49 protein-coding genes (2 of these 49 cut by a window edge) are annotated in these 57,671 nt (G+C 69.6%); 18 read left to right on the top strand and 31 right to left on the bottom strand.

Going from position 1 to position 57,671, the window contains the following annotated elements; all coding sequences use genetic code 11:
* Window positions 1-265: the 3' end of an AfsR/SARP family transcriptional regulator gene (locus VF106_RS49225; protein WP_330847054.1), read on the top strand. Its footprint begins 2,981 nt before the window's first position; 265 of the gene's 3,246 nt are visible here — the last part of the coding sequence; its start codon lies off the left edge, out of view; the stop codon is at window positions 263-265.
* On the opposite strand, the gene VF106_RS49230 is transcribed toward VF106_RS49225, so the two are convergent.
* Complete coding sequence (locus VF106_RS49230) at window positions 250-1,257, bottom strand: hypothetical protein (protein WP_330847055.1); 1,008 nt, start codon at window positions 1,255-1,257, stop codon at window positions 250-252. The two genes, VF106_RS49225 and VF106_RS49230, sit on opposite strands and share 16 nt — an antisense overlap.
* A gap of 204 nt (window positions 1,258-1,461) precedes the next feature.
* Here VF106_RS49230 and VF106_RS49235 point away from each other — a divergent pair, with 204 nt between their 5' ends.
* Window positions 1,462-2,058, top strand: coding sequence for a TetR family transcriptional regulator C-terminal domain-containing protein (locus VF106_RS49235; protein WP_330847056.1), 597 nt, complete (start codon window positions 1,462-1,464; stop codon window positions 2,056-2,058).
* On the opposite strand, the gene VF106_RS49240 is transcribed toward VF106_RS49235, so the two are convergent.
* Both VF106_RS49240 and VF106_RS49245 read right to left on the bottom strand, forming a co-directional pair.
* Entirely contained in the window at window positions 2,059-3,120 is a 1,062-nt protein-coding gene (locus VF106_RS49240) for an LLM class flavin-dependent oxidoreductase (RefSeq protein WP_414639246.1), read from the bottom strand.
* Window positions 3,014-3,943, bottom strand: coding sequence for an EamA family transporter (locus VF106_RS49245; RefSeq protein ID WP_330847058.1), 930 nt, complete (start codon window positions 3,941-3,943; stop codon window positions 3,014-3,016). The genes VF106_RS49240 and VF106_RS49245 overlap by 107 nt, the downstream gene beginning before the upstream one ends.
* Window positions 3,944-3,983: 40 nt before the next feature.
* Here VF106_RS49245 and VF106_RS49250 point away from each other — a divergent pair, with 40 nt between their 5' ends.
* Entirely contained in the window at window positions 3,984-4,472 is a 489-nt protein-coding gene (locus VF106_RS49250; RefSeq protein WP_330847059.1) for a MarR family winged helix-turn-helix transcriptional regulator, read from the top strand.
* A gap of 22 nt (window positions 4,473-4,494) precedes the next feature.
* Here the strand turns inward: VF106_RS49250 and VF106_RS49255 are convergent, their stop codons facing one another.
* The 4 genes from VF106_RS49255 to VF106_RS49270 form a co-directional block, all read right to left on the bottom strand.
* Complete coding sequence (locus tag VF106_RS49255) at window positions 4,495-4,965, bottom strand: DivIVA domain-containing protein (protein ID WP_330847060.1); 471 nt, start codon at window positions 4,963-4,965, stop codon at window positions 4,495-4,497.
* 274 nt (window positions 4,966-5,239) lie between these two features.
* Entirely contained in the window at window positions 5,240-5,617 is a 378-nt protein-coding gene (locus VF106_RS49260; protein ID WP_330847061.1) for a WD40 repeat domain-containing protein, read from the bottom strand.
* Between the two features lie 244 nt (window positions 5,618-5,861).
* Complete coding sequence (locus tag VF106_RS49265) at window positions 5,862-7,295, bottom strand: aminotransferase class I/II-fold pyridoxal phosphate-dependent enzyme (RefSeq protein WP_330847168.1); 1,434 nt, start codon at window positions 7,293-7,295, stop codon at window positions 5,862-5,864.
* Window positions 7,296-7,303: 8 nt separating this feature from the next.
* Window positions 7,304-8,461, bottom strand: a complete 1,158-nt coding sequence (locus VF106_RS49270; protein ID WP_330847169.1) for an MFS transporter — start codon at window positions 8,459-8,461, stop codon at window positions 7,304-7,306.
* 370 nt (window positions 8,462-8,831) lie between these two features.
* Here VF106_RS49270 and VF106_RS49275 point away from each other — a divergent pair, with 370 nt between their 5' ends.
* Window positions 8,832-8,981 carry a hypothetical protein gene (locus VF106_RS49275; protein WP_330847062.1) on the top strand — a complete coding sequence of 50 codons (150 nt, stop codon included), beginning with the start codon at window positions 8,832-8,834 and terminating at the stop codon, window positions 8,979-8,981.
* Between the two features lie 384 nt (window positions 8,982-9,365).
* Here the strand turns inward: VF106_RS49275 and VF106_RS49280 are convergent, their stop codons facing one another.
* The 6 genes from VF106_RS49280 to VF106_RS49305 form a co-directional block, all read right to left on the bottom strand.
* Window positions 9,366-9,572, bottom strand: coding sequence for an MbtH family protein (locus VF106_RS49280; protein WP_330847063.1), 207 nt, complete (start codon window positions 9,570-9,572; stop codon window positions 9,366-9,368).
* A 41-nt stretch (window positions 9,573-9,613) separates the two neighbouring features.
* Entirely contained in the window at window positions 9,614-10,630 is a 1,017-nt protein-coding gene (locus tag VF106_RS49285; protein WP_330847064.1) for an ABC transporter substrate-binding protein, read from the bottom strand.
* A 36-nt stretch (window positions 10,631-10,666) separates the two neighbouring features.
* Window positions 10,667-12,436 carry an ABC transporter ATP-binding protein gene (locus VF106_RS49290; protein WP_330847065.1) on the bottom strand — a complete coding sequence of 590 codons (1,770 nt, stop codon included), beginning with the start codon at window positions 12,434-12,436 and terminating at the stop codon, window positions 10,667-10,669.
* Between the two features lie 426 nt (window positions 12,437-12,862).
* Window positions 12,863-14,530 carry an ABC transporter ATP-binding protein gene (locus VF106_RS49295; RefSeq protein ID WP_330847066.1) on the bottom strand — a complete coding sequence of 556 codons (1,668 nt, stop codon included), beginning with the start codon at window positions 14,528-14,530 and terminating at the stop codon, window positions 12,863-12,865.
* Entirely contained in the window at window positions 14,523-14,930 is a 408-nt protein-coding gene (gene panD / locus VF106_RS49300) for an aspartate 1-decarboxylase (protein WP_330847067.1), read from the bottom strand. The genes VF106_RS49295 and panD overlap by 8 nt, the downstream gene beginning before the upstream one ends.
* Window positions 14,931-32,513, bottom strand: a complete 17,583-nt coding sequence (locus VF106_RS49305; protein ID WP_330847068.1) for a non-ribosomal peptide synthase/polyketide synthase — start codon at window positions 32,511-32,513, stop codon at window positions 14,931-14,933. It abuts the gene before it with no gap.
* Window positions 32,514-32,602: 89 nt separating this feature from the next.
* Here VF106_RS49305 and VF106_RS49310 point away from each other — a divergent pair, with 89 nt between their 5' ends.
* The gene (locus VF106_RS49310) at window positions 32,603-33,634 is read left to right on the top strand and encodes a FecCD family ABC transporter permease (protein WP_330847069.1); all 1,032 of its coding nucleotides are present in this window, start codon (window positions 32,603-32,605) and stop codon (window positions 33,632-33,634) included.
* Window positions 33,635-34,660, top strand: coding sequence for a FecCD family ABC transporter permease (locus VF106_RS49315; RefSeq protein ID WP_330847070.1), 1,026 nt, complete (start codon window positions 33,635-33,637; stop codon window positions 34,658-34,660).
* Here the strand turns inward: VF106_RS49315 and VF106_RS49320 are convergent.
* The 4 genes from VF106_RS49320 to VF106_RS49335 form a co-directional block, all read right to left on the bottom strand.
* The gene (locus VF106_RS49320) at window positions 34,643-35,041 is read right to left on the bottom strand and encodes a GtrA family protein (protein WP_330847071.1); all 399 of its coding nucleotides are present in this window, start codon (window positions 35,039-35,041) and stop codon (window positions 34,643-34,645) included. The genes VF106_RS49315 and VF106_RS49320 overlap by 18 nt on opposite strands.
* 52 nt (window positions 35,042-35,093) lie before the next feature.
* Window positions 35,094-35,636, bottom strand: a complete 543-nt coding sequence (locus tag VF106_RS49325; protein ID WP_330847072.1) for a GNAT family N-acetyltransferase — start codon at window positions 35,634-35,636, stop codon at window positions 35,094-35,096.
* 18 nt (window positions 35,637-35,654) lie between these two features.
* Window positions 35,655-36,767, bottom strand: coding sequence for a hypothetical protein (locus tag VF106_RS49330; RefSeq protein WP_330847073.1), 1,113 nt, complete (start codon window positions 36,765-36,767; stop codon window positions 35,655-35,657).
* Between the two features lie 61 nt (window positions 36,768-36,828).
* Window positions 36,829-37,101 (bottom strand): hypothetical protein, encoded by a 273-nt coding sequence (locus tag VF106_RS49335; protein WP_330847074.1) that lies wholly within the window; start codon window positions 37,099-37,101, stop codon window positions 36,829-36,831.
* A gap of 113 nt (window positions 37,102-37,214) precedes the next feature.
* Here VF106_RS49335 and VF106_RS49340 point away from each other — a divergent pair, with 113 nt between their 5' ends.
* Both VF106_RS49340 and VF106_RS49345 read left to right on the top strand, forming a co-directional pair.
* Window positions 37,215-38,057 (top strand): helix-turn-helix domain-containing protein, encoded by an 843-nt coding sequence (locus VF106_RS49340; RefSeq protein WP_330847075.1) that lies wholly within the window; start codon window positions 37,215-37,217, stop codon window positions 38,055-38,057.
* Entirely contained in the window at window positions 38,054-38,224 is a 171-nt protein-coding gene (locus VF106_RS49345) for a DUF397 domain-containing protein (protein WP_330847076.1), read from the top strand. Before VF106_RS49340 ends, VF106_RS49345 begins: the two co-directional genes overlap by 4 nt.
* Window positions 38,225-38,227: 3 nt before the next feature.
* On the opposite strand, the gene VF106_RS49350 is transcribed toward VF106_RS49345, so the two are convergent.
* The 5 genes from VF106_RS49350 to VF106_RS49370 all read right to left on the bottom strand — a co-directional run bounded on the left by VF106_RS49350 (window position 38,228) and on the right by VF106_RS49370 (window position 43,164).
* A complete protein-coding gene (locus VF106_RS49350; protein WP_330847077.1) occupies window positions 38,228-39,499 on the bottom strand; it encodes an MFS transporter in 1,272 nt (423 codons plus the stop codon).
* A 102-nt stretch (window positions 39,500-39,601) separates the two neighbouring features.
* Window positions 39,602-41,041 carry a flavin monoamine oxidase family protein gene (locus tag VF106_RS49355; protein ID WP_330847078.1) on the bottom strand — a complete coding sequence of 480 codons (1,440 nt, stop codon included), beginning with the start codon at window positions 41,039-41,041 and terminating at the stop codon, window positions 39,602-39,604.
* A gap of 135 nt (window positions 41,042-41,176) precedes the next feature.
* Window positions 41,177-42,085, bottom strand: a complete 909-nt coding sequence (locus VF106_RS49360; protein WP_330847079.1) for an LLM class flavin-dependent oxidoreductase — start codon at window positions 42,083-42,085, stop codon at window positions 41,177-41,179.
* A 61-nt stretch (window positions 42,086-42,146) separates the two neighbouring features.
* A complete protein-coding gene (locus VF106_RS49365; RefSeq protein ID WP_330847080.1) occupies window positions 42,147-42,614 on the bottom strand; it encodes a MarR family winged helix-turn-helix transcriptional regulator in 468 nt (155 codons plus the stop codon).
* Between the two features lie 37 nt (window positions 42,615-42,651).
* Window positions 42,652-43,164 (bottom strand): hypothetical protein, encoded by a 513-nt coding sequence (locus tag VF106_RS49370; protein WP_330847081.1) that lies wholly within the window; start codon window positions 43,162-43,164, stop codon window positions 42,652-42,654.
* A 97-nt stretch (window positions 43,165-43,261) separates the two neighbouring features.
* Between VF106_RS49370 and VF106_RS49375 the strand changes: the two genes are divergently transcribed.
* From VF106_RS49375 to VF106_RS49385, 3 genes are read left to right on the top strand one after another with little or no spacing between them, the layout of a single operon-like run.
* Window positions 43,262-43,927, top strand: coding sequence for an arsenate reductase/protein-tyrosine-phosphatase family protein (locus VF106_RS49375; RefSeq protein ID WP_330847082.1), 666 nt, complete (start codon window positions 43,262-43,264; stop codon window positions 43,925-43,927).
* Window positions 43,924-44,337, top strand: coding sequence for an arsenate reductase ArsC (locus tag VF106_RS49380; RefSeq protein ID WP_330847083.1), 414 nt, complete (start codon window positions 43,924-43,926; stop codon window positions 44,335-44,337). Before VF106_RS49375 ends, VF106_RS49380 begins: the two co-directional genes overlap by 4 nt.
* Window positions 44,334-45,050: an aquaporin gene (locus tag VF106_RS49385; RefSeq protein ID WP_330847084.1), complete on the top strand. Its 717-nt coding sequence runs from the start codon at window positions 44,334-44,336 to the stop codon at window positions 45,048-45,050. Before VF106_RS49380 ends, VF106_RS49385 begins: the two co-directional genes overlap by 4 nt.
* On the opposite strand, the gene VF106_RS49390 is transcribed toward VF106_RS49385, so the two are convergent.
* Window positions 44,969-45,316 carry an ArsR/SmtB family transcription factor gene (locus tag VF106_RS49390; protein WP_330847085.1) on the bottom strand — a complete coding sequence of 116 codons (348 nt, stop codon included), beginning with the start codon at window positions 45,314-45,316 and terminating at the stop codon, window positions 44,969-44,971. The two genes, VF106_RS49385 and VF106_RS49390, sit on opposite strands and share 82 nt — an antisense overlap.
* 74 nt (window positions 45,317-45,390) lie before the next feature.
* Between VF106_RS49390 and VF106_RS49395 the strand changes: the two genes are divergently transcribed.
* Both VF106_RS49395 and VF106_RS49400 read left to right on the top strand, forming a co-directional pair.
* Window positions 45,391-46,158, top strand: a complete 768-nt coding sequence (locus VF106_RS49395) for an arsenite methyltransferase (RefSeq protein WP_330847086.1) — start codon at window positions 45,391-45,393, stop codon at window positions 46,156-46,158.
* A gap of 121 nt (window positions 46,159-46,279) precedes the next feature.
* Complete coding sequence (locus VF106_RS49400) at window positions 46,280-47,452, top strand: hypothetical protein (RefSeq protein ID WP_330847087.1); 1,173 nt, start codon at window positions 46,280-46,282, stop codon at window positions 47,450-47,452.
* 34 nt (window positions 47,453-47,486) lie between these two features.
* On the opposite strand, the gene VF106_RS49405 is transcribed toward VF106_RS49400, so the two are convergent.
* Window positions 47,487-48,308 carry an SDR family NAD(P)-dependent oxidoreductase gene (locus VF106_RS49405; RefSeq protein ID WP_330847088.1) on the bottom strand — a complete coding sequence of 274 codons (822 nt, stop codon included), beginning with the start codon at window positions 48,306-48,308 and terminating at the stop codon, window positions 47,487-47,489.
* Between the two features lie 123 nt (window positions 48,309-48,431).
* Here VF106_RS49405 and VF106_RS49410 point away from each other — a divergent pair, with 123 nt between their 5' ends.
* Together VF106_RS49410 and VF106_RS49415 are read left to right on the top strand one after the other, a co-directional pair.
* On the top strand, window positions 48,432-49,010 hold the full coding sequence (locus VF106_RS49410) for a TetR/AcrR family transcriptional regulator (RefSeq protein ID WP_330847089.1): 579 nt from the start codon (window positions 48,432-48,434) through the stop codon (window positions 49,008-49,010).
* A gap of 283 nt (window positions 49,011-49,293) precedes the next feature.
* Window positions 49,294-50,343 carry a hypothetical protein gene (locus tag VF106_RS49415; protein WP_330847090.1) on the top strand — a complete coding sequence of 350 codons (1,050 nt, stop codon included), beginning with the start codon at window positions 49,294-49,296 and terminating at the stop codon, window positions 50,341-50,343.
* A 50-nt stretch (window positions 50,344-50,393) separates the two neighbouring features.
* Here the strand turns inward: VF106_RS49415 and VF106_RS49420 are convergent, their stop codons facing one another.
* From VF106_RS49420 to VF106_RS49440, 5 genes are all read right to left on the bottom strand, one after another.
* Window positions 50,394-50,969: a cupredoxin domain-containing protein gene (locus VF106_RS49420; protein ID WP_330847091.1), complete on the bottom strand. Its 576-nt coding sequence runs from the start codon at window positions 50,967-50,969 to the stop codon at window positions 50,394-50,396.
* Window positions 50,966-51,346, bottom strand: a complete 381-nt coding sequence (locus VF106_RS49425) for a hypothetical protein (RefSeq protein ID WP_330847092.1) — start codon at window positions 51,344-51,346, stop codon at window positions 50,966-50,968. The genes VF106_RS49420 and VF106_RS49425 overlap by 4 nt, the downstream gene beginning before the upstream one ends.
* 70 nt (window positions 51,347-51,416) lie before the next feature.
* Window positions 51,417-52,352 carry a cupredoxin domain-containing protein gene (locus tag VF106_RS49430; protein WP_330847093.1) on the bottom strand — a complete coding sequence of 312 codons (936 nt, stop codon included), beginning with the start codon at window positions 52,350-52,352 and terminating at the stop codon, window positions 51,417-51,419.
* A 23-nt stretch (window positions 52,353-52,375) separates the two neighbouring features.
* Complete coding sequence (locus tag VF106_RS49435) at window positions 52,376-53,290, bottom strand: CopD family protein (RefSeq protein ID WP_330847094.1); 915 nt, start codon at window positions 53,288-53,290, stop codon at window positions 52,376-52,378.
* The gene (locus VF106_RS49440) at window positions 53,290-53,865 is read right to left on the bottom strand and encodes a hypothetical protein (protein WP_330847095.1); all 576 of its coding nucleotides are present in this window, start codon (window positions 53,863-53,865) and stop codon (window positions 53,290-53,292) included. The genes VF106_RS49435 and VF106_RS49440 overlap by 1 nt, the downstream gene beginning before the upstream one ends.
* Window positions 53,866-54,308: 443 nt before the next feature.
* On the opposite strand from VF106_RS49440, the gene VF106_RS49445 reads away from it, so the two are divergent.
* A complete protein-coding gene (locus VF106_RS49445; RefSeq protein ID WP_330847096.1) occupies window positions 54,309-55,406 on the top strand; it encodes a hypothetical protein in 1,098 nt (365 codons plus the stop codon).
* Window positions 55,407-55,408: 2 nt separating this feature from the next.
* A complete protein-coding gene (locus VF106_RS49450; RefSeq protein ID WP_330847097.1) occupies window positions 55,409-56,131 on the top strand; it encodes a class F sortase in 723 nt (240 codons plus the stop codon).
* Window positions 56,132-56,135: 4 nt separating this feature from the next.
* Here the strand turns inward: VF106_RS49450 and VF106_RS49455 are convergent, their stop codons facing one another.
* Window positions 56,136-56,744 (bottom strand): dihydrofolate reductase family protein, encoded by a 609-nt coding sequence (locus VF106_RS49455; protein WP_330847170.1) that lies wholly within the window; start codon window positions 56,742-56,744, stop codon window positions 56,136-56,138.
* 2 nt (window positions 56,745-56,746) lie between these two features.
* Window positions 56,747-57,325, bottom strand: coding sequence for a TetR/AcrR family transcriptional regulator (locus tag VF106_RS49460; protein WP_330847098.1), 579 nt, complete (start codon window positions 57,323-57,325; stop codon window positions 56,747-56,749).
* A gap of 80 nt (window positions 57,326-57,405) precedes the next feature.
* Between VF106_RS49460 and VF106_RS49465 the strand changes: the two genes are divergently transcribed.
* Window positions 57,406-57,671, top strand: the 5' portion of a protein-coding gene (locus VF106_RS49465) for a nuclear transport factor 2 family protein (protein WP_330847099.1). 184 nt of this gene lie beyond the right edge of the window; the window shows 266 of its 450 coding nt (coding positions 1-266); it begins with the start codon at window positions 57,406-57,408; its stop codon lies beyond the right edge, outside the window.

A 57,671-nucleotide genomic window follows, 5' to 3' on the forward strand; every position in this document is an offset into this window, starting at 1 on the left:
GTTGTTCGAGGCCGAGGACCTCGCACAGCTCGCGCTCACCTCGCATCGGGAAACCGGCTACCGCCTGGGTGAAGCGCAGGCACTGCTGGTCCTGGGTGAGGTCGCTGAGCGAACCGGCAACCCCACCCAGGCATCGGAACGGCGGCGCGATGCGGCCATACTGCTGGCCGACATCGGCGCCGCCGCTTCGGACACCGCGCACTCACCAGGCCGGGGGCTGGGGTGGGCAAGTGCGGCTGCGGTGTCACGTCATGAGGGTGAGTAGTAGTTCAGCGTGAACACCTGGTTGGCCGGCGCGCCGGCCCCGTCGAAGCAGGCGACGTCGACCGTGCCCGGCCACTCCGGATCGGCGAGGTTGAAGTTCCAGCCGGTCGGGACGCAGAAGCCGGCGGTGTCACCGTTGACCGAGACGTGCAGCGTGAACGCCTCCGCCAGCGCGCCATGGACCCGAACCTGGTAGGTGCCCACGTTGGGGACGGGCCGCCGCACGACGTGCGTGTAGCCGTTCGGCCCCCGGTTGCGGTTGGGGTCGGGAGGGTAGGGATCCGGGCTCGACCAATCAGGCCGGTCAGCCTGGAGGTAGCCGAAGTGCTCCGTGTCACCCCCGATGATCGACCGCTCACGCGCGTAGACGAGTGTCCACTGTGGCGGGACGGGTGACTGCCCGAACAGGTTCTTGCACTTGACTTGTGCGGTCACACCGGACGTCGTCTGGACCCACGACATGACCGAGCAGCGAGCAGGCGACCGCCCCACCGCGGTCACCTGTACGTTTCCGCCGTTGGTGAAGCCGGCTCGGGTGAACTGGACGGTCGAGACACCCGACGACGCGTCGGTGGAGATACTCGTCCCGCCCGGGAAGCTCGTCGCCTGGGGTCCGCTGAACGCGAAGCCGTAGGCGCTGTTCGCCGGAGAGTCCGCCGGCGGCGAGAAGAACGTCAGCATGAACTTGCTGTTCTTGCGGGCCGTCCCGGCGTAGCAGTCGACATACATCAGGCCGTTCGAACCGAAGGACGCGAGCTGGCAGTGCACGCCGTTCCCCCCGACAGCGGTGACCATGGGGACACCAGGCGCTCCCACGCCGTCCAGTTCCACCCGGTAGCGGCCGTCGGCGTACTTCGTCACCGAACCCTTGGCGCCGTCTTGGTTCTCGGGCACGTATGTGCCCGTCAGCGACTCCTTGTCCGCGTAGAGAAAGGTCCAGACCCCCGGCCGGACCTCCGCCTGGACGGGCGCGGCTACCGCCAACGCCGACAAGACCGTTACCGCTAGGACTACCGCTCTCCTCACTTCCCCCATCTCCCCTCGTGCACTGCTCAGCTGCGTGAGAGAACCTTCGCTGTCCTCGCTGAGTTGGCGCTGAGTTGGCGAGTCAGGTGTGCGTGAACTAAACGTACGGTCGACCGTATGTTTTGATAATGGGTGTACGGTCGACCGTACGTTTAGAGCGCGGGAGGCTGGATGAGCAAGACCGATGGGCGGCTGCTGCGCGGCGCCCGGTCCCGGCAGACGATTCTGAAGCACGCTGTCGACCTGGCCTCGCACGACGGGCTGTTCGGTCTCAGCTTCGGCCGGCTGGCCAGCGACCTCGAGGTCGGCAAGAGCAGTGTGCAAACCCTGTTCGGCAGCAAGCAAAAGCTGCTGCTCGAGACGATCGAGACCGCGGCGGCGGCGTTCCAGGACGCGGTCGTCAAGCCCGCGCTCCAGGCACCACGCGGGCTGACGCGTCTGCGAGCGATGATCGACGCCTGGATCGTCTACGCCGAGGAGCCGCTGTTCTACGGCGGCTGCTTCTGGGCCGCCAACCTCGCCGACTTCGATGACCGTCCCGGGCCGGTCCATGACGCGTTGTTCCGGCATCGGCGGGCCTGGCGGGATGGCCTGACCGCGGAAGTGCGGCACGCGATCGACTCCGGCGACCTCACCGACCGCGACCCGGACCTCACGTCGTTCCAGCTCGAGGCCGTGCTCCTCGCCACGAACACCGCGTTGCGGCTCGGTGAGAAGGGCGCGGTGTGGCGGGCGCGCTACGCCATCGACGCGCTTCTCAAGCCGTGATCACTCCGCCGGGTGCCAGCCCAGCGCCGGGCCGAGCTTCTCGGCGATGTCGGTCAGGATCTGCACGTAGTCCTCGTGGTCGAAGCTGAACGGCAGGGCGAAGGCGACCTCGTCGATCTCCCGGTACGCGGCGTGCGAGTGCAGCCGCTCGGCGATCTCGTCGGACGTGCCGACGTAGTCCGGGGAGAACAGCAATCGCGCCGGGCCCTGCGGGGACGCGGTTCTTGGCAGGCGTTTGGCCGCGTACTCCGCGTACTTGTCCCGTTGCGCCGCGGTCGCGCTGTCCGTCGGGACGACCACCAGGCCCTGCGACACGCGTGCCCGGTCACCGTCGGGATGCTTGGCGCGGAACGCGCGCACGTGTGACAGCTGGATCTCCGCGAAGTCGATCGACTCGCCCTCCGCCTTCACCACGCTGCTGGTCAGGAAGTTCATCGCGTGCTCGCCAGCCCACTCCGCCGACCGCAGGCTGGCGCCGCCGTACCACATGCGGCTGCCGAGTCCGGGCGAGTGCGGCTGCACACGGTCGGAGAACACCTCGAAACCCTCGGTGGCGGGGGCCGCCGTCGCGGGCTCGCCACGCACGAAGCCCAGCAGCCGCTTCACCCGCTCGTAGCTGAAGTCCTCGACCTCGGCCGTGTCCGGGTACAGCGCCTCCTTGACCTCCTCGTACCGCATCGGCGGGCCGACGCTCAGGCCCGGGTTGAGCCGGCCGCCGGAGAGGATGTCGACGGTCGCCCAGTCCTCCGCGAGGCGCAGCGGGTTCTCCCAGCCGAGCGGGGTGACCGCGGTGCCGAGGTGGATGCGGCTCGTGCGCTGGGACACCGCGGCGAGAACCGCGACCGGCGACGAGATCCCGAACTGCAGATGGCGGTGACGCACCCACGCGCTGTCGAAGCCGAGCCGCTCCCCCAGCTCGATGATCTCCAGCGTCGACTCGTGGCCGCGGCGGGGATCAGCCTCGTCGAACAGCCCGATCGTCAGAAAACCCAAGTTCCGCAGCGGTTTCGGCACGCCGCCGATGGTACGGCGCTGGCGGGCTCGCGGTGGCGCGCCCAACATGTGGAACGAGGATCCCGGCGAGCACCAGCGCCAGCCCGCACAGCTGCCGGAGGCTGAGCGTCTCGGCGGCGATCGCCGTGCCCAGCAGCACACCGGTCACCGGGTTCAGCAACCCGACGAGCCCGACGGTCCCCGCGTCCAGGTGCCGCAGACCCGCGAACCACGCGGCGAAGGCCAGCGCCGTCGCGATCACCGTCACGTACGCGAAGCCGAGCACGGCCGGCCCGTCGAGCACCGGTACCGGCTCGGCCAGCACGGCCACCGGCAGCAGGACGAGCGCGCCGGCGATCAGCTGCCAGGCGGTCAGCGACAGGACGTCCACACCGTCACTCCACTTCTTCGCCAGCACGTAGCCAAGCGAGGACATGACCATCGCGCCGATCGACGCCAGCACACCGCGCGGGTCGGCCGCCACCACGCCCGAGAACAGCATCAACGCGACTCCCGCGATCCCCAGGGCGGCGCCGAGAAGGTGCCGGGGCCGTGGCGGGGTGGCGACGAGCAGCCACGCGAACAACATCATCACGATCGGCGAGGTCGCCATGACCGTGGCCGCCACACTCGTCGGCAGCAGCTGCGCGGCGACGTAGATCAGGACGAAGAACGCGCCGACATTCAACGTGCCGAGAACCAGCGACCGCCACCACCACGACCCGCTAGGCAGCCGTCTCCGCAGCGCGAGCAGGAGCAGGCCGGCCGGCAGCGCACGGAGAAGAGCACCGTACAGAGGGTGACCGGCGGGCAGGAACTCGTGCGTGACGTAGTAGTTCGAGCCCCAGGCCACGGGCGCGACCGCGGTGACGAGCACCCATTTAGCTTCCACGGAAGCTACTATAGCTTCCCGGGAAGGTATATTGGCTCTCGTGAAGGACCACGTCGCACGAATACAGGCAGAGTGGGCACGTGAGCGCCCTGACCTGGACGTTCGTCCACAGGGCGTGATCGGGCGGCTGCACCGGTTGGCCGGGCACCTCACCGAGCAACTGTGTGTCGTGTACCGGCGCTACGGCCTCGGCGAGGGCGAGTTCGACGTGCTCGCGGCGCTGCGCCGGGCCGGGCCACCGTTCGAGCGGGCCCCTGGCGAGCTGGCGCAGTTCACGATGGTCACCACCGGCGCGATGACCAAACGCCTCGACCGCCTGGAACGTGACGGGCTGGTCGCCCGCCGACGCAGCGCCGCGGACGGCCGCGGACGGGTCGTCGCCCTCACGCCCGCCGGCCGCGAACTGATCGACCGCGCGTTCACCGAACACATGGCCAACGAACACCGCCTGCTGTCCGATTTGACCGACGAGCAGGCCGCCGAACTGGAGAAACTGCTGACCCAGTGGCTGACCCGCTTCGAAAGCTGACCAGCTGAGGGCGGGAGCAGGGTCAGCGTGGCCTGTTGTTGCCGTTCTGCGTGTTCTGCACGCGGCCTATCAGGCGGTAGAGGTTGGCCAGTTCGGCACTCAGTGCGTCACGGATGCCGCCGATGCGGGTGCCGACCGCTACCGCGGCGGCCGCGAAGTCCTCACCCTGGGCCATCATCGGCATGGCGCCCGCGCGTTGGGACGCCTCGGCGACGATGCGGGCCGCTCTGGCGCGAGCCTCGTTCTCGATCTGTTCGGCGACGGCCTGGGCGCGCCGGACGATCGCCTCCGCGTTCCGTTGGGCTTCACCCATTACTCGATCGGTGTCCGCCCGCTTTTCCGCGAGTTTTGCGGTCAAGTCCTCAATCGTGTCGGCGACCAGGTCCAGGAATGCGTCGACCTGCTGCTCGTTGTACCCGCGAGAGAGCCGGCTCGACTGGTCGAAGACGACCGACTGGACGTCGTCGGAGGTCAACTTGCCAGGTCTGCTCACTGCACTCCACCCACTCCTGTGACATCACGAAGTGATATCGCTGGCCCCGGTCTCGAACGAGATAGTAGGCGACCTGTCAATGGTCTGACCGGATCGAAATCCAGGGAAATGGAATTCCGCCGTTCAACTTCGCACTCCAAAAGCCTTTCGCTCCTCCGCGGTGAGCTCCCGGGTGGCGCGCGTTCTGACCAGCGCGAGGACCTCCCGAGTGTCGCCGCAGACTTCGCAGTCTTGCACGCGGACCGAGCCGTCGTCGTGTGTCGTGAGTAACTCGTCACGCCAGCTGCTCACACTCTCCACGGTCGCCTGGTAGCCGCGGAACACGACCTCGCCCTCCTCGCCATCGACCGGCCAGCACCCGCACCGAACCACCACCGCCCGGCCGGACACGTACGGTCCCCTCGTGCCCACCGCTTGCCACCAAGCGCCCGTCCGCCGAGACCGCGACGGAGGAGACCGGGCCGCTGTGTCCATCTTGGATGGTCGGCTCGCCGGTCACCGTGGCGGGCCAGACACACACCGAACCGTCGGCACAGCTGGTGACGACACGGCGACTGTCCGGGGTGAACGCGACCGTCGACCGCGCCTGACCGGTCAACTCCCGTTCCAGCGCGCCCGCGCTGCTCATCACCGGGCGCTCTGGTCGGGGCATCGGACAAGTATGCCGCCGAGCCAACACTGTGCGGAGTTGTTTGTCCGGGCTGGTCACCGGAAACCGCACAACTCCTTGGCGACTACACCTGTTCAGGGGCAGCCGCTCCGTCACCGCCCGAGGGGAGGTACCAGGAAATGATCGGCACGAGGGACTTCACGTTCGTGGCCATGAGCTGACTGTCACTGGGGGTACGGCCAGGTCCGGGTCATCTGGGGGATCCGGACCTGGCCTTCCCGGTCGGTCACGTCGAGGCGGCATCACGGATGGCGCGCCATCCTGCCTCGACATGACGTTGTTCGGTTCTGGTGCCGCCCAACGCCATCCGCAGCACAACGCGACCCGCGATCTTCGTGTGTGTCAGGTACAGCGCGCCGCTGTCGTTGAGTGTCTCCATCAGCCGCAGCGTCGCGGCGTCGGCTTCCTCTGGTTTGCGGCCGGGCCAGCGGGGACGGAAGCACACAAGGCCAAGCGTTTGCGGCTCGTGCAGTTCGAAATCCGGGTCCTCGGCGACCCACGCCGCCAACTTGGCCGCCTGCGCGAGACCGGTGCGGATGTGGGCACGAAGGCCTTCCGCGCCGTACCACCGCAGCACGGTCCACAGTTTCAACGCGCGGAACCGGCGCCCCAGCGAGATCTGCCAGTCCCGGTAGTCGACGACCGCCCCGGTGGACGTCGCCGCGTTGCGGAGGAACTCCGGGTGGATGGCCAGCGCGCCGAGCAGCGGCGTCCGGTCGGCCACCCACATCACGGTGCAGTCGAAGTTGGTGAGCAGCCACTTGTGCGGGTTGGTGGCGTAGGAGTCGGCGTACTCGGCCACCCCGTCGTGGAGTGAGCGCAGCTCCGGGCACACCGCGGCGACCCCCGCGTAGGCGGCGTCGACGTGCAGCCACACCCCGTGCCGGCGGCACACCTCGCCAACGGCCCGAACCGGGTCGACGGCCGCCGTGGACGTGGTGCCGACGGTCGCGCAGACGAGCACGGGCACCGCCCCGGCGGCGATGTCCTCGGCCAGCATCCGGTCAAGTGCCACGGGATCCATCGCGAGCGTCTTCGGATCGACGTCGACGATCCGGACGTTCTCGGCACCCACCCCGGCGACCCGGGCGCCCTTGGCCAGTGAGGAATGCGTTTCGGAGGACACGTACAGGGTGTGCCGTCCGGTGAGGCCGGCCTGTGCGATCGTGCCGCCGCTGCTGCGGTGCAGTGCCGCGACGATCGCGAGGAGGCTCGCGCTGGACGCCGAGTCCTGGATAACGCCGCCGCCCGCGTCGTCGGTCCGGAAGTGCGCCGGCAGACCGAGCAACTCGGCGAGCCAGTCGACGACGACGGTCTCCAACTCGGTGCACGCCGGGCTGGTCGCCCACAGCATTCCCTGGACCCCGAGGCCGGAGGACAGCAGGTCGCCGAGGATCGCCGGACCGCTCGTGTTCGACGGGTAGTAGGCGAAGAAGCTGGGATGCTGCCAGTGGGTGATGCCGGGCAGCACGATCCGGTCGAGGTCGGCGAGGATCTCCGCGAAGCCCTCGCCGTGCTCCGGCGGATGCTCGGGCAGCGCACGCCGCACGTCCCCCGGCGCGACCTGAGCCCGCACGGGCAGCGACTCGACGTTCGTGAGGTAGTCGGCGATCCAGTCGACGACCTGCTTGCCGTACTCGCGGAACTCGTCCGGCGTCATGTGCTGGTTCATGGCGTCCTTCCTGTTGCCGCTCGCATTGTGGCGGCACAGGCCACCACGACCACGGCCAAGGCCAGCAGGCCGGTCGTCGTGTTCGTCGCCACGGCGATCGCGCCGACGAGGAGTGGTCCGCCCGCGTCGCCGAGTTCGCGGCCGACTTCGGCGCTGCCCATGGTCTGGCCGAGGCGTTCCGGTGGCGTGGCCGCCGCCAGCGCGGCGAACCCCAACGGCGTGACCAGGCCCGTGCCGGCGCCGATGACCGCGGCGGCGGGGAGGAGGCCCAGCAGACCTGGCACGAGGGCGGTGATCGCGAACCCCGCGGCGGCCACGAGTAGTCCGGCCGTCATGCCGGCGCGGGCACCAAGTTTGCCGCTGTCGTGGCGACGGCCGGCCCACGGTTGGACCAGTGCGGCCGTCGCGGCGAGCACCGACACCACCGCACCGGTGACCACGGGGTGCAGGCCCGCGCCCTGGACGGGCAGGAACCCGACGCCGACGGCGAGGCAGGCGGTGGACGCCGCCAGCGCCGCGGTCGGGGTGAGGAAGCCGGGGTGCAGCAGCCGGCGCGCGAGGTCGACGACCGTCTGCCGTGCCCGCGGCAACGGCGGCACCACGGGCGCGACGGCCAGGGCCCAGAGCGCGACCCCGGCCGCGAGCACGGCAAGCGTGGCGAACAGGAGGGGAAACCCACCCAGGGCGATCAGGACACCGCCGAGCAGCGGGCCGAGCGTGTAACCGATTCCTTTCCACGCGCCATACCCGCCGAAGGCACGGCCCTGGCTTGTGGCGGGCGTGAGCCGAGCGACCATCGCACTCGCGGCCGGCGAGAACGCGGCCGCGGCCGCACCCTGCCCGAACCGCGCCACCCCAACCACGGCCGGCCCCGTCGCGAACACACACACCGCCGACACCGCCGCGAACGCGACCAACCCGCCGAGCAGCACCGGCCGCGGCCCGATCCGGTCGGCCAACGACCCGAAGACCGGCTTGAGCACGACCTCCGCACCGTCGTAGACCGCGAGCAACACCCCGAGCGTCAACAACGACGCCTGCTCGGCCGACGCGTAGCCCCCGAGCCCCGCCGCGATGCTGTGCGCCCCGAACGCGGTCACGAACCCGGCCGCGTACAGAGGGAACGTGGTGCGCATGATCTGCCATGCTCGCATGTCATCCACGGCGACGGCGTACATGCCCGCGCGCTGGACTTGTAGGCACTCGCGGCGTTCACCGCGGGCCTCTCCGGGTGCACGAGTGTCCCATTCGCTCGGACTGACCCCCGAAAGTTGTCCACAGGGGCCCGCGACCTGGGGTTTTGTCTGTGTCGGTTGGTACGATGGCCTCGGGGTGGCCCCCGGGTATGGGTGGGGGATGCCTACGCAACCATCTGTGTTGGCGTTGATCATGAAACGGTCTCGGGCGATGTCGGGGCGTTGAACCCGGGCGGCCGTTTCGCGGTCTGACGGCGGGAAGTGCCCGTTTCGCGGGCGGTTCGAGTCGGTGGCCGTGCGAGGAAAGGCGTCCTTCATCACGCCCACGGTGAGGAAGGTTCCCTTCACCGCACCGAACCGCATCGCCCTCGACCAGGCCCTGAAGGGCACCCTCGGGACGGTCAGCGTCCTCAAGGGCACCCTCGAGACATCGGGAACGCCCGGCCCGCGCCTGGTGGTGCTATCAGCGTTGTCTTGAAAGACGCTCTCGTGTCATTGAAAGTCTTGAGCGCGTCGTTGATGACAACGGCGATGTCCCGATCGCGTCTTTCGAGACAGCGGTGTGCCCGCTGGACGCTACGCACTCGGCGCCCGCGAGGCAGCCAGCCTGACCAAGCCCGCGCCCCTCGCCCAGTTTGACGTAACCCCGGGCCTACGCAACCATCTGTGTCGGCGTTGATCGTGAACGGCGCATCCGCGAGGCGGTTTCACGGCGGTTGGGCCGGATCCGGCTTCGGTTCCTGAGGGGCACCCCCGGGACGTTCAGCGCCCCCAGGGGCATCCTTGAGGCATCGCAACGCTTAGTGGGCCGGGCGCGCGGTGCCCGGCCCACTAAGCCCGAGGTCGGAACCCCGCGCGCACCTCACTCCATCGCGTCGATGAGGCTCTGTGGGCGCATGTCCATCCAGTTCTCCTCGACGTAGTCCAAACAGGACTGGCGGTCCGCAGGGCCGTGTGCGGTTCGCCAGCCGGCGGGGGCGTCCACAAAGGACGGCCACAGGCTGTGCTGGTTCTCGTCGTTGACCAGTACCAGGTAGGTGGCCTCGGGGTCCTCGAACGGGTTGGTCACGTCGCCTCCACGGTGTTGATGGTTCGCTCAGCAAGCTCCGCTCACGAAGCGATGTCGGTACGCGCGTTCTTGATCGCCGTGCTCAGGTCGCGGATCACCGGCGCGGCCAGGGTGTAGTTGAACCGTGGCTCCGCGGACCAGTCGCCGAGCTGTCCGGCGGCCACCGCGGGCAGGGCCCGCCACGTCGGGAACTCGTTCATCTGTTCCTTGCTCAGCGAGAACGTCCTGGTGTCGGTCAGGATCAGGTCCGCCGGGTACTTGCCGACCTGCTCCCAGCTCAGCTGTTCCCAGTAGTCCTCCGACCCGCCGCCCTCGACGATGTCCAGGCCCAGCTCCTTGTAGTACGACAGGTCCGCGAAGAACTCCGGCTTCGCGATGTAGATGCTGTCCTTGTCCGAGTACACGACCAGCACCTTGAGGCCGGCCTTCTCCTTGGCCACCGTGCGCAGTTCGTCGGACGCCGCCTCGAACTCCGCCTTCGCGTCGGTGACCGTGGACGACGTCACGTCGGCGCCCAAGGCCTTGGCCAGTTCCTCGTACCGCTCGATCACCTTCGGCAGCGTCACCTTGTACTCGGAGAGCGCGAGGATGGGCGCGACCTTCTCCACCTTCGGGCCGGTTTCCGTGGTGATCGCCCACAGGTCGGTCGGCTTGGTGCCCGTCAGGCCGGTGACCAGCAGGTCCGGCTGCATGCCGATGAACTTCTCGACGTCGAAGTCGTCCCAGACGACGCCCAGCGAGGTGGTCTTGTCGAGGTCGACGTTGCCGGCCTGGATCTCCTTCTCGCCCGACTCGGTCTTCTGCGGTCCGAACACGCCGGCCGCCTCGATACCGAAGTCCCACAGCGCCGCGGCCGAGCTGATGTACGCGACGACCTTCTGCGGCTGCTTGTCGCGCGTGACCTTGGTGCCGCGGTCGTCGGTGAACTCCCACGCGCCGCCCCCGGAGGAAGAGGAGTTGGCCGGGGTGTCGTCACCGCAGCCGGCGAGTGCCGCGGTGGCGGCCAGACCGCCGGTGGCGAACAGGAAACCGCGGCGGCTGATGGGGCGGAACGGCATGGCAACCTCGCATCGTCTAATTAGGGTAGGCACACCTTACTTCAATGGCGCCGGATTCTCGCGTGTGGCCGACCACGCCTGCCAGAGCGTCGCGTAGTGACCGCCCGCCATGACCAACTCGTCGTGCGTGCCGGACTCGACCACCCGGCCCGCATCGAGCACGACGATCCGGTCCGCCGACGCCGCCTGGGTGAGCCGGTGCGCGACGACCAGCGCGCTGCGGCCTTCCAGTGCCGCCACCGTCGCTCCCTCCAACAGCCGGGCGCCCGCGCTGCCGGCCTCCGCGGTGGCCTCGTCGAGGATCACGATCGGCGGGTCCGCGAGGACCAGACGCGCCAACGCCAACTGCTGCGACTGCGCGGTCGTGAGTCGGTGACCGCCCTCCCCCACGACGGTCGCGACCCCGTCGGGCAACGCACGCACCCACGGGAGCGCGCCGACCTTCTCGAGCGCGGCGTCCAGCTCGTCGTCGGTGGCGTCGGCCTTCGCGAGGCGCAGGTCGTCGGCGAGCGGGCCGGCGAACACGTGCACCTCCTGCGTGACGAGCACGACCGCGCGGCGGGTCGCCGTGGGCCCTAGCTCGTCCAGATGTGCGCCGCCGACGTGGATGTCGCCGCTCACCGGGGTGTGGATGCCGGCGATCAGCTTGGCGAGCGTGGTCTTGCCCGCCCCGCTGGCGCCGACCAGCGCCACCCGCTCCCCGGGCCGGATGTCGAGGTCCACGCCGTGCAGAACCTCCTCGCCGGCACGGTAGGCGTGGTGCACGCCGTTGACGTTCACCGACGCGTCGCGTGGCTGTGGCGGCTGGTCCGGCTCGGCGGGTGGCGGCGTCTCGACCACCCCGACCAGGCGGGCGAGGCTGGCCATCGCGGCCTGCGCGTCGTCCACAAGGGACAGTGCGACGTTGATCGGGTTGAACAGGCCGTGGAAGTACAGTGCCGCCGCGGTGGCCGTGCCGACCGACACGTCACCGCTGCGCACCAACAGGAACCCGACGGTGAGCACGGCACCGAGCCCGACCAGCTCGGCGAGGTTGAGCCGGGCGAAGAACCGCGTCCACAGCCGGGCCGCGCGCAGGGCGATGTCGATGACGGCCTGGGACTTCGTGCCCACGCGCCCGAGGTGGTCGTCGGCGAGCCGGAACGCACGCACGGTCGAGCCGGCGCCGATGGTGTCGAGCAGTTGGTGGGACAGCACACCGACGGTGACGCGCTGGCGTGCGTACATCGGGCCGGCGTTGCGCGCGTACCAGCGGACGGTGTGCGCCTGGATCGGCACGGCGAGCAGCGCGGCGAGGAGGAAACGCCAGTCCAGCACGGCAATCCCGCCGAGCGTGAGCGCGATGGTCAGCGACGCGCGGGCCAGCGCGGGCAACGCGTCCCGCACCGCCTCGGCGATCACGGTCACGTCGTCGGTGACCCGGGAGGTGAGGTCGCCGGAGCCGGCCTTCTCCACCTGTTCGAGCGGAAGCCGCAACGCCCGGTCCACGAACCGCTCCCGCAACCGGGCGAGCACCCGTTCCCCAACGCGCGCAACGAGGTTCGCGCCGAGCCCGGTGAGCGCCCCCTGCCCGATGGCGGCGAGCATCAGCAGGATGACCGGCAGCGTGATGTCCCCAACGGGCGACCGCGCGACGACGATGTCCACGATGCGGCCCAGCAGGGGCGCGGTGGCGAGCCCGACCGCGGTGGCGGCCACCAGCACGGAGAAAGCCGCGATGGCGAGCCCGCGATGCGGTCGCAGCATCTCCCACACGACCGCCCTGGTCCGCGCCGGGGTGGCGGTGGGCAGCAGGTTCTCACTCATGCCCGACCCCCTGTGCCCTCGAGAGGTGCGGCGCGTGTCCCCTTCGGGGCATCGCCGATGTCTCGAAAGACGCGCTGATGACGTTCAACGACCTGAAAGCGTCTTTCGGGGCATCGCCAGTGGCACACACGCGCCGTTCGCGGCGCTGCGCGACCGGTGGGCGAAGTCCGCTCGGCGTTGCTCGCGCGTGCAACGGACGCACTTCGAGAAGCGGCCGCACCGGCTGCGGGGCCGACACCGCGGGCTCGATCACGCACGACTGTCCCATTCGCTCGGACTCACAAGAAAAGTTGTCCACAGCCCCTGCCGACCAGCGGTTTTGTCGGCCCCCACTAGTAGAATGGCACCGGGGCCGGCCCCCGGGATCGGGTGGGGGCTGGGTACGTACCGCTACGGCCGCTTTTCGCGGGGCGTGGTGGGTTGGGGTCATGCCAGCACCGCCGATCGGTAGGTTTCGTTGGCGGCGGCCAGGTTGTGGTGGTCGCCTTCCGCGGTTACCTGGCCGTCCGCGACAACGACGACTCGGTCGGCGGTCGCTAGTAGGGCTGGGCTCGTGGTGACCAGGATCGTGGTTCGGCCCGTGCGTAGTTCCTTCACGCCGGCGGCGATGCGGGCCTCGGTGACCGCGTCGACGGCGGTCGTCGGGTCGTGTAGGACCAGGACCGGGGTGTCCACGGCCAGTGCGCGGGCCAGTGCCACCCGCTGCCGTTGCCCGCCCGACAGCGACCGGGCGCGTTCGGTCAGTTCGGTGTGTACGCCGTCCGGCAGTGCGTGTGCCACCTCGTCGGCGCCGGCCGCCGCGAGGACTCTTTCTTCCGACGACGACACGTTGCTGATCAGGCTGCCCTCGAACAGGTCCGCGTCGTGGGCGGCGACCAGCATGGCCGCGCGAACGGCGTCGAGACGCAGCTCCGGCAGCGGCACCCCGTCCAGCTCCACGGTCCCCGACGACGGGTCGACCTCGCGGCCCAGACATGCCAGCAACGCGTTCGCCACCGCGGGGTCCGGAGCCACCACCCCGAGCAACTCCCCGGCCGGCACGTGCAGGTCCAGCTCACGTAGTTCCGCGTGCGACACCCCGCGCAACCGCACCTCGCCGCGTACCGGGGTCGGCAGCTCCGACGAGCCGGGCGTCACCGCGGGCGGCGTGGACAGGAGGGTCGCCAGCCGTGCCGCCGAGCCGCGGGCCTGTGCGACCTCGGAGCTGACCCACACGAAGCTCGTCAACGGTCCGATGAGGAACTGCGCCAGGCCGACCGCCGCGATCAGCCCGCCGATGCTGACGTCACCCGACGCCGCGAGCCGTCCACCCACGAGTGCCACCAGGGCGAGGAAGATCCCGTTCAACGCGAGCATTCCGCCGTCGTGCCAGGCTTTCGCGCCCGCGGAATGCACGGTGGCCGTGAGTGCGTCCTGGCTGGTACGCCGGTACCGGCTGATCGCGACCGGTTCCGCGCCCAGGCCCTTCAACACCCGCAAACCGCTCACCAGGTCCGCGGCCACCCCGGACGCGTCCGCGGCACGCTCGCGTTCGGCTTCGCTGCGACGTTCCAGCGGTCGGCCCAGCAGATGGGCCAGCCACAGCAGCGGTGGCGTGCCCAGCAGTACCAGCAGTCCCAAAGGGACGGAGATGGTCAACAGCGCGACCGCCGCCACCACGACCGCGGTCAGCGCCGCGACGCCGTACGGCAGGGCACGGTTGAGCGAACCGACCCGCATGGCATCGCCGGTCGCGAGGCTCGTCAGCTCGCCGGGCAGCCTGCCTTTCTCGGCACCGCCACGAGGATCGAGCACGCGGGCGGCGAGTGCGAGCCGGAGGTCGTGCGCCGCCTGCTCGACAGCTCGTTCCGACTGCCGCGCCCCGAACCGGAAGCTGTTGGACAGGACCGCGAACACCGCCGCCAGCACCGCCAACCACAGCAGCAGGCGCCCGTAACCGTCCGCGGCCGCGGCATCGTCGATGATCACGCCGATGAGCACGGGCACGAGTGCTTCGCAAGTCTGGTGGGAGGCGAAGAGCGACGAGGCGAACGCGACGTGCCGACGCTGCCCGCCGACCGCCCGCCGCACGACGTCCCAGCTGGACTCAGCCACGACCACTCACCTGTGCCGTACCCGGCACCGGGCGGGCCGGGTCGGTGTCGATGAGGACCTGACGGTTCGCCTCGTCCACGTGCACGACGGTGGGCTGGTGTTTCGCGATCTCGTGCTGCTCGAGTTGCGCGTAGCTCATGATGATCACTAGATCACCCGGGTGCACGAGGTGCGCGGCGGCCCCGTTGATCCCGATGACGCCGGAGCCGGGCTCGCCGGTGATCGCGTACGTCTCCAGCCGCGCGCCGTTGGTGATGTCGACGACCTGGACCTGCTCGCCCTCGACGATGTCCGCCGCCTTCATCAGGTCGGCGTCGATCGTCAGCGAGCCGACGTAGTGCAGGTCGGCCTGGGTGACGGTGGCGCGGTGGATCTTGGCGTTCAGCAGGGTGCGGCGCATCTACGGTCCATTCTCGTGAAGGCGGGCGGCGAGCCCGGCCACGGTCGGGGTGCGGAAGAACTCCGCGATGGGCAGTTCGGCACCGGTCTCCTCGCGGATCCGGTTACGCAGCCGGACGAGCAGCATCGAGTGCCCGCCGAGCGCGAACAGGTCGTCGTCGATACCGACCGACGGTAGGTCGAGCACCTCGGCGAGCAGTCCACACAGGACAGCCTGCATCGGCGTCTCGGGCGGGCGGCCCACGGGGGTCGGCTCGGGTGCCGGCAACGCGGCGCGGTCGAGCTTTCCGTTGGGCGTCACGGGGAACGCGGCCATCGGCACGATCGCGGCCGGCACCATGTACTCCGGCAGCGACCGGGCCGCGAAGTCCCGCAGCCGTGCCGGGTCCGGTCCGTCCGGCACGGTGTACGCCACGAGCCGCCGGTCGCCGGGCCGGTCCTCGCGGACCACGACCACGACGTCGGTCACCTCGTCGTGCCTGGCCAGCACGGCCTCGATCTCCCCGGGCTCGATGCGGAACCCGCGGATCTTGACCTGGTCGTCGGTGCGGCCCAGGTACTCGAGCTGTCCGTCGCGCCACCGCACGAGGTCCCCGGTCCGGTACATCCGGGTTCCCGCCGGCCCGAACGGGTCGGCCACGAACCGTTCCGCGGTGCGGGCTGCCTGTCCGAGGTAGCCTCGCGCGAGCCCGGCTCCGGCCAGGTACAGCTCACCGGGCACCCCCTCGGGCACGGGTTCGAGCCCGGTGTCGAGGACGTACGCGCCGGCCCCGTGCACCGGCCTGCCGACGACGGGTCGCGCGGCGTCGACCACGTTGCCCACCAAGGCGTCCACTGTGGACTCGGTCGGGCCGTAGAGGTTATAGGCGGCCGTGTTCGGCAGGTCCCGCAGCTGTTCCCACAGCTGCTGCGGCACGGCCTCGCCGCCGACGCCGACGACCCGCAGCGCACAGGACCCGTCCTCGATCACTCCGGCCGCCGCGACCTGCGCGAAGTGCGACGGCGTCAGCTCGATGAAGTCGATGCCCCTGGCCCGGATCACGGCGGCGAGCCGCGCCGGGTCGCGCCGGGTGTCGTCGTCGACCACGTGCACGGAGTGCCCGTCGAGCAGCCACAGCTGCGGTTGCCAGGACGCGTCGAAGGAGAACGACCAGGCGTGCCCGACCCGCAGGTTCCGGCCGGCGGGCCGGTAGAGGGTTTCGCGGTGGCTCCGGAACAGGTTCGCGAGACCGGAGTGCGGCACCACGACACCCTTGGGCCGCCCGGTCGAACCGGACGTGTAGATCACGTAGGCCGGGTTCGCCGCCACGGGTGGTGTCACGGGCGCCTCGGGCAGGTCGTCGATCTCGTCGAGGTGAAGCCGTGTCGGGCCGTCCGGCAGCTCGACTCCGCGTTCGGTGATCACGAGCACGGGTGCGGCATCGGCGAGCATCCCGGCGATCCGGTCAAGCGGCTGGTCCGGATCGACGGGCAGGTACGCGGCCCCGGCCTGCATGACCGCCAGGATCACCTCGAACACCCGGGCCGACCGCGGCAGCGCGATGGCGACCACGCGTTCGGGCCCCGCTCCCGCGGCGGCGAGGACCCGCGCCAGCCGGCCGGTCCGCTCGCCCAGCTCGGCGAACGTGAGGTCGACGTGGTCGTCGCTCAACGCCGGCGCGTGCGGCGTGGCGGCGACCTGTGCGGCGAACAGTTCGGGAATGGTGTCGAGGTCACCGTCCACTTCGGACGTCGTGCCCCACTCGGCCAGGAGCTGGTGGCGTTCTGCGGGGTCCAGCACGTCGAGGCGGCCGATCGTGCGGTCCGGATCCGTGACCGCCGAGGTCAGCAGCCTGGCCAGGCGGGTGGCCAGGGCCTGGGCGGTGGCCTCGTCAAAAAGGTCCACACTGTACTCGATCGTGCCCTCGATGCCGGCCGCGGCGCCATCCGCGTCCTGCCGTTCCACCAGATCGAACGACAGGTCGAACTTCGCCTGCCGCAGCCCCGTGTCGGTGTACTCGGCCTCCAGGCCCAGCAACCGTTCCCGTTCCGTCGACGCGTGGTAGAAGGCCAGCATCACCTGGAACAGCGGGTGCCTTGCCAGCGAGCGCGCCGGGTTGAGCAGCTCGACCAGCCGCTCGAACGGCAGGTCCTGGTTGGCGTAGGCGGCGAGGTCGGTCTCCCGCACCCGGTGCAGCAGCTCGCGGAACGTCGGGTCGCCGCTCGTATCAGTGCGCAGCACCAGGTTGTTCACGAAGAACCCGGCGAGGTCGTCGAGTGCGTGGTCGGTACGGCCCGCGATGGGGCTGCCCAGCGGGATGTCCGTGCCGGCACCGAGCCGCGTGAGCAGGACAGCGAGTCCTGCCTGCAGCACCATGAACAGGCTGGCGTCGCTGCCGTGCGCCAGCTCCCGCAGGCTCCGGTGCACCTCCGGTGAGATCTGGAACGGCACCGTGCCGCCCCGGTTCGTCGAACGCGGCGGGCGCGGGCGGTCCGTGGGCAACGCCAACTCGTCGGGCAGGCCGGCCAACGTGCCGCGCCAGTACGCCGCCTGCCGGCCAAGCACGCTCGTCTCGTCGCTGTCGTCACCGAGCAGGTCTCGTTGCCACAGCGTGTAGTCCGCATACTGGACCGGCAACGCGGTCCACTGTGGTGCGAAACCGGAGAGGCGTGCCGCGTAGGCCGTGTCCAGGTCGCGGCGCAGGGGCGGCAGCGACCAGCCGTCGCCCGCGATGTGGTGTACCAGCAACACGAACACGTGTGTGTCCGAGTCGACCGTCAGGAGCGCCGCGCGGATCGGGATCTCGCTGTCGATGGCGAAGCAGTGGTTCGCGATCGACGCGAGCCGGTCGGCCAGGCCCGACTCGACGATCTCCACGTCCAGCACGGGTTCCGCGGTCGGCAGGATGACCTGCCGCGGGGTGCCGTCGCTGTCGTGGATGAGCGTGCGCAGCACCTCGTGTCGAGCGACCACATCGGACAGTGCCGCACGCAGCGCGTCCACGTCGACCGGTCCTGACAGTCGCCATGCCCACGGGATGTTGTAGGTGGCGCTCGGTCCGGACAGCCGGTCGAGGAACCAGAGACGTTGCTGTGCGGAGGAAAGCGGCAACTCGTCCGGCCGCTCCCGCGGACGCAGCGCGGGTCGGGCGTCGCGGTCCGGGTCCAGAAGTTCGGCCAGCCGCGCGGGTGTCGGCGCGTCGAACACCGCGCGGATCGGCACCTCCACGCCCAGCACGCCACGGATGCGGCTGACCAGGCGGGTGGCGAGCAGCGAGTGCCCACCGAGGGCGAAGAACCCGCTGTCGGGACCGACTCGTGGCACGCCAAGCACTTCCGCGAACAGCTCACAGAGTGCCTGTTCGGCCGGAGTGCGTGCCTCGCGGGTGACGACCTCGGTCAGCTCGGGTTCCGGCAGTGCGGCCCGGTCGAGCTTTCCGTTGGGATTCAACGGAAGTGCATCCAGCACGACGATGTGTGCCGGCACGAGGTGGTCCGGCAGCTGCCGCGCCAGGAACTCGCGCAGCCGCGTCGCGTCGATGGACGTGACCGCGTAACCAATGAGACGGTCGTCGCGCGCGAGCACCGCGGCGGCGGTCACGTCCGGGTGCGCGGTGAGCGCGGCCTCCACCTCACCTGGCTCGACGCGCATGCCGCGGATCTTGACCTGCTGGTCGGCGCGGCCGAGGAACTCGATCGCCCCGTCCACGCGGCGGCGGACGAGGTCGCCGGTGCGGTACATCCGGGCACCCGCCGGGCCGAACGGGTCCGCGACGAACCGTTCGGCCGTGCGGTCCTGCTGGCCGAGGTAGCCGCGGGCGAGGCCGTCGCCGGCCAGGTACAGCTCACCCCGGACACCGGGTGGCACCGGGCGCAGGGCGGTGTCGAGCACGTACGCCCGGGTGTTCGCGATCGGCCGGCCGATCGGCACCGGACCGGTTTCGCTTGGCTGCCAGACGTGTTCGAGGCTGTCGCCGGCGGCTTCCGAGCAGCCGTACAGGTTCACGAGACGCGCACCTGGCCAGCGAGTGGCCACCGCGTCGGCCAATGTGGACGACAGCGCCTCGCCGCTGGTGATCCACGTGGTCACCGAGTCGAACCAGCCGGCCGGCGCCTCCGTGACCAGAGTGGACAGCAGACTCGGGACGACCGTGAGCATGGTGGCGCCGTGCCGGTCCACCAGCCTGGCGAGCGCGAACGGGTCCTTCGCGGTCGTGTCGTCCGCGAGCAGGACGGTGTCACCGGCGACCAGCCCGCCGAGCAGCTCGGTGGAGCCGTCGATGAACGTGAGCGCGCTCTTCGCGACCCGGATGCCGCCGCCGAGGTTTCGGCCCCAGTGCAGGCGGTTGGCGAGAGCGCGGTGTGTGCCGGCGACAGCCTTGGGCCGGCCGGTCGAGCCGGAGGTGAAGATCACGTACGCGGGGTTGTCCGGGTGCACGGCCGGCAGTTCGGCGTCGCTCGACGCGAACTCGTCGATGTCGTCGATGACCAGGTGTGGCCGGGCGTCGGTGAGCATCAGCTCGATGCGCTCGGCCGGGTGGTTGAGGTCGAGCGGCAGGTAGGCGGCACCGGCCTTGAGCACCGCGAGCAGTGCGGTGACCAGTGCGGGTGAACGCGGAAGTGCCAGCGCCACGACCTTTTCCGGCCCGACACCCCGCGCGGCCAGTGCCCGCGCGAGCCGGTCGGCGGCGGCGTCCAGTTCGGCATAGGTGAGCGTGGTGTCGCCGAAGAGCAGCGCCGGGTGGTCCGGGATACGGGCCACCTGCGCGGCGAACAGTTCGGCGACACTGCGTGCCGGCACGGCGGTGACGGCGTCGGCCCACTCGGCGACGAGCCGTTCGTGCTCGTCCGCGGTGAGCAGGTCGATGCGGCCGATCGGTTGCGCCGAGTCGGCGATCACGGCCCGCAGCAGGCGTTCCTGCCTGGCCAGCAGCGAATCCACTGTGGAGCGGTCGAAGATGTCGGAGTTGTACTCGGCCGCGCCACGGATGCCGTCGCCGTGTTCGCCAACGAAGAAGGTCAGGTCGGCGCGGGCCGTGCCGGTGCGGACCGGTTCCTCGGTGACGGTCAGGCCCGGCAGGCGCAGGTCGGCGACCGCGTTGTTCTGCCAGGCAAGCATGGTCTGGAACAGCGGGTGGTAGGCCAGCGACCGGACGGGGTTGAGTGTCTCCACGAGCCGCTCGAACGGCACGTCCTGGTGCGCGTAGGCGTCCAGGCCACGCTCGCGGACGCGACTCACCAGCTCCCGGAAGGACGGATCGCCCACGGTGTCGACCCGCAGCACCAACGTGTTGACGAAGAACCCGACGAGGTCGTCGAGCGCTTGGTCGGTGCGGCCGGCGATCGAGGTGCCGACGGGGATGTCGGTGCCGGCGCCGAGCCTGGTCAGCAGCGCGGTCAGTCCGGCGTGGACGACCATGAACACGCTGGCCCCGCAGGCACGCGCCAGTTCGGTGAGCCCGTCCCGCAGATCGGCGTCCCATTCGAACGGCAGCATCTCACCGCGGTAGGACGCCCGTGCGGGGTGCGGCCGGTCGGTGGGCAGCTCGATCCGGTCCGGCAGGCCGTTGAGGGTCTGTCGCCAGTAGTCCAGCTGCGGTTCGATGTCGAGGTCGCGTTGCCACAGCGTGTAGTCCGCGTACTGCACGGGCAGCGGCGCCCAACCGGGTGCGTGGCCGGCGGAGCGGGCGGTGTAGGCGGTGGCGAGGTCGCGCCAGAGGGGCGCGGTCGACCAGCCGTCGGAGGCGATGTGGTGGAACACGAGCACGAGCACGTGTTCGGAGCGGTTGAGCCGCAACAGCTCCGCGTGAAGCGGGGCCCGGGTCTCCAGGTCGAACACGGTCCGCGCGACGTCGGAGATCGCGTCGGCGAGCCCCGCCTCGGTGACGTCCCGCTGGGACAGTGGCACCTCCGGGTCGTCGAGGACGAGCTGGTAAGGCTCGCCATCGTGGTCCGGGAAGACCGTGCGCAGTGCCTCGTGCCGGTCGAGGACGTCGCCGAGCGCGGCCCGCAGGGCAGGCACGTCGAGCCGCCCGGACAACCGCATGGCGCTGGGCATGTTGTAGGTGGGTGATGGCCCTTCGAGTCGGTGCAGGAACCACAACCGCTGCTGGGCAAAAGACAGCGGCAGCCGCTCCGGCCGCTCGAGGGGAACCAGCGGCGGACGTACCGGCGTGTCCCCCGTGGACAGTGCGGCGGCCAGCCCGGCGACCGTGGGCGTCTCGAAGACGGCCCGCACGGCCAGCTCGACCCCGAACACGGCCCGCAACCGGGCGACGAGCCGGGTGGCGAGCAGGGAGTGCCCGCCGAGTGAGAAGAAGTCGTCGTCGACGCCAACGGCAGGCACGCCAAGCACCTCGCCGAAAAGTCCACAGAGCACTTCCTCGACAGGTGTGCGTGGCGGGCGTCCCACGCCCTCGGCCTGTCGCTCGGGTGCGGGCAGAGCCTTGCGATCAACCTTGCCAGAGGGCAGCAACGGCAACCGATCAAGCAGCACGAACGCGGAAGGCACCATGTAGGCAGGCAGATTCTCCCGCACATGCGCCCGAAGCGCCGCGACAAGCGACCCGACCTCCCGCCGCCCAGCGGGGTTGTTGCCCAGCACCCCGCGCACGGCCGAAGGCCGATAGACATGTGAGGGCTCACAAAGAGCGAAGACGGCCTCGAGAGCAGTACCGGCCCCGAGGGTCACACCGACCCGGTACCCACAGCGCTCGGCAAGCGCGAACAGCTCCTCCGGCTCAACCCCAACGAACCCGTCAAGATCCCCAGCAAGCCGCCCGTTGGGAATACCAGTAACCCGAACCCGCTCAGCCCCACCCCGAAGCACCCGCTCAAGCCCCAAAACCCGCGAGTCTCGCGTTCGGCCCCCGCGAGTCTCGCTTTCGGCCCCTGCGAGTTGCGTTTTCGTGTACGCCTCATCGGCGAGATCGTCGAACGCGACCAATGTCTCCGCCGGCCTCGGCGCGGGAGCGGCCTTGCGGAGGACGGCGTCGTAGCGGTAGCGGGTCAGCTCGTTGTGAGCCTTGCCGCGCTTCGCCCAGAGATCGGTGGTGCCGCCCAGTTCTTCGGCCATCGCCGCGAAGAAGTCGGGGTCCAGCACCAGTTCGCCCTCGTGCGCGACCGACCGGCCCGTGGCCTCCGCGAAGAGAGGCAGGAGCCGCAGGTTCCGGATGTCGCCGAGGAAGATCGCGCCGCCGGGCGCCAGCAGCGCGTAGGCCCGGCGGACCACGTCGGCCAGGTAGTCGACGCTCGGGAAGTACTGCGCCACCGAGTTGATGATCACCGTGTCGTAGTGGCCGTCCGGCGCGTCGCCCAGGTCGTGGGCGGGGCGGCACTCCAGGTGGATCCTCGGGTCGTCGCCGACCTCCCGCAGCAGGTTGGCCACTGCCCGCTCGGACAGGTCCACGCCCCGGTACTCCTCGGCCACCGGCGCGATCCGGGACAGGATCAGGCCGCTGCCGACGCCGATCTCGAACACCCGGCGTGGCGACAGGGCGAGGATTCGCTCAATGGTCGCCGCGTGCCACTCCCGCATCTCCGCGAGCGGGATGGGAGTGCCGTCGTAGCTGGAGTTCCAGCCGGCGAAGTTCTCCTCCAGGCCGCCGTCGGCCGCACCCGCGAAGACGTCCTCGTGCAGCTCCTGCCATTCGGCCACGTGGTCGCGTTCCGCGTTCGCGTCGCGGACACCGGCCGGAACCGCGTACGCGATCAGCTCCCCGTCCCGCGCGATCACGACCGGTTGTCCGACGGCCGGGTGGGCGGCAAGCACGGACTCGATCTCGCCCAGCTCGATCCGGTACCCACGGATCTTCACCTGGTCATCCGCCCGACCCAGGAACACCAGCCGGCCGTCCGGCAACCACCGGACCAGATCGCCCGTGCGGTACAACCGACCACCGGCCGGACCGAAGGGATCGGCCACGAACCGTTCCGATGTCAGGGAAGGACGGCCCAGGTAGCCCCGCGCGAGACCGGACCCACCCAGGTACAGCTCGCCGACGACCCCCGGCGGCACCGGCCGCAACGCTCCATCCAGGACGTACGCGCGGGTGTCCGGGTCCGGGATACCAATGGGGACAAGGGAAGCACCCGGCGTGCACTCGCCAAGCGTGGAGTTCACCGTGGCCTCGGTCGGTCCGTAGGCGTTGAACATCCGTCGGCCCGGTGCCCAACGAGCCACCAACTCCGGCGACACCCGCTCGGTACCCGCCAACAACACCGAATCCCGGGGCAGGTCACACTCCGGCGGCAGAGCATCCAACAGCGCGGGCGGGAGGATCATGAAGTCGACCTCGTGCTCGAACGCATAAGACGTCAAGGCCGGGCCCGCGACCCGCCGTTCCGCCGGTACCACGACCAGTCGCCCGCCGGACAGCAAGCCGAGACACAGGTCCCAGAACGCCACGTCGAAGCTCGGCGACGCGAACTGCAGCACCCGGCTGTGCGGACCGACACCGAATCGTCGGACCTGCGTCGCCACCAGCTTCGCCACGCCGGCATGCGAGACGACCACGCCCTTGGGCCGCCCGGAGGAGCCGGACGTGTAGATCACGTACGCCGAGTTCTCCGGACGGATCACGACATCCGGGTCGGTCGACGGCACCCCGGCCGCGTCCTCGAGCCCGAGCGCGACACCAGGGAAGCGCTCCGGCTCGGTCGTCACCACACACACCGGGGCCGCATCGGCCAGCATGAACGCCACGCGCTCGGCCGGATAGTCCACATCGATCGGCAGGTACGCCGCGCCAGCCTTCAACACGGCCAGCTCCGCCACGATCATGTCCAGCGACCGAGGTACCGCCAGCGCCACGACCTTCTCCGGGCCGGCGCCGCGAGAGATCAGCAGATGCGCCAACCGGTTCGCCCGCCCGTTCAACTCCCGGTACGTCAGCGACGACGACTCGAACACCACCGCCACCGCATCCGGCCGAGCCCGCACCTGAGAGGCGAACAGCGAGACGAACGTCGACGTGCCCATGCCTTCGTCGACGCCGGCCCACGCACCCAGCACCTGATCGCGCTCGCCGGCCGCCAGGAGATCCAGGCCGCCGACAGGGCGGTCCGGGTCGGCCAGCGCCGAACGCAGGAGCCGCTCCAAACGGGACAACACGGCATCCACAGTGGACTGGTCGAGCACGTCGGTGTTGAACTCCATCACACCGTCGACGCCGAAGTCGCGCTCGGTCAGCGAGATCGACAGGTCGAACTTCGAGGTGCCCGTGGTCACGGGGATCTCGGTGACCGTGAGGCCCGGCAGTCGCACGTCCGCGCGGGTGTTGTTCTGGCCGGCGATCATCACCTGGAACAGCGGGTGGTACGACAGCGATCGTGCCGGGTTCAGCGCCTCCACCAGCCGCTCGAACGGCACGTCCTGGTGAGCGTGGGCGTCCAGGTCGCGTTCCCGCACCCGTTCCACCAGCTCGCGGAACGTCGGCTCGCCGGAAGTGTCGACCCGCAGCACCAACGTGTTCACGAAGAAGCCGACCAGATCGTCGAGTGCGTGGTCGGTACGACCGGCGATCGGCGAGCCGATCGGAACGTCGGTGCCCGCGCCGAGTCTGGTCAGCAACGCGGCCAACCCGGCATGGACGACCATGAACACGCTCGCCCCGCAGGCGCGAGCCAGCGTCACCAGCTTGGCGTGCAGGTCCGCGTCCCAGGTGAACGTGAACAGCTCGCCGCGGAACGTGGCGACCGTGGGGTGTGGACGGTCGAGCGGCAGCTCGATCCGCTCGGGCAGACCGGCCAGGGTGTTCCGCCAGTAGTCGAGTTGCGCGGTGATCTCACTGTCCGGATCGGACTCGTCACCGAGCAGTTCCCGTTGCCAGAGCGTGTAGTCCCCGTACTGCACCGGCAGAGGCGTCCAGTCCGGCGCACGACCGTCCAACCGTGCGGCGTAGGCGGTCGCGATGTCCCGCCACAACGGCGCCATCGACCAGCCGTCCGAGGCGATGTGGTGGAACACCAGCGCCAGCACGTGCTCGCCAGAGCCAAGCCGCAACAGCTCCACCCGCATCGGTGCGCGGGTCTCCAGGTCGAACGCGCCCCGCACGAGCCCGGTCAGCACCGAGTCCAGGTCGGCCTCGGTCACGTTCCGAACCCGTAGCGGCACGTCCGCCGCCGGGAGAATCCGTTGGTACGGCACGCCGTCCCGCTGCGGGAAGACTGTGCGCAAGGCTTCGTGCCGGGACGTGACGTCGGCCAGGGCCGCGCCGAGTGCCGACACGTCCAGCTCACCGGACAGCCGCATGATCAGCGGCACGTTGTAGGTGGCGGACGGGCCTTCCAGGTGGCGCAGGAACCACAACCGCTGCTGGGCAAAGGAAAGCGGCAGGTACTCCGGTCGCGTGGCCGGCACGAGCGGTGGCCGGGCCCGGGCGGTGGACTCGGTGAGCAGGTCGGCGAGGCCGGCCGGGGTCGGTGTCTCGAACACCGACCGGACCGCCAGCTCGGCGTGCAGGGCAGCGCGGACCCGGGCGATCAGCCGGGTGGCGAGCAGCGAGTGGCCGCCGAGGTCGAAGAAGCTGTCGTCCGGGCCGACCTTCGGCACGCCCAGCACCTCGGCGAACATCTCACACAGCTGGCGTTCGCGCTCGTTCGCCGGTTCACGGTCCGAAGTAGACACGGCAGGGTCGGGCGAGGGCAGTGCGCGACGGTCCAGCTTTCCGTTGTCGGTCACCGGAATGGCGTCGAGCACGACGATCGCCGACGGCACCATGTGTTCCGGGAGCCGTCGCGTGGCCAGCTCGCGCACGGCGGCGACCAGGTCCGTGTGCTGACGCATCCGCAGCGGGTCGTTGAACCATGACTCGGCGTGGCAGCCGACGAACGTGTTGACCGGCACACCACGGCCGGTGAAGAAGATCGCGTCGAAGCTGCCGTCCCCCGCCTCGAACCAGGTGGTCACGGTGCGGTAGCCGAGCGCCTCACCCAGCTCGTGGATCTTCTCGGGATCGATGCCGTCGGTGATGCGCCCGTTCGGCACTCCGGTGACACGCAGCGCCTTCAGCCGCTGCCGCAGCAGAGCCGAGGTCGCCGTGAGACTGTCCCAGGCCACCTCGGGCACGTCACGCAGGTCCTGGAACACGGTCGGTTCCTTGTGGAGCACCACGTCGTAGCGGAACTGGCTCAGCTCGTTGACATGCCGTGCCCGCTTGATCCGGACGTCGGCACTACCGAAGTCGGCGAACAACTCCGGTGCGACCAGCAGTTCCTTCTCCCGGGCCAATCCCTGTGCCGCGGTCCGGTCGCCGCGCCGGGCCGCGACCTCCGCGTGGAAGGCCGACAGCTGGCGCAGGTCACGCACGTCGCCGACGAACACCGCGCCGTCCGGCACAACGAGGTCGAGCGCACCGCGCAGCACCGCGCGGAGGTAGTCGCCGCTCGGGAAGTACTGCACCACCGAGTTGATCACGATGGTGTCGAAGAAGTCCCGTGGCAGCCCGGAAAGATCGGCCGCGTCCCGTTGGTACAGCGTCGCGTCCGGATACCGGTGGCGCAGCCCGTCGACGGCGGCGGCGGAAACGTCGGTGCCCCAGTACTCCTCGCATTCCGGCACCAGCTGGGACATGATCAGACCGGTTCCGACGCCGATCTCCAGCACGCGCCGTGGCCGCAGCTCGCGGATCCGCGTCACGACCGCGTCCCGCCACTCCCGCATCTGTTCGACGGGGATGGGTTGGCCGTCGTAGCTGGAGTTCCAGCCCGAGAAGTCGTCGGGGCTGGCGGAGTACAGCGAGTCGTACAGCTCCCGCCACTCGCCGACGTGTTCGGTCGCGCCGGCGTCCAGCGCGCCCGGCACCACGTAGCCGACAAGGCGCACGTCGCCCGGCCGGTCCTCGCGGGCCACGACCACGGCCTGGTCGACGTCCGGGTGGTCGGCGAGCGTCGCGGCGATCTCGCCGGGTTCGACGCGGAACCCGCGGATCTTGACCTGCTCGTCGGCGCGACCGAGATACTCGAGCACTCCGTCCGTGCGCCGTTTGGCCAGGTCGCCGGTGCGGTACATCCGGGCGCGGGGCGGCCCGAACGGGTCCGCGACGAACCGTTCCGCCGTCAGGCCGGGACGGTTCAGGTAACCGCGGGCCAGCTGTACGCCGGCCAGGTACAGCTCGCCCGGTGTGCCGGGTGGAACGGGCTGGAGGCGGGCGTCGAGCACGTAGGTGCGGGTGTTCCACACCTCGCGGCCGATCGGCACGGTCGGGTCGGCCGGGTCGCACGGCCAGTACGTGACGTCCACAGAGGCCTCGGTCGGCCCGTACAGGTTGTGTAGCTCGGCGTCCAGCACCCGGCTGAACAGCTCGACGGCGTCGACGGGCAGGGCCTCGCCGCTGCAGATGACGCGGCGAAGCGTCGTGCACCCGGCCGCGGTCGGCTCACGCAGGAACACCTGCAGCATCGACGGGACGAAGTGGACGGTGGTGACGCCGCGTTCGCGGATCAGCGACGCCAGGTAGGCGGGGTCCTTGTGGCCGTCCGGGCGGGCGACAACCTCGGTGGCGCCGGTGATGAGCGGCCAGAAGAACTCCCAGACCGACACGTCGAAGCTCGACGGCGTCTTCTGCAACACCCGGTCGGCAGGGGTAAGTCCGTACTCGTGCTGCATCCACAACAGACGGTTGACGATGCCCCGGTGCGACACCAGGACGCCCTTGGGCCGACCGGTCGAGCCGGACGTGTAGATGACGTAGGCCGGGTGGTCCGGGCGGAGGTCAACCTCCAACGGCGTGCTGGGGAAGGCGGACAGATCCGCCTCGGCGAGCACGTCCTGCGACAGCACGATTGCCGGCCGGGCGTCGGAAATCATGAACTCGACGCGGTCGGCGGGGTAGTCCGGGTCCACCGGCAGGTAGGCGGCGCCGGTCTTCAGCACGGCGAGCAGGGCGGTGATCAGCTCGACCGAGCGCGGCAGCGCCACGGCCACGACCTGCTCGGGTCCCGCGCCCTGGCTGGCCAGCCAGTGGGCGAGCCGGTTCGCGGCCGCGTCCAGTTCGGCGTAGCTCAGCTCGACGTCCTCGAAGCAGAGCGCCGGATGCTCGGGAGTGGCGGCGACCTGCGCGGCGAACAACTCGGGCAGCGTCGTCTCGGGAACCGGTGTGTGCACCCAGCTCTGCTCGCGCTCGGCAGTGGTGAGCAGATCGATCGCGCCGACGGCGGCGTCCGGGTCGGCGACGACCGCACGCAGCACCCGTTCGAGCCGGGCGAGGATCGCATCCACAGTGGACCGGTCGAAGACCTCGGTGTTGTACTCGGCGAGTCCCTGGACGCCGTGTGGTTTCTCGGTGAGCGAGAACCACAGGTCGAACTTGGCGGTGCCGGTGCCGACCTTGATCTCGTCGACGGAGAGCCCCGGCAGCTCCACCCCGGCGGTCGGGGTGTTCTGCCAGGCGAGCATGGTCTGGAACAGCGGGTGGTAGGCCAGCGAACGGGCCGGGTTCAACGCCTCCACGAGCCGCTCGAACGGCACGTCCTGGTGGGCGTACGCGTCCAGGCTGCGTTCCCGCACCCGCGTGACCAGGTCGCGGAACGACGGGTCGCCGGCCGTGTCGACCCGCAGCACCAGCGTGTTCACGAAGAACCCGACCAGGTCTTCGAGGGCCTGGTCGGTGCGGCCGGCGATCGGCGTGCCGACCGGCACGTCCGTGCCCGCACCGAGCCGGGTCAGCAACGCGGCGAGGCCGGCGTGCACGACCATGAACACACTGGCCCCACAGGCACGAGCCAGGTCCGTGAGACCGGCGAGCAGCTCGGCGTCCCACTCGAACGTGAAGAACCCGCCGCTGTACGAGGACACCGCGGGATGCGGCCGGTCGGTGGGCAGCTCGGTGCGGTCGGGCAGGCCACTCAGGGTCTGCCGCCAGTAGTCCAACTGGGACTCCATGCCCGGCAGCTCTCGTTGCCACAGCGTGTAGTCCGCGTACTGCACGGGCAGTGGTGCCCAGCCTGGCGCGCGGCCGGCCACACGGGCGGTGTAGGCGGTGCCGAGGTCACGCCACAGCGGCGCCATCGACCAGCCGTCGGCGGCGATGTGGTGGACCACCAGGACGAGCACATGCTCACTGGACCCAAGCCGCAGCAGCTCGGCCCGCACCGGGATCGTGGTCTCCAGGTCGAACACGCCACGCACGACGTCCGCCACCGTGTCGTCCACTTCGGACGACGGAACGGTCCGCGTAACCAGCTCGACCTCGGCGGCCGGGAGGATGTGCTGGTACGGCACGCCGTCCGCGGCCTGGAACACCGTCCGAAGTGCCTCGTGCCGGGCCACCACGTCGTTCAGCGCCACCCGCAACGCGGACACGTCCAGCTGGCCGGTCAGGCGGAGTACCAGCGGCACGTTGTAGGTCGCGGAGCCGCCTTCCAGCCGGTGGAGGAACCACAGCCGTTGCTGGGCAAAGGAAAGCGGCACCCGCCCTGGCCGAGCGGCGGCGACCAGCTCGGGACGGCTCTCCGCGGCGACCGTGCCGGACAGCAGCTCGGCGAGCCCGGCCGGGGTTGCCGTGTCGAACACGGCACGAACCGACAGCTCCGCACCGACCGCCTTGCGAATCCACAGGAGCAGTCGCGTGGCGAGCAGGGAATGCCCGCCGAGGTCGAAGAAGTCGTCGTCCGCGCCCACTGAGGACAGGCCGAGCACCTCGGCGAACATCTCGCACAGCATCTGCTCGACCGGCGTGCGAGGGGCCCGACCACCGGTGACACGCGGCTCGGGGTCGGGCAGCGCGCGCCGGTCCACCTTGCCGGATGCCAGCACCGGCAGCCGATCCAGGACCACGAACGAGGACGGCACCATGTACTCGGGCAGGCGCTCGCGAGCGTAGGCACGGAGTGTGGCCGTGAGCGTGGCGGTTTCCCGCCGACGGGCGGGGTTGTTGGCGTAGGCGGCCCAGGCCGTGCCGAGTGCGCCAGGCCGGTACACGTGGCCAGGTTCATCGAGCGCGAAGACGGCCTCGAGCGCCTTTTCGTCGGCCGACCACGTCACGGCGACGTGGTAGCCGGCCGGCGCACCGAGCTGGTGCAGCAACTCGGGATCGACGCCGGTGAACCCGTCGAGGTCGCCGGCGAGGCGTCCGTTGGGAATGCCGGTGACGCGCAGGCGGGTGGGTCGCTCGTCGTGGAGCAACCGGTCGACGGCGGCGGGACATTCGAAGGCGACCACGGTCTCCGCCGGGGTCTGCGCGGGAGAGTCCTTACGCAGCACCACGTCGTAGCGGTAACGGCTCAGTTCGTTGTGCGCCTCGCCCCGCTTGACCCACAGATCGGCGTGCCCGCCCAGTTCTCGGGCGAGGGCAGGGAAGAAGTCGGGATCGAGCAGCAGCTCACTTTCCTGCGTACGACCCGTGGCCGCCTCGAAGACCGGCAGGAGCCGCGCGTTCCGGATGTCACCGAGGAAGATCACGCCGCCGGGCGCCAGGAAGTCGTACGCCTTGCGGATGACCTCGACCAGGTAGTCGACGCTCGGGAAGTACTGCGCCACCGAGTTGATGACCACGGTGTCGAAGAAGTCCTCCGGCACGTAACCGAGATCGTGCGCCGGTCGGCTCTCCAGGTGAATCCGAGGGTCGTCGCCCACTTCCCGCAACAGGTTGGCCACTGCCCGCTCGGACAGGTCCACGCCCCAGTACGCCTCCACCCGAGGCGCCACTTTGGACAGGACCAGCCCGCTGCCGACGCCGACCTCGAAGACCCGCTGCGGGGACAGGGCCAGGATCCGCTCGATGGTCGCCGCGTGCCACTCCCGCATCTCCGCGAGCGGGATGGGGGTGCCGTCGTAGCTGGAGTTCCAGCCGGCGAAGTTCTCCTCCAGGCCACCGGATGCCGCGTCGGTGAAGACGTCCTCGTGCAGTTCCTGCCACTCGCTGACGTGCGCCCGCTCGGCGTCGGCGTCCCGACCGGCCACGGCCGCCGCGTACGCGACCAGCCGCCCGTCCCGCGCGACGACGACCGACTGCGCCACCGACGGGTGCTCGGTGAGCACGGACTCGATCTCACCCAGCTCGATCCGGTACCCACGGATCTTCACCTGGTCGTCCGCCCGGCCCAGGAACACCAGCCGGCCGTCCGGCAACCACCGCACCAGATCGCCCGTCCGATAGAGCCGACCGCCCGGTGCCCCGAACGGATCGGCCACGAACCGTTCCGACGTCAGGGAAGGACGGCCCAGATAGCCCCGCGCCAAACCAGAACCACCCAGGTACAACTCTCCCACCACACCCGGCGGCACCGGCCGCAACGCACCGTCCAAAACGTACGCCCGCGTCCCCGGGTCCGGGATACCAATCGGCACAAGCGAAGCGCCCGGCGCGCACTCCCCCAGCGTCGAGTTCACCGTCGCCTCGGTGGGCCCGTACGCGTTGAACATCCGACGCCCCGGCGCCCACCGAGCCACCAACTCCGGCGACACCCGCTCGGTACCCGCCAGCAACACCGAGTCCCGCGGCAGGTCGAGGTCCGGCGGCAGCTCGGCGAGCAGTGCCGGCGGCAGGATCATGAAGTTGACCTCGTGCTCAAACGCGTACGAGGTCAGCTCGGGCCCGGGCACCCGCCGGTCCGCCGGCACGACGACCAACCGCCCGCCGGACAGCAAACCAAGACACAGATCCCAGAACGCCACGTCGAAACTCGGCGACGCGAACTGCAACACCCGGCTGTGCGGACCCACCCCGAACCGCTCCACCTGCGTGGCCACCAGCTTCGCCACGCCAGAGTGCGACACCACGACACCCTTGGGCCGCCCGGTCGACCCGGACGTGTAGATTACGTACGCGGCGTTGTCGGGCCCGACCGCGACGTCCGGATCGGTCGACGGCATCCCGGCCGCATCGTCGAGCGGGCCCGTGATCACGCACACCGGCGCGGCATCGGCCTCCATGAACGCACGCCGCTCGGCCGGCAGGTCCGGGTCAAGCGGCAGGTAGGCCGCGCCCGCCTTCAACACCGCCAACTCGGCCACGATCATGTCCATCGAGCGCGGCACCGACAGTGCCACCACCCGCTCGGGCCCGGCGCCGCGAGAGATCAGCAGGTGCGCCAACCGGTTCGCCCGCTCGTTCAGCTCCCGATACGTCAGCGACGACGACTCGAACACCACCGCCACCGCGTCCGGTCGCGCCCGCACCTGTTCGGCGAACAGCGAGGGCAGCGTCCGGCGGGCGGCCATCCGGTCGGTGTCGTTCCAGTCGACGAGGATCCGCTCGCGCTCGTCGTCCATGAGCAGCGCCAGTCGGCTCACCGGGCACGACGGCCGCGCCTGCCCGTCGGCCAGCAGCACGTCGAGGTGCGCGAGCATGCTGTCCACGGTCGCCGCGTCGAAGAGGTCGGCCCGGTAGGTCACGGTCAGCCGCGTGCCGGCCACCTCGATCGCGAAGTCGGGCAGCGCCTCGTCCTGGGTGACCTGAACCCGCTCGACCGCCGCCGCGAAGGTGGGGTCATCGCCGAGATCGACGCGCACCAACACGGCGCCCATGCCGATGACGAGGTCGGTGGTACCGGTGTACCGCGACAGCAGCGCGGCGAACGCGGCGAGAACGACCAGGTCATCGCAGGGTTCGGCCAGCTCCCGGTGATGTGCCGCCGTCTCTTCCACCGCTTCGCGACCAGACACGCGCGCCAGCCTCCCCGGACTCCGAACCAACGACTTAGGGGAGCCTAACAAGAATTAGGTTAGGGACACCTAATGCTAGGTTTCACACCGTGGGAACTGACGACGCGCTGACGACCAGGCGAGGCCCCGCGCTCCGTGCGCTTGGGCTGCTCGCAGCGGTCGCGGTGCTCGCCGTCCTGTGTCTACTCAGCGTCTGGTTGGGCTCGAAGGAGATTCCCGTCACGGCGGTCTGGGACGTGCTGTGGCACAACGACGGCTCGGCGGACGCCGTGGTCATCCACAGTGTCCGGATCCCCCGGACACTGCTGGGGCTCGCGGTCGGCGCCGCACTCGGGCTGGCCGGTGCGTTGATGCAGGCACTGACCCGCAACCCGCTCGCCGAGCCCGGCCTGCTCGGCATCAGCGCGGGGGCCGGCTTCGCGATCGTGTTCGCCATCGCCGTGCTCGGTGTCACGTCGCTCTACTCCTACATCTGGTTCGCCTTCGCTGGCGCGCTCGCCGCGAGCATCGTCGTGTACCTGCTGGGCAACCGGGGCCGGACGGAGGCGAGCCCGGTGCGGCTCGCACTGGCCGGCGTGGCGGTCACGGCCCTGCTCACGTCGTTCACCAGCGCGCTCGTGCTGACCGACCCCGTTGCGCTGAACCGCTACCGCTTCTGGTCCGCTGGGTCGCTGGCCGGCCCGGTGTCCGGTTCGCTGGTCCGCGTGCTGCCGTTCCTGCTGGTCGGGATGGTGCTGGCGCTGGCGAGCGCACCGGCGCTGAACAGCATGGCGCTCGGCGACGACACCGCGACCGCGCTGGGCCGCCGCCTGGGACTGGTCCGCCTGCAGGGCGTCATGGCGGTGACCCTGCTGACGGGTGCGGCGGTCGCCGTGGCCGGGCCGATCATGTTCATCGGCCTGGTGATCCCGCACGTGGCCAGGTTCATCACCGGGCCCGACCATCGCTGGCTGCTGCCGTACTCGATGGTGCTGGCGCCGTGCCTGCTGCTGGCCGCGGACATCGTGGGCCGCCTGGTGACGCGCCCTGCGGAGACACAGGTCGGCATTGTCGTCTCGCTGCTGGGGGCACCGTTCTTCATCGCGCTGGTCCGCCGGCGCCGTCGCATGGCGGAGCTGTAGATGCTGCGACTGGACCGTGCGCACGGCCGCACCACGTTCCGCACCGGACGCCTGTCGGGTGTGGTGCGCCCACGGATGATCATGGTTGGGCTCGTCATGCTCGTGGTGGTGGCGGTGCCGTTCTGCTACGGCATGACGATCGGCAGCTTCCCGATCAGCCTGCCGTCGGTGGTGTCGGCGGTCTTCGGCGCCGGCGAGCCGGGCCCGGTGTACATCGTGCGGGAGCTGCGGCTGCCCCGCGCCGTCGTGGGTCTACTCGCGGGCCTGGCGTTCGGCATGAGCGGTGCCATCTTCCAGACGGTGACGAGAAACCCGCTGGCCAGCCCGGACATCGTGGGCATCAACGCCGGCGCGGCGGCAGCGGCGGTCGCCGGGATCACGCTCGGGTTCGGGTCCAGCGCGGTGCTGGGGGTGCTGGGCGGTCTCGGCGCGGGTCTGCTGGTGTACCTGCTGTCGTGGCGACGCGGCACGACCGGCTACCGCTTCATCCTGGTGGGCGTCGGCGTGTGGGCGATGTGCACGAGCATCACGGACTTCCTGATGGCGAAGGCCCAGATCTTCGAGGCACAGCGGGCGATGGGCTGGCTGGTCGGCAGCCTCGACGACCGCGACTGGTCGGCCGTGCAGCCGCTCATGATCGCCCTCGTCGTGCTGACCCCGGCGGCGCTGGTGCTGGGCCGGTGGATGCGGCTGCTGCAGCTGGGCGACGAGGTGGCGACCGGGCTGGGCACCCCGGTCCGCGTCGCACACCTCGCGTTGCTGGTGACCGGGGTGGGGATGGCGACGTTCGCCACCGGCGCGACGGGTCCGATCATGTTCGTCGCCCTTGTGGGGCCACAGATCGCGCAACGGCTGTGCGGGATGGCGTGGCCGCCGCTGGTGGTGTCGGGGCTGACGGGTTCGGCGGTGGTGCTGTCGGCGGACGTGCTCAGCCGCGTGATCCTGCCGTCGGCCAGCCTGCCGGTCGGCGTGGTCACCGGTGCCCTGGGCGCCCCGGTCCTGCTGTGGCTACTGACCCGCCGCTGAGCCGAACACCCAGTGCCGCATCAGCACGAACCGCACGGCGCCCGCCACCGCGCTGGCCACGATCAGCACGGCCAGCTCGGCCAGTTGACCGGCGCCGACGACCATGTCCACCGCGGCGGTGGTGATCACGACACCGAGCCCGGTGACCGCCATGCTCTTGACGTGGTGTCGCATGTGGACCGACCCGCCGAAGGTCACCCTGCCGTTGGCGCTCGTGCCGGCGATCGTGGTCAGCACCGTCGCCAGCACGTTCGCGGCCGTGGCGGACAACACCGTCCGGAAGAGCAGGTAGACGGCGAGGGACAACGCCGTGTTGACCACCCCGACGGCGGCGAACCGCACGAACTGGAACCGGAGGACTGCTGGCGCGGTGATGGTCACGGCGACAAGAGTGCGCCTCGGTCCTGTGTGTTCACTGTGCCGCCGCTGAGGGTCAGGTCAGCGGATAGTCCATCACCATGCCGCCGAGGACGACGCCGTTCGGCAGCGGCACCTCGGCGGTGCGCACGTCGCGGAAACCGAAGGACCGGTAGAGCGGCACCCCCGGCAGCGTCGCCATCAGGGTCAGGTCACTGAACCCCGCGGCCCGCGCCGCCGCCACGCACTCGGCGAGGATCCCGCGGCCCAGACCCCGACGCGTCCAGTCGCCACGGACGAACATCGCACGCACCCTGGCCGGTTCGGTCGCGGGGTCGAGCAGGCGGTCGTCGGTTGGCGCGGCGCCGGAGCCGGTGTAGAGCTTGTCCCGCTTGCTCCAACCACCGCAGGCGGCGATCACTCCGTCCACTTCGTACACGTAGTAGGTGCCGTCGTCGATCAGCGCCGTGTCGGGCTCGGTGAGGTAGACGGCGGCGGCCGCCGTCTCCCGCTCGTCGTGGAACGACGGGAACACGTCGAGCACCGACTGCCTCATGAGGACGGCCAAAGCGGGCACATCCGCGCGAGTGGCCGCGCGCAGCACCGGAGTAGCTCCCACAAGATCGATGATAGGCGCTCACTGCCGTTTCTTGTCGGCGCCACGCACGCTGTCGAGCACGGTCTGTCCCTGCCGGTCGACGAGGCGGGTGAACAGTTGTTGCGCATAGCCGAACACGAGCGCCCACGCGAGGATCTGCGCGGAGGTGTCCAGCGCGCTGAGGCCGGGCACGAACTGACCACGCATGAGCAGCACACCCAGGAACGCGGTCACGGCGCCGGTGGGGAGTTTCAGCGCGGCCAGCGCGACGGGTAGGCCGTAGCGCTCTGAGGAGCCGCGCATGCCCCGGATCGCGGCAGCGGACGCGACGGCGGCGGCGACCATCCCGACCAGTTCCACGAGGAACAGGTCATACGGGGTGACGGTCTCCAGCACCTGCCGGTCGATGTCCTCGGTCTGCGTGGGGAACGGTGCGGACTGCTCGGTCGGGCAGATGATCACCGTCTGCGTGGACTCCTCCGGCGCGAAGCACATCGGGATCAACGTCGGGTTCAGGAACCCCGTGAGCGCCAGGCCGAACGCGATCAGCGTCATGGCCAGGGCGGTGGCCACCAGGATGTTGCGGAAGCTGCGGACCCGCACCTGTTCACGCAGCGCCGCCGAGCTCGCCGCGCGGGTGATGGACACGATCCGCTCCCGCTCCTCCCTGACCAGCGTCAGCTTGTCGGGACGTTCCCGTTCCGCGGTCGGGATCAGCGGGTCCCGCACGTCGAGCCTTCTGGCAATGCGCTCGAACTCCTGCCGGCGCGGGTCGGACGGCACGAGGTGGCTCCGCGCGTGCCGAAGCAGGCCGGGAAGCTGCCCGAGGAGGTACTCGGGTGGCGCGATGCTGAGCAGGTGCGCCTCGGCGGCGTCGAGGTTGCTCATCGCGCGTTCCAGCAACGACCCCTGGCGGAAGAACCGTCGCACGGGATCCGACTTGGTCGCGAAAGCCGCCTGCCTGGCCGCCTCGATGTGAAAAAGCACGGACCGCGCCAGAACGTCAGGGTTTTCGCCAGCCAGGTGGGCACACAGTGATTCGAGTTCCTTCGCCCGCGTCAGCGTGCCTTCCCGCCAGCCCGACCACACCGGCCCACCAACCGGCCGTTCTCGCACAGCGTCGAAGATGTCGGGAGGCTCTTCGGTGGTCATCGGCGGCCCTCTCATCCACACCAATGACAGAATACCGCCTTCCGCGAGTAAATTAATTCCTTCAGCCGTTCAATGTGCTGTCGAGAAGCTCCCACAGGTTGTCGACCTGGATCGGAGCGTCCATCCACACCAGGGACATCGGCTCCGGACGGCCGGAGTAGCGAGCCAGTGCGGCGTCGGCGGAGTCGTGCACCGCGTGCAGGGTCTGGCCGGTCACCGGATCCCGCCGGTAGATCACCGCCTCGCGTTGGCCCGCGCCGATGATCTCCATTCCCCACGCGAAGATCAGATCGTGGTCGTCCGCGCTCGTGAGCGTGAAAAGCCTTCCGTACATCAGCTTTCTCCTTTCCGATGGTTACACCACATCCTTTCCAGTACGTACCCATCCGCACAATGCACCTATCGTGGGATTGCCGACCCACCCGTTTGCGCAATTAGAATTGCTACATGGCAGTTATCAGCGGTACCGCCGAGTCGCGCGACCTGGGCGCGGAACTCCGGCGACTGCGCACGGAGGCCGGCCTGAACACCAGGACCATGGCCGAACGCGCCGGTGTGTCGAACGCGAACATCTCTTTCTGGGAGACTGGTAAGCGGCTCGTACCACTGGAGAGGTTGACCGCCATCCTCGATGCACTGAGTGTCACCAACGACGAGCGCGAGCGCATCATCGGCCTACGCCGCAAGGCCGACGGCCCCGGCGAACTGACCACCGGCTCCACCAGCATCGGCGAACGCATCACCCGGCTGATCGAGTTGGAACGCACTGCCACCCGCATCACTGAGGTCGCGCCGTTGCTCATCCCGGGTCTGTTGCAGACTGGCGACTACGCCCGAGCGATCTTCGGTGAGGCCCCCGACATCGAGACCAAGGTGGCACTACGGGCCGGACGCCGTGAGGTGATCACCCGCAGGCGCAACCCGGTCGCGTTCCTGGCGCTCATCGATTCCGAGGCTCTCGTCCGACCGATCGGCTCACCGGACGTCATGGCGGACCAACTCGACCACCTGGTCCATATGGCGGAGCTGCCAAGCGTCACGGTTCAGCTCGTCCTGAGCACGACACCCGGCTACCACCCGATGCTCGCTGGACCGTTCATCCTGTTCGAGTTCCTCACGGCGACACCGATCGTCCTGCTGGAACACCACCGCACGAGCGCCTTCGTCTGGGACCGAGAGAGCGTGGCGACGTACCTTTCCGCGCCGGAGGAGATCCAGCGGATCGCAATGACCCCGGAACTATCTTTGAAGATGCTCAAAGAGATCGCGAAGGGAATGGAGACACCATGATCAGGTGGCGCAAAGCCAGCCGTAGCGCCCAGGACACCGCCTGCATTGAGCTGGCACACACCGGCACCGCCGTGCGCGACAGCAAGAACCCCAACGGTCCCACCCTCACCGTCGCCACCCACACCCTGCTCACCGCCGTCAAGACCGGCCGACTCGACCGTCCCTGACGCTCAGCTTTTCTCTCCCCGCAGCGGGCCTGACGTGGCCAGGTCCGCTGCGCGGGCGGCGGGCGATTCGCTTCCGGTGAGGTTGCGGATGGCCGGTACCAGTAGCAGGAGAACGCACGCCACGAGTCCCGCGCCTGTGGCGATGAACAGGACCGGGCCGGCGCCGATGAGGAGTGCGACAGGGCCGGACACCGCCTGGCCCACCGGTTTCATGACCAACGAGCCGGCCGCGTCGAACGCGTGCACCCTGCCCAGCACGTCGAGTGGGACGTGTGTCTGAACGCTCGTGTGGAACATGACGCCCCAGAAGGCCATGCCAGCGCCGGCCACGAGGCAGAACCCGCTGAGGGCCACGGCCGGCAGATCCAGAGCCGTGCCGAACGGCAGTAGCAGGAACACCGCAAGGCCGAAGGTGGCGGCACGCAAGGGATGTCGTGGCCGGAACCTGATCGCGATGAAGCCGCCCAGGACGTTGCCGACACCGAGGGCGGAGATGATCAGCCCGAGGACGGCGTCCCCGTGTTTCAGTGCGATCGTGCTGTACGCGACGGTCAGGGTTGGCCCCGCCGCCGTCACCTGCCACAGCATGAACACGACGATGACGCTCCACAGCCACGTACGGGAAACGAACTCTCGCCAGCCCATGATCAGGTCAGCGCGGAAGGTGTTGCGCTGGCTCGGCGCCACGGGGTTCGTGCGGATGAAGTAGAGGCAGACGCCGCTGACGGCGTAGGTCACGGCATCGAGTGCCATGACGGCCGACGGCGACAGGAACACCAGGAGCAGGCCCGCCACCGACGGGCCGACGACGACGGTCGAGGACTCCGCGACACGCAGCACCGCGTTGGCTCGCTGCACGTCCTTCGCCAACCGGGGGATCATGCTGGCTATACCGGGTGTGAACGTCGCTCCCCCGGCCCCGAGCAGTGCGAGCAGAACGAGCATCTGCCACAACTCCGGTTCGCCGAGCGCGAGCAGCACCGCGAGCGCCGCCTGGAACACGAACCGCGCCGCATCCGAGACGATCATCAACCGCTTCGCGCCGAGCCGGTCGGACAGAACCCCACCGAAGATCAACAGGATCGCGAAGGGCGCGATGTGCGAGGCCAGCGCGTAGCCGACACCGCTCATGCCGTACCGCGTGTGGACGAGCGCGACCGTGATCGCGATCGGGAGCATCTGGTCCCCGAGCAGCGACGTCGTGCGGGCGATGAAGAACCGGCGATAGTCCGGCGTCCACAGCGTTTCGGCCCGTCGATCAGCACGGTTGCGCAACGTCGAGGCTGACCCCCTCGCTCGACCTGACGTCCAGATACCCCCAACCTTCATACCAGTTCCGGATATGAGAGTGCCAGGGCGGGCGCAGGCGTCGGTCTCTCAGTCCTTCCAGGGGATCGAGTCTCGCATTCCGGTGTGGATGGCGTACGCGTTCTTCACGGCGGCCTTGATCGCGCCCTCGGCCCAGCGGCGGTGGCGGCGGTCGCAGGCGTCGTTGGCGAACCAGACGCGGTTGACCGGGCGGATGACGTCGTCGTAGAAGGACTCGTTCATCTCGAACGCGCGGAACAGCGGGCCGATGCCGCAGGCGAACCAGTCCAGTGCCCAGTCCTTGTAGACCCCGAACTCGAAGGTCTCGCGGGCTTCCGGGTGGATCTTGGACAGGTCCTCGAGCGCCTGCGCGATGCTTTCCTCGGCCGCCAGCGGGGTGTACGGCATGCTGTCCTGCTCCCAGCAGTACGACGCGATCAGCACTCCCTTGTGGTAGCGGGTGTCCTGCCCGGCCGGCGGGTAGACCACGTTGCGGATGGCCAGATCCGTGACCGTCAGGCCGTGGGAGATGTCGTACACGCTTTCCCACCAGCGCTCGCTGAACTGCATGAACAGCTTGTGCGCGCGGCCGTAGTAGGTGTTGCGGATGGCGGTCCACTTGTCGGGGTCCAGGCCGCGGATCTCCATGTGCCGCAGGCCCGCGAACGGCGCCGTCACGATGCACTCCTCCGCCGTGAGCTGGTGGGCGGCGCGGCCCACCCGGTAATGGACCTCGACCGAGGTGTCGGTCTGGTCGACGGCGTGGACCTGGGCGCCGAACCTGATGTCGTCCATCAGGAACGGCTCGAACGCACGCGGCAGGGAATCAGCACCGTTCACGAGGTAGACCAGATCGCCGAACACGTCCTCGTAGTAGTGCGAGAACCACTCGACGAGTGAGAAATGGTAGCGGCCCTCCAGGTTGAACAACGGGCCGAGCATCGACAGGGCACCGTCGGACAAACCGCGTTCTTTCAGGTATCCCACCAGCGTGTAGCGATCGTAGTCAGTGAGAATTCGCCGCCAGGCCGCGGTTTTGTCCTCGGACTCCATGATGGTCACGAGCGGCTGCACCGTATGCCGGAGCAGGTCGTGCGGCGTCAGGCCCGTCTCGCCGCGTTTCAGGTCGTACGTGAACTCGCCCGCGTCGAAGCTCTGCCGCCGGACTCCCTTGCCCTGCAGGTAGATGAACGTGTCCTCGTCGTACATGGGGAACGGTTTCGTGGCCAGCCCGAAGTGCTGGATCAGCCACTGGACGAGCGGATGCTGCTTGGGGAAACGCATCGCGCCGAACTCGCCGTACATGTCACCGGCGAACCCGCGATACGTCAGAATGCGCCCGCCGGTCCGGTTCTGTCCTTCGAGGATCGTGACGTCGTGTCCGGCTTCCTTCAGCAGCAGTCCCGCCGTCAGACCGGCCATTCCTGCCCCGACGATCGCGATTCGCCGCCGGGGCACCGCACTGTCGGGAAGTCCTTCGGTGAGCAGGGCCTGAACATCCAGTTCCATCGGCACCCCCAAGATATTCTCGGAATTCGAGAATATCTGGCTGTTCCGCCGCGAAACCACTACCCATAGGGGTGACCACGGCTCACCCGAAACGCGGAAAGGAGGCAGTGTTTCAGTAGAACACCAGCGGTGTCATTACGCTTTGTGGGGCACGGCAACGGCTTCGCGTACGGCTGGGACGATCTCCCTGGCCCACCGGGCGATGGAGACGGCGTCCTGCGTGCCGCCGCTGGGCGAGAAGAGCATGAAACCCGACGCGTCGTGCTCCAGCACCGCTCCGGTCAGCTCCTCGATCCACTGGTCGGGGGAGCCGCCGATCCAGCGGCCGTCGCGATCGCGCGTGGCGGCCAGCGGCTTCTCGGTGATGCGGCCGGGGAAGTTGAACACCGTGCGGACCTCGCGTGGGTCGCGACCCACGGCGGCCGCCGCCTCGTCGATGATCAGCCGCGAGGTCCGGTACCGCTCGCTGAGCCAGTCCGCCGCGTGGCCGGGGATCCAGCCGTCGGCGACGCGGCCGGTGGCGGCCAGGGACTTCGGGCCGACCGAGCCGGTCCACACCGGCGGCGCGGCGACGGGCGCCGGCTCGATCTCGTCCACCTGGTAGTACCGACCATGGTGGGTGACCGGCGGGCCGCCCCCGGACAGCTTCTTGACCAGCACGATCGCTTCCTCGAACGCGTCGACGGCCGCGCTGGCGGACAGGCGTGGCACACCCAGCGCGGAGATCCGGTCCCACAACCCGCCCGCACCCATGCCGAGCACGACGCGGCCGCCGGAGAGCGCCGACAGCGACGTGACCGTCCGCGCCAGCATGGGAGCGGGCCGGGTGGGCAGGTTGGTGACGTTGGCGAAGCCGGCGATCCGCTGCGTGCGGCCGAGGATGTACCCGACGGTGGCGTAGGCGTCGAGCCGCTCGCCGAGGTAGGGGTGGTCCGACAGCGAGAACAGGTCGAGGCCGTCCTGGTCGGCCTGTTGTGTCAGGCGCAGCAGCTCCGGCCCGTCGTCGATGCCGCTGTGCGCGCCGAAACCAAAGAGTACGGACATGGTCCCGCCTTCCATGCAGTTCGTAGTACGAACCATATTAGTTCGTACTACGAACTGCAAGTCATGCGCGGTGCTCGTCCAGCTCCAGGAAGATCTCGGGGACCTTGTTCTCCAGCACGACGCGGCTGAGCAAGCCGCCGAGCGTGTCGCGCTCGGCGTCCGTGAGCCCCACCGCCAGCTTGTCGACCCGGCGGCACGTCTCGGCGTAGAACTCGTCGACGAGTCGGCTGCCGCGCGGGGTGAGTACCACCCGGACGGCGCGTGTGTCCTGCGGATCTGGCTCGCGGCGGACCAGACCGTTGCGTTCGGTACGGTCCACCAGGCCGGTGACACTCGACTTGGCCAGCCCCAGAATCGTGCCCAGCTCCCCCATGCCACACGGTCGCGCCATCAGCACGCACAACAACTGCCCCTGCTGCGAGGTGAGGCCGAACTCCCGTCCCGACTCGGTGTACACGGCATTCACGAGGAACGCCGACCGCACCAACCCGGCCACCACGCCGACGTGGCCGTCACCCTGCTTGCTCATTCAGTCAGATTAACAGTTCGTGAGACGAACTACCTGGTCAGTACTCGTCCAGGTCCACGAACGGTCGCGCCCAGGTGCGGAACCGTTCGTTCAGAACCTTGTCCTCGGTCGAGAGCTCGTCCATGTTCGCCGGCGCGGCCAGCCCGAAGTTCTGGTCGAGCCAGGCGAGGTAGGCCTCGTGGCCCTCGCTGTGTTCCTCGACGCTGGCCGGGTCGAGGAACTCGCTGTCGATGGCGAGGAGTTGGAGGAACTCCCGCACGTCGCACGCGACCACGTACAGATCGCCCTCGTCACCGACGAACACGACGGGCAGCGTGGCGAGATCGGTCCGGTCGTCGCAGCGCCACAGCGCGTACGAGGAACCGGAAGGCGTGGCCTGCGCGAAGGGAATGAACGCGCTCACGAAGTCCGGGTGGTCCGACCAGGTGTGAAGCCCCGCGTCCATCCCGAACTCGGCCAGCTCGAAGCCGTCCGAGAACTCGACCCGGCCGAGCCCGTCGGCGAAAGCCTTGAGCTGGTTGAGTTCCGCGACGGGTGAGTATTCACTCATGCGCCGCACGTTAGCAGGCCCCTGCCGCCGGCGGGCGTGGTCGCGGTTCGGTCCGCGCGGTTGACACATGGGCATCTGCTCAACGAGGATTGACTCAATGAACGTTGACCTGTCGACTCGGGCGCGGTTGCACGCCGCACTGGGTGAGCCGACCCGGCTGGCCATTGTGGACCGGTTACTGCTGGGCGACGCGTCACCCGGCGAACTCGGCCATGCGCTCGGGCTGGCCAGCAACCTGTTGGCACACCACGTGAAACTGCTCGAACAGGCCGGCGTGGTGGAACGGTCCCGTTCGGAGGGTGACCACCGCCGCACGTATCTTCGGCTGCGGCCGGCGGTGCTGGCCGGGCTCCTCCCGGACGGGGCGGTGCGGGCGCCGAGGGTGGTGTTCGTGTGCACGCACAACTCCGCCCGCTCGCAGCTCGCCGCCGCGCTGTGGCGGCGGCGCAGTCGCGTCCCGGCCGCGTCCGCTGGCACCACACCGGCACGGCGTGTGCACCCGCTGGCCGTCGCGGCCGCCCGTGCGCACGGCCTGTCACTCGGCCGCGCCCGGACCGCGCATGTCGACGAGGTGCTCCAGTCCGACGACCTCGTGGTCGCGGTGTGCGACACCGCGCACGAGGCGCTCACCGTGGAGCGGCTGCACTGGTCGGTGCCCGACCCGGCGTCCGCCGGCACCGGCGACGCGTTCGACCGTGCCCTTCGCGACCTCGCCGACCGGGTGGACCGCCTGGCCCCCGCCGTCCATGGAGAAACACGATGACTGAGCAGAAACCGACCGTGCTGTTCCTGTGCGTGCACAACGCCGGCCGCTCCCAGATGGCGCTCGGCTTCTTCCGGCATCTGGCCGGGGACCGCGCGGAGGCCTGGTCGGGTGGTTCCGAGCCGGGCGACGCGGTCAACCCGGCCGCGGTCGCCGTGATGGCCGAGCGGGGCATCGACATCTCCGCAGAGTCCCCCAAGCGGTGGACCAACGAGATCGTCGCGGCGGCGGACGTCGTGATCACCATGGGCTGCGGCGACACGTGTCCGGTCTTCCCCGGCAAGCGGTACCTGGACTGGGTACTCGACGACCCGGCGGGCAAGGGCGTCGCGGAGGTCCGACCGGTCCGGGACGAGATCGAGCGCCGCGTCCTCGGTCTGCTCGACGAGCTCGGCGTCCCCACCCCGTGAGCCGCAAGCTGCTCGCCGAGTTCCTCGGCAGCCTGCTGTTGGCCGCTCTGGTGATCGGCTCCGGCATCGCGGCGCAACGGCTCTCGACGGACACCGGACTGCGGTTGCTCGAAAACGCGGCGGCGACCGCGGCCGGGCTCTTCGCGATCATCCTCATGTTCGCGCCCGTCAGCGGCGCGCACTTCAACCCGGTCGTGTCGCTGGCCGACGCCGCACTGGGCGGTCTGTCGTGGCGGCACGCGCTGGCCTACGTCCCCGCGCAGGTCCTCGGGTGCGTGGCGGGCGCGGTGCTGGCGAACGTGATGTTCGCCCTCGACCCGGTCAGCATCGCCACCACCCAGCGCGCGACAGTCGCACACGGCGTGTCCGAGGTGGTGGCCACCGCCGGACTCCTGGTCGTGATCTTCTCGCTCGTCCGTTCCGGCCGGGCAGATCGGGCGCCGGCCGCCGTGGGCGCCTACATCGGCGCCGCCTACTGGTTCACCTCGTCGACCAGCTTCGCCAACCCGGCGATCACGATCGGTCGCATGTTCAGCGACTCCTTCGCCGGCATCGCGCCCGCCTCGGCACCGCTGTTCGTCGCGACGCAGCTGGCCGGGGCGGTAGTGGCCGTGGTCCTGCTGCGGGTGCTCTACCCGGTGGGCAGTGGATCGCCGGCAGGGCGAGTGAGTACGCCGGCCAACCGGTCCATGGTCTCCGGGACCAGCCAGTAGTACACCCACGTCCCGCGCCGCTCGCAGTCGATCAGGCCCGCCTGCCGCAACAGCTTGAGGTGGTGGGAGATCGTCGGCTGAGACAGGTCGAACGCCGGGGTCAGCTCGCACACGCACACCTCGCCCCCGTCCTCTGAGGCGATCATCGACAGCAGCCGCAGCCGCACCGGGTCGCCGAGCGCCTTGAACACCGAGGCCAGGTCGGTGGCGGCCTCCTCGGACAGGGGCGCGGACGTCAGATCGGCACAACAACGCTGCTTCGACACTCTTCTATATTGACAGTCTTCGATCCGCGGTGCAAACATGACATAGACAAACTTCGAATCAAGGAGTGTCCATCATGAATGAGCTGCGCGAAGAGGTCCGTGCCCGCTATGCCGCGGCGGCGGTCGCTGTCACCGAGGGCGGGAGCGGCTGTTGCGGACCGCAGGCGGACGGTGGGGGTGGTTGCTGCGGGCCGCAGGCCGTGGAGGTCGACGAGAACTTCGGCGCCACCCTGTACGCGGCCGACGACCGCGACGTACTGCCCGTCGAGGCGGTCGCGGCGTCGCTCGGATGCGGCAACCCGACCGCGGTCGCCGAACTGCGGGAGGGCGAACGCGTGCTGGACCTCGGCTCGGGCGGCGGCATCGACGTCCTGCTGTCCGCCCGCCGCGTCGGGCCGACCGGCAAGGCCTACGGGCTGGACATGACCGACGAGATGCTCGCCCTCGCGCTGGCGAACACGGCCAAGGCAGGCGCGACCAACGTCGAGTTCCTCAAGGGCACCATCGAGGCCATCCCGCTGCCCGCCGCCACCATCGACGTGGTGATCTCCAACTGCGTGATCAACCTGTCGGTCGACAAGCCGGCCGTGTTCGCCGAGACCTTCCGCGTCCTCGCGCCCGGTGGCCGCGTCGGCGTGTCCGACATCGTCGCCGACGACGGCCTCACCGCCGAGCAGCGCGCCGAACGCGGTTCGTACGTCGGCTGCATCGCCGGCGCCCTGAGCTTCACCGAGTACCGCGACGGCCTGGCGGCGGCCGGCTTCACCGACATCGAGATCACGCCGACCCACCAGGTCGCCGACGGCATGCACTCCGCGATCGTGCGAGCGGTCAAACCGTGACCGTCCAGAGGCAACCGTTCGGGTCGTTCTGGCGTGATCGTCGGGAATGATCCGAATCGGTAGTCATGGTGACTACCGGAACTCTGGGGGAACACCGATGAACAGACAACGATTAGGGGTTGTGGCGGCTGTCGCGGCCATCCTGTTGGCCGCACCGGTCGGCGCGGGTGCCGAGCCGGTGGCGGAGAGGCAACCGGCGCCGCCCACTGCGGAACCGACCACGCCGGCGAAGTACGTCCCGGTGATGCCACAGCGTGTGCTTGACACGAGGAACTTCGGGACTTCCCTCGGTCCCAACGAAACGGTCACGTTGGACTTGGCGAAACAGACGGCCCCGGACGCCACCGCGGTTGTGCTGAACGTGACCGGGACAGAGCCGACCGCCGACACGTTCGTGACGGTCTACCGGGCCGACGAGCCAGTACCAGGGACGTCCAACCTGAACCTGAGGCGCGGCCAGACCCGGGCGAACGCGGTGACCGTCGCGGTGAGCCCGCTCCGGGCTGTGACGCTGGACAACTTCGCGGGCGAGGTTCACCTGGTCGTGGACCTCGTCGGGTACTACTCGATCAGCGAAGGGGCCGGGTACCAGGCCCACTTCAACCCGCAACGGATGCTGGACACCCGGTCCGGCGCGCCGGTCGGGCCTGGCGGCGTCATCTACGTGGATCTCGGCCTGCCCTCGTGGTTCCGACCCACCGCGGTGACCCTCAACGTGACCGCGGTGGACGCGACGACGAACACCTTCGTCTCGGCCTACACGGCCGGCCGCCCGGTGCCGGCCACGTCGAGCCTGAACCTCGGGCCCGGCGAGGCGGTGCCGAACCAGGTCATCGTGCCCCTCGACACCGATCGGAGAGTGAACCTGTTCAACAGGTTCGGCAACGTGCACCTCATCGTGGACGTCGTCGGGTACTACGTCCCGGGTGACGGCGACGCCTTCGTCGCCATTCCCCCGAACCGGCGGATGGACACCCGGCTCGACGGCTCGGGCCTGCGCCCGGACGCCCCCATCACCCTCGGCGACTGGGCCCCTGAGGTGAAGACCGTGGTGGCCAACCTGACCGGCACCAACGCCACCGCTGCCCAGCACGTGGTGGTGTGGCCAGGTGTCAGCCAGCGGCCCAACGCGTCGAACCTGAACCTCGTGCCCGGCCAGACCGCCGCCAACGCGGTCACCGTCGGGGTCGACTTCACGCCGGACGTCCCGGAACGGTCGGTGAAGTTCGCCAACAACGCAGGCTATGTCGACGTGATCTTCGACGTCGTCGGTTACTTCGTCTCGACCGAGTAACCCTCGCGGCCCGGGCGGTGCCCCCGCCCGGGCCTCAACCCGCCGCCTTGCGGCTGAGGTGCTCCCAGGCCCGGTACAGCTCGGTCCTGGCATCGTCCATCTGCTGGACCATGTCGTAGGAGGCGCTGCCCACGATGAGGCGGAGCGGCGGGTCGGGCAGGTCCACCAACTCCATGATCACGGGGGCGGCGGTACTCGGGGCCGGCCCGGCGTCATCGCCCCACATCTCGGCCAGCTTGGCCCGCAGCGCGTCGTAGGCCGGGTTCTGCTCGGTGGCCGTGGTGCCCACCGTGAACAACCCGGTGTCATAGCCGCCCGACTGGACGATGGTGACCTTGACGCCGAACGGCTCCAGCTCCATGGCCACCGAGGCGCTGAGCGAGTCGAGTGCCGCCTTGCCCGCCGCGTAGAACCCCACCGAGGCCATCCCTCCCCCGGTGCCCATCGAGGTCACCTGCAGGAGGTGACCGGAACCCTGCGCACGCAGGTGGGGGATGACAGCCTGGGTCACCCAGACCGCGCCGAAGAAGTTGACGTCGAAATGCGCGCGGGCCTGCTTCTCGGTGGCCTCCTCCACCATGCCGAACAGCATGCCGCCGGCGTTGTTGACCACGACGTCCAGCCGGCCGAACGCGCCGACCGCGTTGTCCACCGCCGCCATGACCGCGGCCCGGTCGGCGACGTCGAGCGGCAGGCACACGAGCCTGCCGGCGTGCTCCTCGGCCAGGTCGGCCAGCGGCTCGACGTTGCGTGCCGCGCCGACGACCCGGTCCCCCGCGGCCAGCGCCGCCTCGGCGAACGCCCTGCCCAGGCCTCGGGAAGCACCGGTGATGAACCACACTCGAGAGGTCGTCACTGACGCCTGTCTCCTTTGTTGAACGAGACGGACCGTTCCGTCTCAGGTAGGAGCAACTTTGACATGGGGTCCACCAGTCTGTCAAGACGGAACGTCTCGTCTCGCGAGTGCTATGCTCCGGCCATGCCCGATCCCACGCGCCGCAGCGAGCACTCGCGGCAGGCCGTCCTCCAGGCCACCCGCGAACTGATCTCCGAGTTGGGCTACGCCAAGGTCTCGATCGAGGGCATCGCCGCGCGCGCGGGCGTCGGCAAGCAGACGATCTACCGGTGGTGGCGGTCCAAGGGGGCGGTCGTCTTCGACTCGTTCCTCGCGCTGAGCGAGGGCGCGGACGGGATGGCGCTGCCGGACACGGGTGACATCGAGGCCGACCTCAAGGCCGTGATGCGCGCGACCGCCGCCGAGTTCACCGATCCCGCGTTCGAAGCACCGATCCGCGCACTCAACCTGGAGATCGCCGGCGATCCCGAACTGGCCGCCCTGTACCGGGAAAAGCTCGCCGGCCCGGTCGACGAGGCCAAGAAGGAACGACTGCGCAGCGCACAACGAGCCGGACAGTTCGCCGAGGACGCGGACCTGGACCTGGCGCTCGAACTTCTTTACGCGCCCCTGTACCAGCGCTGGCTACTCCGCACGGCACCCATCACCGAGGAGTACGCCGACGCCCTCGTCGACCACCTGCTCAAGGCATTCCGCCCGTAGCCGGAAAAAATTTGATCTCGCGGGCAACCAGTCGGACCGTTCGAGCGTGGGCGTAGGGAACGATCCGCAACGGTGGACATGCGACTGTCCACCGGCGACTACTGGGGAACTGCTGATGAACAAACGACAACTGGGTGTCGTGGCGGCTGCCGCGGCCATCCTCCTAACCGGAGCGGCGACGGCGGGGGCCGAGCCGGACGACCAGCTCAGACCGGTGGCACCGGTCCCTTCTGCGGAGCGTGATTCCGCCGGTGGGGAAAGGGATCGGGCGAGACTGGTCACGATGACACCGCAACGGGTGCTGGACACACGGGACGGCAGAGGCGCGGTGGGACCAGGCGGCACGGTCACAGTGGATCTGTCGGCGCTGACGCCCGCCACCACCACCTCGGTGGTGTTGAACGTGACCGGAACGGAGCCGACCGCTGCCACGTTCGTGACGGTCTACCCGTCGGACGAACCCAAACCCGAGACGTCCAACCTGAACCTGGTGCCAAGACAAACGCGGGCGAACTCGGCGACCGTCGTGTTGAGCGCGGACCGACGCGTGACGCTGCACAACTTCGCGGGCAACACGCACCTGGTCGTGGACCTCGTCGGGTACTACGCGACCGACAAGGGCTCCGGGTTCGAGCCCGCGACTCCGCTCCGGGTGCTGGACACCCGGGTCGGTGCGCCGGTCGGTCCTGGCGGCGTCGTCGACGTTCAACTCGATATGGAGACCTGGAAGCGTCCCAGTGCGGTGGTCCTCAACGTGACCGCGGTGAACGCGACGACGAACACCTTCGTCACGGCGTACACGGCCGGCCAGCCGGCACCGTCCACTTCGAACCTGAACCTCGGCCCCAACGAAGCGGTGCCGAACCAGGTCATCGTGCCCCTCGACGAGAACAAGAAGTTCAGTCTTCGGAACAAGTTCGGCAATGTGCACCTCGTCGTGGACGTGATGGGCTACTACAGCGACTTCGGCTGGGATTTCGTCGCCATGAGCCCGATCCGCTGGATAGACACCCGGCCCTACCACTCCGGGCCGCAGGGTGGCACCGCCGGCGTGTACTTCTACGGGTTCGGGTACGGACGCGGTGTGGAGGCCGTGGCGGCCAACCTGACCGGCACCAACGCCACCGCTTCCCAGTACGTGGTGGCATGGCCGGGTGGCAGCAACCGTCCCAACGCGTCGCAACTGAACGTCGTGCCCGGTCAGACCGTGGCCAACGCGGTCACGGTCGGGGTCAACTACGAACCCACAGCGGGGTACGACACGGTGAACGTCGCCAACAACGCCGGCTACGTCGACCTGATCTTCGACATCGCCGGTTACTTCCGCCCGTAACCGACGCACGCGACGTCGCCCGGGCGCTTACCGCGCCCGGGCGGTGTCGCTCAGGGTTCTGGGCGAGCGTTCATGAGTAGCAGGCACAGGATGGTCACGCCGGCCACCAGGCCAGCCACCAACAGCATCGGGTCCAGTGACGCGGTCATCGCCGCCTGGGCCGGTTGCGCTGTCTGCTGTGCCGGGACCGCGGTCGTGGTGGTCGGTGCCGGCAATGGCGCAGCCGCGGTCTCTTCCGCGGGCGGGGCGACCGTCGTCGTGGTTTCCGGGGCCGGGGCAACGGTTTCCGGGGCGGGGGCCGGCTCAGGAGCCATGACGACGATCTCCGCGCGCATGTCCGGGTGCACGGAGCAGTAGTACGAGTACGTGCCGGGCACGGTGAACGTGAACGACCACGTCTGCCCGGTCTCCAGCAGCGGGGACCGGAACGCGGCCGGGGCGCTCGTGGTCACCACGTCGTGCGGGGCCTGGTCGTGGTTCGTCCAGGTCACCGTGTCGCCGACCTGGATTGTCAGAGACGCCGACGAGTAGGCGTAGTTCTCCATCGCCACGTGTTCGCTCGCGGCCTCGGCACGGGCCGGAGCCAGCAGGAACAACAGGCCGACGATCAACAGAACCCGTTTCATAAGACGAACTCCGCGGCCAGTTCCACCCGCAGGAACCGTCTCGGCAAGCGGCCGGACGCGGTCAGCACGACCGTCTCCTCGTCTGTGTGCACGCTTCTCGCCCGCATGGCCAGTGGCGTGTCCAGGTCAGGAAGGCGCATGCCGAAGTGCGGAGTCTCCGGCACCAGGTCAAGTTCCAGAGTGCTCAGCTCGCCGACCGTCAGCGTGCCGCCGACCGCCTGAGCGCGGCGACGCAGCACTGGCCGGCGCAGCACGCACAGGGCGAACTCCACCACGCACTTGTCCGTGCGCAGGCGGTAGCGTCCCGCCGGCAGATCGCGGGCCGGACGCAGCGTCGCGACGAGCTGGGTGGCGGCTATCTCGATGGTGTCCAACACAGTCCTCTCCCGCGAGGCACAATGGGAGTTGGTGGCCCGGCCGACCTCTCTTCGGCCGGGCCACCACCCGTCAACAGGTCAGCTGCTCCGCGGCGGGCGCCAGCACCTGCTCCAACCACACGGTGTGGGTCAGGATGTACTGGTCGGTCGCCAGGATGTCGTCGACCTGCTGGAGCGGAGAGCGCTCCAGGTGCGCCGCCTCGATGTGCGCGATGATCGGCGCCAGTGTGTCCTTGACGACTTGGTCCGCCGTGCCGTCGTAGACCGGTTTGAGCACCTGCTCCAACCACACGGTGTGCGTCAGGACGTACTGGTCGATCGCCAGGATGTCGGTGACCTGCTCGAACGGCGAGCGCTCGAGGTGGGCCGCCTGCACGTGCGCCATGAACGCGCTCAGCACCTCCGACGACACGCAGCCGCTGCCTTCGCTCGGCGGCGGAGGAGCCGGCGTGTCGCTGCCGCCCTCGACCGTGATCGACGCCTTCATGTCGGGGTGGATCGAGCAGTAGTAGTCGTACGTGCCCGCCACCGTGAAGGTGTAGGTGAACGTGTCGCCCTGGTTCAGTGTCGGCGACGTGAACTTCACCGGGCCGTCGCTCACGACCACGTTGTGCGGCGCGGTGTCATGATTGGTCCAGACCACCGTGTCGCCAACGGAGATCGTCAGGTTGGCCGGACTGAAGGCGTAGTTCATGATGTCGACCGAAGTGGACGACGACGCCGTGGACGACGGCGCCGCGGCCGGTGCGGCAGCGGCCGGCTGAGCCTGCGCGACCCCCGGCAGTGCGACCGCCGGCGCCTCCTCCTGTGCGCCCGCCATCTCGGCGTGCGCCTCGTTCGCCGCGGCCAGGTCCACGTCTGCCGGCCCCGCTGACTTCAGGGCGGACAGGGCGATCAGGAACCCGGCCATGGCCACCAGAGCCAGCAGTGGCAGCAACCTGTTCCGCCGGCGTGGAGCCGGTGGCTCCCGTTCCTCCGCCGGCGTGAGGTTGTCGGATGAGTCCATCCGGTAACTCCTTTCCTTGACGGTCAACGGCCGGGACTGGCCGTGACGAGGAGGCTCGCCGCGACGAGCACGAACACCACGAGGGTCGTCTCGGCGGCGACGGAATAGACGAAAGGACGGACGGTGGCGGCGTCCCCGCGCAGCACGACCGCGAAGTCGAGGCGGTGCGCCACCCAGCTCCGGCTGGCCTGCGCGATCACCAGCACCAGCGCGAAAATCGCCACCTTGACCAGCAGCAGGCGGCCGTAGTCGGTGGCGAACAACGCGCCGACCGAACCGACGAGCTGCCAGGTGAGCACGAGCCCGCCGGTCACGATCAGCGCGACGGACACCATCGCGAGGCGGGAGTAGCGGGGCACGACCGCTGCCAGCTCCTCCGGGCGCCGCCGGGGCAGCAGGCCGAGCAGCAGGACGGCGAGCCCACCGACCCACAAGACGATGCCGGTGAGGTGGAGGATTCCGGCCAGCTGCGCCCAAAGCGGCGTCGGCGCGTCCATTGTGTGCCCGACCATTCCGTTGGTACGCAACAAACCCAGGCCCACCGCGCCGGCGCCGACGCGCCACGCCGCTGACCGCGCGGCGTGCTCGCCACGGCGCAGCAGATCGGTGAGCACGACACCGGCCAGCACCCACAACAGCGCTCTGGCAAACCAGACTCGGCCGAAGTCGAGGTCGAGCACCTGACCGAGCAGGTCGGTGCGGAACGCGTCGCCGAACGGGCGATCGCTCACCCACACACCTTCGAGCCCGATGGCCGCGACCGTCCCCAGTAGACCGAGGAGCCAGCCGGTGACGACCACGCGGCGCGTGCCGATGGCACGGGCGCCCTCCGGCCACAGCAACGCGACGAACGCGAGCCCGCCGAGGAACAGTGCGCCCCCGAAATAGTCGAAACCGCGTGCGAGCACGTATGCCGCACGCTCGACAGTGACCGTCATCAGCGATGCCCGGGCGGCGTGGCGGTCGTCGTGGTCGGTGCCGTGGAGGTCGTCGGCGCCGGGCAGGTGGCGACGAACTGGTCGAGTGGCGTGCCGTCCGGCAGGAGTTCCGGGACGGCCGTGACCGAGGTCAGCCCGGCGACGGGCGCGGCGCCGAGCAGGCCGAGTGCTTCCGTGGCACGGTCGAGCGTGCCGAGGAGCGTGTCGAGTGCCTGTGGCACAAGACCCGGTTCGCACGGCGTGCCCGGCGGTGTCGTGCCCGTCGTCGGCGGCGTGGTGGTCGCGGTCGCGGGCGGGTGCACGGTGTGGTTGGTGCCCGGTGGCCTGTTCGTCGCGGTGGCGACGGGCACCGCGCCAACGGGGTTGCGAGTGGACCCGCCGCTCGCGGGCCGCTTCGTCGTCGTGGGTGCCGGCGCGGTGGCCACCGGCTGGCCGCCGCCGTCCGGCGCGGGTGCCGCGCTCGCCCCGGTACCCGGCCGACTGCCGAGCCCCGACGCGAACCCGACGACGACCACCACCGACCCGACCAGGCTGGCCGCCACGATGTGCTCACGACGCAAAAGTCGCTTCGCCAAGTTGATCCCTCCACATAACGCCGCTTGAGCGTTCCCCGACTGGAACAGATCGAGCGAATGTCCTCGCCAGAACGTGCCGATTCGGCGGGACGGGATTAAGTTGGCAGAAGTACGTGTTACTCGCGGTATCCCGCGAATGACTGCTCAGTTAAACAGATCTCACGACCGTTCGGCGGCTCCCGTGAGGACCATTCGGCGGAACCTGCAATGTTCCGGAAACAGCCACGTCATTTTTCGTGTATTGGGCGGACGTGTTAATTCCGCGAACATTCCGGTCGGCAAATTGCCGTGTTCACGTCGGCCGGTCGTCGCGCTCCGTGATCACACTCGGCCATCCGTTGGTATAGCCGGGTTAACCGGACCCCTCTGGTGGCGGCTTGTCGCGCTGGGGGTCGATCCAGAAGGCTTCCCACGTGCCCTCTGCTTGGGGATTGGGGAAATCCATGTCCAGACGTGTCCGTGCGGGTGTGGTGACCGGCCTGCTGGTCGCCGGGTTCGCGTTCGTCGGGATGCCGAGTGCCGCTGCCGAGGTGCAGCAGGGCATCGGCCACCTGACCAGTCCGGCGCAGCCGTACCTGAACAACCCGGACCCGTCCGACTGGCTCGGCTCCTATGTGGTCAACGGGAAGCAGGTGTTCTGCGTCCAGTTCGCGCACCTCGCGCCGGACAGCAACGAGCAGTACCAGCCCGGCACGCCGCTGAAGACCAAGTGGGGCACCGATCTCCCGCCGGACGTCGCGGCGAACATCTCCTACCTGCTGCTGCGGTACGGCGACACGAAGAGCGCCGACGAGGCCGCCGCGCTCGCGCACCTGTTGCACAGCTGGACCGCGGGCCCGCAGGACCCCGCACAGCTCGCCCCGACCAACGACTTCAGACACATCGCCTACGACGCGCCGTTCCACCTGACGAAGCTGCCGGCCAGCGCGCAGGCGGCCGTGCAGGCCCTTACCGCGGACGCCACCGCCAACCGGGGCCCGTGGACGGCCGAGGTGATCACACCCACCGCGCAACAGACGATCGGGGTCACCGCGGACTGGGGCATCACCGTGAACAACGCGGGCGGCAAGGGAGTCGCCGACGTGCCGGTGAAGGTCAACGCCGTCGACGCCACGTTCACCGACTCCACCGGCGCCCAGGTCTCCACGGGCACGGTGATCACCGGTGCGAGCGGGCCGCTCGTACTGAAGGTCACGCCGACCGGCACCGCACCGAAGATCGACATCCAGCTCGCCAGCCCGGCCGAGGTGCCGGTCGTGCAGCAGGCCGTCGAGATCGACACGCAACGGGTCGTCAGCACCGGCGGCGAGACGCAGCTGACCAAGTCCGGGGAGACGAAGGCGTCACCGCCGCCAACGACCGCCACGCCGCCGCAGGTGCCGAGCAAGATCCCCGCCGGCGCCAGCCCGGACGCGCCGGTCGCGCAGGCGTCCATGGACAGCAAGCTTTCCGGCGGCGCCATCGCCGGCATCCTCGGCGTGCTCGTCCTGGCCGGACTGGTGATGTGGCAGCTGGTGCTGCGCAAGCGCGAGCGGGTCTGACCGTGCCCGGCCGTCACCGGACACCGCGCCGGCTGTCGCGGCTGGTCGCGGTGCCGGCGACGGCGGGTGCCGTGCTGATCGCCGCGACGGTCGCGGTGGCCGGCGGGTCCGATGCGGTCACGGGGACGCCGTCGGCGGCGGCCGACACCGTGGACCGGCCGTCGAATCGGTCCTTCAAACCAGCGAAACCAAGCCCATTGCCGAACACCACGACCACGACCCCACCCGCGCCTCCCCCACCGCCAGCGCCGCCGGCCGCCGAGCCGGAGGAGGAAGCGCCGCCACCGGCCCAGCCGGCCAACACCGTGCGACTGGCCCACGGCGGCACGGCCACGTTGGTACCCAAGGAAGTCGTCGACGGCGTGCTGCCCGTGCCGGACGGGGTCCGCGAGGCGGCGTGGTGGGGCGCGCCCCTCGACGCGGCGAACGGCGCGACGGTGTTCGCGGGACACGTGAACTGGCGCGGCGCGACCGGCCCGTTCGCCGAGCTGTGGCAGGCGAAGGTCGGCGACCTGGTGACCGTGGTGGACAAGGACGGTGGCGTGCACCAGTTCCGCGTGCGGCAGCTGGTGACCGTCCACAAGAACGACCTGCCGAGCCGCGCACAGGAGCTGTTCGGCCAGGACGGTCCACACCGCCTGGCCCTCGTCACGTGCGGCGGCCGCTGGGTCGGCGGCAGCGACGGCTACGAGGAGAACCGCGTGGTAATAGCCGACCGAGCCTAGAAACTCAGGAGAGCACGCGGTAGGTCACGTGCGTGACCGAGCTTGCCGCTCGCGACTCCACCTGCTCGAGGTTCAGTGGTGGGACACCGTCGAACAGCCGCGTGCCCGCGCCGATCGTGAACGGTACGAAGTGCAGCCGCAGCTCGTCGATCAGGCCCGCCGCGAGGTACTGGTTGACGGTTGTCACGCCGCCATGGATCGAGATGTCGCCGTCCCCGGCCGCTTCGCGCGCGCGTGCGAACGCGGCTTCGATCCCGTCGGTGACGAAGTGGAACGTCGTGCCGCCGTCCATCGGCTGCGGGTCGCGCGGGTGATGGGTGAGCACGAAGACCGGCCCGTGGTAAGGCGGATTGTCGCCCCACCAGCCGTTCCACTGCCGGTCCCACTCACCACGCACCGGGCCGAACATGTTGCGCCCCATGATGAATGCCTTCGCCGTCATCATTCGGGCGAACTCGGCCGGATGCACCTCGGGGCCTTCGGCGAACCAGGCGTGCAGCTTGTCGCCCCAGCCGTCGCCGCCATCGTCGCCGAACGGGCGCTGCTCGGTCTGGTTGAGCCCGGCCGCGTACCCGTCGAGCGAGATCGACAGGTCACAGGTCACCTTGCCCATAGTCATTTCTCTGTCCCCTCTCGTGGCGCGAGGCCGTCGAAGACGATGGAAAGCACCCGGTCCTTCAGGCCCGCGTGCGCGGCGGTTCGCGAGGTGGCGACCAGCAAGGCGTAGACCTCCGGCAGTTCCACGTCGTCGCGGACGGCGCCGGCCTGCTGGGCATGCTGGAGAAGTGCGCCGACGGCTCGGCGCAGTCCGTTCGAGGCCTGCGCGGCCTCGCCGTCGCTGTCGCCGCCGGCGTCGAGCAACGCCTCGCCGATGGCGATCTTCGTGGTCGCGTCGGCGACGAGGTGGCGAAAGAAATCGAAGAACGCGATGCCGGGATCCGTGGTGTCGAGCAACGCCTCGGCCTGCTCGCGGAGACGGTCGAACCGCCGGACGAGAACGGCCTGCAGCAGCGCCGCCTTCGTGGGGAAGTGGCGGAAGACCGTGGCGATGCCGACCCCGGCCAGGCGGGCAACCTCCTCCGTCGACGCCGACTCGCCGCCCTTGCCGAAGACCTCCTCGGCGATGTCCAGAATGCGGCCACGGTTGGCCCGCGCGTCGACGCGTTGCGCCCGCCCGCTGCTCGAAGTACCCATCGCCCCTTCGCTTGATATCCGGAGTCACGACTCCATATAATCCGGAGTCGTCACTTCGGATCGTACTCGGGGAGAGCTCCATGGCCAGAAGCCCGCGGGAAGTCCTTCTCGCACTCGTGCACGGGGTCGCGGAGGGCCGGTGGGACGAACTTCCCAACCTCTACGCGGAACAGACGCACGTCACACACCCGTTCGACCCGCTACGCGCCCCGGCCCTGCGCACCCGCGAGGAGCTTCGCGAGCACTTCCGGCCGACCGACACCAGCCGTCGGCTACACCGGCGACCGGCCGACATCACCATCCACGAGACCGCCGATCCCGAGATCATCGTCGCCGAGTTCGAGTA

This window comes from Actinophytocola sp. (genome assembly GCF_036378875.1).
Classification (GTDB): Bacteria; Actinomycetota; Actinomycetes; order Mycobacteriales; family Pseudonocardiaceae; genus Actinophytocola.

Excerpts from the sequence above, each read along its gene's own strand:
- VF106_RS49460 (WP_330847098.1), bottom strand. The coding sequence starts at position 57,325 with ATGGGTACTTCGAGCAGCGGGCGGGCGCAACGCGTCGACGCGCGGGCC.
- VF106_RS49430 (WP_330847093.1), bottom strand. The coding sequence starts at position 52,352 with ATGGACTCATCCGACAACCTCACGCCGGCGGAGGAACGGGAGCCACCG.
- VF106_RS49240 (WP_414639246.1), bottom strand. The coding sequence starts at position 3,120 with ATGTTGGGCGCGCCACCGCGAGCCCGCCAGCGCCGTACCATCGGCGGC.
- VF106_RS49380 (WP_330847083.1), top strand. The coding sequence starts at position 43,924 with ATGACTGAGCAGAAACCGACCGTGCTGTTCCTGTGCGTGCACAACGCC.
- VF106_RS49340 (WP_330847075.1), top strand. The coding sequence starts at position 37,215 with ATGGCAGTTATCAGCGGTACCGCCGAGTCGCGCGACCTGGGCGCGGAA.
- VF106_RS49410 (WP_330847089.1), top strand. The coding sequence starts at position 48,432 with ATGCCCGATCCCACGCGCCGCAGCGAGCACTCGCGGCAGGCCGTCCTC.
- VF106_RS49330 (WP_330847073.1), bottom strand. The coding sequence starts at position 36,767 with ATGACCACCGAAGAGCCTCCCGACATCTTCGACGCTGTGCGAGAACGG.
- VF106_RS49355 (WP_330847078.1), bottom strand. The coding sequence starts at position 41,041 with ATGGAACTGGATGTTCAGGCCCTGCTCACCGAAGGACTTCCCGACAGT.
- VF106_RS49365 (WP_330847080.1), bottom strand. The coding sequence starts at position 42,614 with ATGAGCAAGCAGGGTGACGGCCACGTCGGCGTGGTGGCCGGGTTGGTG.
- VF106_RS49455 (WP_330847170.1), bottom strand. The coding sequence starts at position 56,744 with ATGGGCAAGGTGACCTGTGACCTGTCGATCTCGCTCGACGGGTACGCG.
- VF106_RS49345 (WP_330847076.1), top strand. The coding sequence starts at position 38,054 with ATGATCAGGTGGCGCAAAGCCAGCCGTAGCGCCCAGGACACCGCCTGC.
- VF106_RS49395 (WP_330847086.1), top strand. The coding sequence starts at position 45,391 with ATGAATGAGCTGCGCGAAGAGGTCCGTGCCCGCTATGCCGCGGCGGCG.
- VF106_RS49445 (WP_330847096.1), top strand. The coding sequence starts at position 54,309 with ATGTCCAGACGTGTCCGTGCGGGTGTGGTGACCGGCCTGCTGGTCGCC.
- VF106_RS49415 (WP_330847090.1), top strand. The coding sequence starts at position 49,294 with ATGACACCGCAACGGGTGCTGGACACACGGGACGGCAGAGGCGCGGTG.
- VF106_RS49260 (WP_330847061.1), bottom strand. The coding sequence starts at position 5,617 with ATGCCCCGACCAGAGCGCCCGGTGATGAGCAGCGCGGGCGCGCTGGAA.
- VF106_RS49285 (WP_330847064.1), bottom strand. The coding sequence starts at position 10,630 with ATGCCGTTCCGCCCCATCAGCCGCCGCGGTTTCCTGTTCGCCACCGGC.
- VF106_RS49420 (WP_330847091.1), bottom strand. The coding sequence starts at position 50,969 with ATGAAACGGGTTCTGTTGATCGTCGGCCTGTTGTTCCTGCTGGCTCCG.
- VF106_RS49270 (WP_330847169.1), bottom strand. The coding sequence starts at position 8,461 with ATGCGAGCATGGCAGATCATGCGCACCACGTTCCCTCTGTACGCGGCC.
- panD (WP_330847067.1), bottom strand. The coding sequence starts at position 14,930 with ATGCGCCGCACCCTGCTGAACGCCAAGATCCACCGCGCCACCGTCACC.
- VF106_RS49435 (WP_330847094.1), bottom strand. The coding sequence starts at position 53,290 with ATGACGGTCACTGTCGAGCGTGCGGCATACGTGCTCGCACGCGGTTTC.
- VF106_RS49335 (WP_330847074.1), bottom strand. The coding sequence starts at position 37,101 with ATGTACGGAAGGCTTTTCACGCTCACGAGCGCGGACGACCACGATCTG.
- VF106_RS49370 (WP_330847081.1), bottom strand. The coding sequence starts at position 43,164 with ATGAGTGAATACTCACCCGTCGCGGAACTCAACCAGCTCAAGGCTTTC.
- VF106_RS49235 (WP_330847056.1), top strand. The coding sequence starts at position 1,462 with ATGAGCAAGACCGATGGGCGGCTGCTGCGCGGCGCCCGGTCCCGGCAG.
- VF106_RS49375 (WP_330847082.1), top strand. The coding sequence starts at position 43,262 with ATGAACGTTGACCTGTCGACTCGGGCGCGGTTGCACGCCGCACTGGGT.
- VF106_RS49360 (WP_330847079.1), bottom strand. The coding sequence starts at position 42,085 with ATGTCCGTACTCTTTGGTTTCGGCGCGCACAGCGGCATCGACGACGGG.
- VF106_RS49290 (WP_330847065.1), bottom strand. The coding sequence starts at position 12,436 with ATGAGTGAGAACCTGCTGCCCACCGCCACCCCGGCGCGGACCAGGGCG.
- VF106_RS49265 (WP_330847168.1), bottom strand. The coding sequence starts at position 7,295 with ATGACGCCGGACGAGTTCCGCGAGTACGGCAAGCAGGTCGTCGACTGG.
- VF106_RS49315 (WP_330847070.1), top strand. The coding sequence starts at position 33,635 with ATGCTGCGACTGGACCGTGCGCACGGCCGCACCACGTTCCGCACCGGA.